Here is a 57,671-nt window from a genome sequence, read left to right as displayed (position 1 = left end):
ATCTCCATGCACAGATTGCTCTGCCGTACCGGGGCCTGTGCCGGATCGAACGGGCTGTGCGTGTTGCAATGGTCGACGTTCTGGATATAGATACGCCCGGTACCGGCACGCTCCTGCATCAGCAGTGAGAACAGGTCGACGGCCTTGATCTGCTTCTTGCGCACTGCCGGGTCGGCTTCGTATTGCAGATACAGGCGCTCAAACTCGGCCTGATCGGCGAAGAACGCATCATACAGGCCCGGCGCAGCGGATGGGCTAAACAGCGTAATGTAGCCGCCCTGAATCAGGCGCTGGTACATCAGCTTGTTGATCTGCACACCATAGTCCATGTGTCGGACACGGTTATCCTCGACTCCGCGGTTGTTCTTCAGCACCAGCAGCGATTCGACCTCAAGATGCCACAACGGATAGAACACGGTGGCGGCACCACCCCGCACACCGCCTTGCGAGCAGCACTTCACGGCGGTCTGGAAATATTTGTAGAACGGAATACAACCGGTGTGGAATGCTTCGCCGCCGCGGATTTCCGAGCCGAGGGCGCGGATACGGCCGGCGTTGATGCCGATGCCGGCGCGCTGCGATACATAACGCACCACGGCTGAGGCCGTGGCATTGATCGAGTCCAGGCTATCGTCACACTCGATCAGCACGCAGGAGCTGAACTGACGCGTCGGGGTGCGCACGCCGGACATGATCGGCGTCGGCAGCGAGATTTTGAAGGTCGAGCAGGCATCATAGAAGCGCTTGACGTAGTCCAGACGACTGGCGCGCGGATAGCGCGAAAACAGACAAGCCGCGACCAGCATATAGAGGAACTGCGGGCTTTCGTAGATCTCGCCGCTGACCCGGTTCTGCACCAGATATTTGCCTTCGAGTTGCTTGACCGCCGCATAGGCGAACAGCATGTCACGCTCGTGGCGCAGGTAGCCATCGAGTTCGTTGAATTCGGCTGCGCTGTAGTCGGCCAGCAGGTGGGCATCATAGCGGCCGTCGGCAACCAGGCGTTGGACATGCTGATACAGCGATGGCGGCGTAAATTCGCCATAGGCCTTCTTGCGCAGGTGGAACATCGCCAGACGGGCGGCCAGATACTGGTAGTCCGGCGCATCGGTACTGATCAGATCGGCCGCGGCGCGGATCAGGGTTTCGTGGATGTCTGCCGTTTTGATACCCGCATAAAATTGCAGGTGGGCACGCAGCTCGACCTGTGAGACCGAAACATTCTGCAAGCCTTCAGCGGCCCAGGTGACTACCCGGTGGATCTTTTCCAGATCCAGAGATTCGGTGCGGCCGTCGCGTTTGGTGACCTGTAGCGTGGTGTTCATACCCGTCCTTGATTCCTTGTTCTGGCGATGGTCTGAGCCATCGTGATTGCGCGCGCCATGGCGCGGACCAACCGGCCGAAGACCCCGACTCCCGAAGGAGTTGTGACAGCAAGAACTGAAGAACGGGGTGGCCAAAACACAACATATAGTGTTTATGTGTATTCGAGGCACAAGATAACGGTCGTTGCCGACTGCATCAAGAGGGTGGCTCGGGGGACGACTTGTGGATAAATCTTTACAGCTCAGTCACCACGGGCGCTGGCAGCGGATTTTAAAAATATATTTTTTTTTCATCTTTAACATCGGGCTCACATTCCCCGGCACAAGCATTGAGCAATCGTTCAAAATTTCAGAGCTGTGACCACCATGCGTGCAGGCTGCTGACGTCGGCAAACTGCAAATCGGCCCCCCAGTGCGCACTGTTCTCGAGCGGGTCAAGGTATCCCCATCCGGCGATGGCCGTCTGCATGCCGGCTGCGCGCCCGGCTTCAATGTCGCGGATATGGTCCCCGACATACAGACAGGCTGTGGGCTCGACGCCCAATTGCGCGCAGGCGTACAACAGCGGCGCCGGGTGCGGTTTGCGCTGCGGCAGTGTATCGGCACTGACGATGACGCCGCAGTGCGGTAATTCATCGACCTGGGCCATCAGCGGTTCAGTCAGAAACGCCGGTTTGTTGGTGACAATTCCCCAGGGAATGGCGGCCTGGTTCAGGCTGGCGATGAACTCCACCATGCCTGGGTAAGGGCGGGTACCTTCGTACAGGTGGGCGGCATAGTAGTCCAGCAATGCCTGACGCAGCTCCGGGGTATCCATCTGTGCCAGCTGTTCCTCGCCGAAGCCGGCCTTGAGCAGACCGAGGGCGCCATCGGAGGCGATGCGGCGGATCACCGCGTCTGGCAGGCGTGGCATGGCATGCGTATCGAGCACATGGTTGACGGCGGCGCCCAGATCCGGCGCCGTGTCCAGCAAGGTGCCATCCAGATCGAATAAAACGGCAGCAAAATGGGGCATGGCTCAGGCCTCTGGACGCTGACAGTGCAGCATGTAATTGACACCCACATCGGCTGACAGTCGGAAAGTGCCGCTCAGCGGGTTATAGACCACCCCTTTCATCTGGCACAGTCGCAAACCGGCGCATTCGGCATAGCGGCTCAGCTCGGCAGGCTGAATGAACTTGTCATGCTGGTGGGTGCCTTTGGGCACCATCTGTAGCAGATATTCAGCCCCGGCGATCATCAAGAGCCAGGATTTGGCGGTGCGGTTGATGGTTGAAAAAAACAGCTGGCCACCGGGGCGCACCAACCGGGCGCAGGCGGCGACCACAGAGGCCGGATCCGGTACATGCTCCAGCATTTCCATACAGGTGACGACATCGAAGTGTCCCGGCAGTTCCTCGGCCAGCGCCTCGACTGTCAGTTGCCGGTAGGTCAGTTCGACACCGCTCTCCAGCGCGTGCAGCCGAGCGACCTGCAGTGGCTCTTTGCCCATGTCGAGGCCGGTGACGCTGGCGCCGCGCACAGCCATCGATTCGGCCAGAATGCCGCCACCACAGCCGACATCCAGCACACGTTTGTTCGCCAAGCCTTGGCTCAGGGTGTCAATCCACTGCAGACGCAGCGGATTCAATTGATGCAAAGGCTTGAATTCGCCCTGCGGATCCCACCAGCGACTGGCAAGGGCTTCGAACTTGGCTATTTCCTGATGGTCGACATTCATCTGCTGGTGATCCTGTTAATGGTTGCTGCTGCGACTCGGCATTATAACCAAGCGTTCAGGCTGTGACAGCCACCCGCTCTGGAGGCTGGGGAATTGGCCATTTGCGTGCTAGAATGCCGCCCTTATGCTTTCAAGTCGATTGAAGTAGGGATCTAGGGTTATATGAGTGAGCTGGCCAGAGAGATCACGCCAATCAACATCGAAGAAGAGTTGAAGAGCTCCTACCTCGATTACGCCATGAGTGTAATCGTCGGTCGGGCCCTTCCGGATGTGCGTGATGGTTTGAAGCCTGTACACCGTCGAGTCCTGTTCGCGATGAACGAACTGGGCAACGACTGGAACAAGCCTTATAAAAAATCGGCCCGTGTGGTCGGCGACGTTATCGGTAAATATCACCCCCATGGTGACAGTGCTGTCTATGACACCATAGTGCGGATGGCGCAGAACTTCTCGATGCGCTACATGCTGGTCGACGGCCAGGGTAACTTTGGTTCGGTCGACGGCGACTCCGCTGCGGCAATGCGTTATACCGAAATCCGCATGAACAAGATCGCCCATGAACTGCTGGCCGATCTGGACAAGGAAACGGTTGACTGGGTACCGAACTACGATGGTACCGAACAGATTCCGGCAGTCATGCCGACCAAGATACCGAACCTGCTGGTCAATGGATCTTCTGGTATTGCTGTCGGTATGGCGACCAATATTCCGCCGCACAACCTCACCGAGGTGGTCGATGCCTGTCTGGGGCTGATCGACAACAGTGCCCTGACGGTGGATGAGTTGATGCAATATGTGCCGGGTCCGGATTTCCCTACCGGCGGCATCATCAACGGCCGCTCTGGCATCATCGATGCCTATCGCACCGGTCGCGGCAAGATTTATGTGCGTGCCAGAACGCACATCGAGACCGACGACAAGAACGGTAAAGAGAGCATCATTGTCACCGAGTTACCCTACACGGTGAACAAGGCGCGTCTGATTGAAAAGATTGCCGAGCTGGTCAAGGACAAAAAGGTTGAAGGCATCACGGCGCTGCGTGACGAATCCGACAAGGACGGCATGCGCGTGGTCATCGAGCTGCGCCGTGGCGAAGTCTCCGAGGTGGTGCTGAATAACCTGTATGCCCATACCCAGATGCAGAACGTGTTCGGTATGAACATGGTTGCCCTGGTGAATGGCCAGCCGAAGACGCTGAATCTCAAGGAGATTCTGGCGGCCTTTATCGATCACCGCCGTGAAGTGGTGACTCGTCGTACCGTATTCGAACTGCGCAAGGCGCGCGATCGTGCGCATATCTTGGAAGGTCTGGCGATTGCGCTGGCCAATATTGACCCCATCATCGAGCTGATTCGTCACTCGCCGAGTCCGGCGGAAGCCAAGGCGGCGTTGATCGCCAAGCCATGGGATCTGGGCAATGTGGCGGCGATGCTGGAGCGTGCTGGCGATAATGCGGCGCGACCGGAGTGGTTGGAGCCAGAGTACGGCATTCGTGAAGGTCAGTACTTCCTGACCGAACAACAGGCGCAAGCGATCCTGGATCTGCGTCTGCAAAAGCTGACTGGGCTTGAGCACGAAAAGATCCTGGAAGAGTATCAGGATCTGCTGAACCAGATCGCCGAGCTGCTGCGTATCCTCAATAGCCCGGCTCGCCTGATGGAGGTCATCCGCGAGGAGCTGGAGTACGTCAAGGCGCAATTCGGTGATAACCGTCGTACTGAAATCCAGGCGGCGAGCATCGAAATCAACATGGAAGATTTGATCACGCCAGAAGATGTCGTGGTCACGCTCTCCCATGAGGGCTACGTCAAGTACCAGCCGCTGTCGGATTATGAGGCTCAGCGCCGTGGTGGCCGCGGTAAGTCTGCCACGCGGATGAAAGAAGAAGATTTCATCGAGCGTCTGCTGGTGGCTAATACTCACGACACCATTCTGTGCTTCTCGACCCGCGGTAAGGTTTACTGGCTGAAGGTCTACAACCTGCCGGAAGCGTCGCGTACCGCGCGTGGCCGCCCGATCGTCAACTTGCTGCCACTGGAAGAGGGTGAACGCATCACCGCCATTCTGCCGGTCAAGTCTTACGACGATGACAAGTTTGTGTTCTTTGCCACCGCCAATGGTACCGTCAAGAAGACGGAGCTGTCGGCCTTCTCCCGTCCGTTGAGCTCCGGCATCCGCGCTATCACGCTGCGGGAAGGGGACGAGCTGATCGCCGTCGACATCACCGATGGCAGCAACGAGATCATGCTGTTCTCCGATGCTGGCAAGGTGGTGCGATTTGCCGAAGGCCCGGGGCGTGGCGCGGAGATCTGTGACGCCGAGGGCGAAGACGACGAGGTTGACGAGTCTGAGAGCGAGGCTAGCGAGTCGAGTGAGGGCAACACCTCTGGCAAGGGCGTCCGACCTATGGGGCGGACTGCGGCCGGGGTGCGCGGCATCAAGCTGGCGGCCGGCGACAAGGTGGTCTCGCTGATCATCCCTCGCGGTGAAGGCGCGGTACTGACGGCGACGGCCAACGGTTACGGGAAGCGCACCGCGCTGGAAGAGTATCCGACCAAGAGTCGCGGTACCCAGGGCGTCATCTCGATCAAGGTTGACGAGCGTAATGGTAAGGTGGTCGGTGCCATCCAGGTCGATGACAAGGATGAGATCATGCTGATTACCAATGCCGGCACCCTGGTACGGACGCGCGTTGTTGAAGTCAGCGTCATCGGTCGGAATACCGGTGGGGTGCGTCTGATTCGTACCATGGAAGGCGAAGAGGTCGTCAGCCTGGAGCGGATTGCCGAGCCGGAAGTGGATGAGAGTGCTCTGGAGGTCGAAGCGGCTTCTGGGGAGCAAACTCAGGAAGACAATCAGGAGTAATGCTTCTGATACAGGCGGCCCTCGGGCCGCCTTTTGTTTTCTTGCCGGCCGACTCCGGGAAGGCGTGGTCAGCAAGATAAAAACCTTTGCGCCGGATCACGGTTCGGTGTAAAAGCTGGAAGTTCCAAGGAAGCCAACGGAAGAGAAGATGAGCAAGGTTTATAACTTTTGTGCAGGTCCGGCCATGCTGCCGGAAGAGGTCATGGCGCAAGCCCAGCGTGAATTCATCGACTTTGATGGTCTGGGTGTCTCCGTCATGGAGTTGTCCCACCGTGGCAAGGAGTACATGGCGGTTGCCGCCGAGGCGGAGAAGGATCTGCGCGAACTGATGCAGGTTCCGGATAACTACAAAGTCCTGTTCATGCACGGTGGTGGTCGCGGCCAGTTTGCGGCCGTTCCCCAGAATTTACTTGGTGGCGCCAACAAGAAGGCCGATTACCTGCTGTCAGGGGTATGGTCCAAGGCGGCGCTGACCGAAGGCGTGAAGTTTGGTGACATGCAGGGCGTCGACGGCGTGATCAAGCTGGATAACGGTGGTTTTAAACTGGTCGACAAGCCGCAATTCCGCTCTGATGCCGCCTATGTACACTTCTGTCCGAATGAGACCATCGAAGGCATCGAGATGTTTGATCTGCCGGACACGGGGTCGATTCCCTTGGTCGCAGACATGTCCTCAACCATTCTGTCCCGTCCGGTTGATGTTAGCCGTTACGGGATCATCTATGCCGGCGCCCAGAAGAACATTGGCCCGTCCGGCCTGGCAGTCGTGCTGGTGCGCGAGGATCTGTTGGGACAGGCGCGGTCCGACACACCGGCGATCTTCGATTACAAGGTGACGGCGGATAACGACTCCATGTTCAATACGCCGCCGACCTACTCCTGGTATCTGGCTGGTCTGGTCTTCAAGTGGTTGAAGCGTCAAGGCGGTCTGGAGGCCATTGAGGCGAAGAATATCGAGAAGGCGCAGTTCCTGTATGACTACATCGATGCCAGTGACTTCTACAGCAACCATGTCGACCTGGCTTGTCGCTCACGGATGAATGTGCCGTTCCAGCTCAAGGATGCGGCCCTGGATGCCGATTTCCTGACGCAGTCCAAGGCAGCGAATCTGATGGCCCTGAAAGGTCACCGTATTGTGGGTGGTATGCGTGCCAGCCTGTACAACGCCATGCCGCTGGAAGGGGTCAAAGCGCTGGTGGCCTTTATGGAGCGTTTTGCCAAGCAACACAGTTGATGCCCGTAAGCCCTGGCTAGCGATCAGCACAACAGGGGCGTTAAGCCCCTGTTTGTTTCCTGGCTGCATCCCGCTCTATCCTATCGATCCATCCTCCATCCTCCATCCTCCATCCTCCATCCTCCATCCTCCATCCTCCATCCTCCATCCTCCATCCTCCATCCCTCCCTCTGCTCAGGGGGACATGCATATGGCCATAGCGCTTGGTATCTGTTAGCGGCAAGGACTCATTCAGACTGAAAAGCCATTGTTTTTCCTGTCAAATCACTAAATTGAGTTCGAAATCTAACCGTTTCGCACCGGATCTGGTATCACAGTAGGCAGATGACCTGACGGATCCTGTCATGAACACGACGACGAATTTAAGTGTTGACTGGTTTTATCTCTCTTCAGATCGACAGTTTGTCCTGTTGGCGGTGGAGCCTGTGGACCAACCGGTGGATGCCCGTCAGCTGGGAGCCCTGTTTGCTCAATCCCCTTTTAACAAATATCAAACCAGTGACAAGGCGCTGAAGGATGCCGCCGAGGCTCTGAACAAGATTTCTGCGGCACAACCGGGTGAGACCAATAGCCACTCGGTATTGATCATCGCACGGCGGCTGGATGGCCAAGTCGAGATCAAGTTGGCGAAGGACGAAATGAGTGCAACTGCACAGCTCTACAGCCCCTTTGCCGGAAATCCGGTCAGCGAGGGTATGCTGCGGGCCGGATTGGAAAAAGCCGGTGTCACCCACGGCCTTCTTGACGCGGCCATTCGCGATCTGGTTCAGAAGTCGGCCATCGGTGAACCTGGATGCCTGACTGCGGGCATAGTGGCGGCAGGTGAACTTCCCCAGGATGGGGCGGATAGCCGGTTTGTCCGCCTGGTTCCGACCCTGAGTGAACGAGTGCTCAAACCCCAGGTCACAGATGAAGCGCATGATGTGGTCGATTTGCGAGACCTCGGCGCTATGGCCACGGTTGCTGTGGATGATGTCTTGATGCGCCGTTATCCGCCAGAACCAGGTATTACCGGTTTTACGGTCACAGGCACACCGCTTCCGGCCAAAGATGGTTGCGAGTTGCCGCTGATCGCGGGTGACGGTGTGCGCATCAGTCCTGACGATAACAATGTGCTGCTGGCAATGCGTGAGGGGTTGCCGCTGGAAATTGAACAGGGCATGGCCGTTGACGAAGTGCTGACCATTCAGGACGTGACGGCGAAATTTGGTCACATTGAGTTTTCCGGCAGCATCCTGATCAAGGGTAACGTCTGTGATGGCATGCGCGTCAAGGCGGGGGGCTGTATCTCGGTCGGCGGGGTCGTGGATTCGGCACACATCGAGGCCGGCAGTGACCTGGTGGTCGACAAGGGCATCATAGGGCATCCCGTGGCCAAATCTGCACAGTACTCCTGCAGTGTGCGCGCGGGGGGGAAGGTCATCGCCAAATTTGCGCAGTATGCCAATATCGTGGCGGAAGGGGATATTGTCATCAGCAGCCAACTGCTGCATTCCCATGTGACCAGCGCCGCGCGGGTGGTTGTCAGTGACGAGGGGCGGCGCAAGGGCACCCTGCTCGGTGGGCAAGTGTGCGCCGGTGAGCAGATTCTGGCGGTGGTGATTGGCGGTCCGGCGGACAATTCGACTCAGCTGACCATCATCGGTGATTTCAGCGAGCTCCTCGAACGTCGAAAATGGTTGCGTGGCGAAATCGAACACAATATTGAGGTATTACATCAGCTCGATGATGCCAACAGCAAGGTGGCGCAGCTGCCAAGCAGCGAGAAGCGGAATCAACTGGCCAGCAAGATTTCGGCTACCAGAGGGCATCTCTGCCGGCAGTTGAAAAGCGAAGAAGAGGAGCTGGATGCAGTCAATGCTGCACGCGATGCCGCGCTGGCGCGGGCACGGGTCTATTGTTGTCGTCATCTGCACCCTGGTGTGAGCATCGAGATGGCGGGGATGCGCCTGGTCACTCAGGAGGAACACCAGCAATGCCAGGTTTGCCATCAGGATGGTGAATTGGTCGTCGAGCCTTTGCTGGATATTCCCTGAGTCGGTGATGACTTTTCCAAACGGATAATCTGAATGGCTTGCCCTGTCCTGGCATGGCTGTTACTGTCCCTCCACTGCTAGTTGTCCATGAGTTGTAAGAGAACAGGAAGTTATGAAAACCCTGACACTGGAACCCATTGCTCGTGTGGAAGGCACGGTCAACCTGCCGGGCTCAAAGAGCGTATCCAATCGTGCACTGTTGTTAGCGGCGCTATCCAAAGGCACCACTCGCCTCACCAATCTGCTGGATAGCGACGATATCCGCCACATGCTGGCATCGTTAAAACTGCTGGGGGTGCATTACCAGCTCTCGGCGGACAAGACCGAGTGTGTCGTGCATGGACTTGGACGCCCATTCTCAACCCGTGAGCCGTTACAGCTGTTTCTGGGCAACGCCGGCACGGCAATGCGTCCGTTGTGTGCCGCACTGTGTCTGAGCAATGGTGAGTTTACCCTGACGGGGGAGCCGCGCATGGAAGAGCGGCCTATCGGTCACCTGGTCGAGGCATTGCGTGAAGCCGGGGCGGAAATCCATTACCTGAAGAACGATGGTTATCCACCGCTGACGATCAACGGCAAAGGGTTATGGGGGGGGGAGGTTCACATCGATGGTTCCGTCTCCAGCCAGTTCCTGACTGCCTTCCTGATGGCTGCGCCGCTGGCGGCAGGCGATACTCGCATCAAGATCAAAGGCGAGCTGGTGTCCAAGCCGTATATCGACATTACGCTGCACATCATGCAGCAGTTTGGCGTCGTGGTGGAGCACGATAACTATCAGGTGTTCTACATTCGTGGCAACCAGCAGTACGTCTCGCCGGGCGATTTTTTGGTGGAGGGCGATGCCTCGTCCGCATCCTACTTCCTGGCTGCCGGAGCCATCAAGGGGCGGGTCAAGGTGACTGGCATCGGCAAACAGAGCATCCAGGGAGATATTCGTTTTGCCGAGGTGCTGGAAAAGATGGGCGCACGCATTACTTGGGGTGATGACTATATTCAGGCCGAGCAAGGTGAGCTGCATGGCGTCGATATGGACATGAACCATATTCCGGATGCGGCGATGACGATTGCGACCACAGCGTTATTTGCGCAGGGGAAAACCGCGATCCGCAATATTTATAACTGGCGCGTCAAGGAAACGGATCGCCTGCACGCTATGGCGGCCGAGTTGCGCAAGTTGGGTGCCGACGTGGTCGAGGGTGAGGACTTCATCGAAGTTACGCCGGTTCCACATCTCAAGCATGCGGCCATCGATACGTATAACGACCACCGGATTGCGATGTGCTTCTCTCTGGTGGCCTTGAGCGATACCCCGGTGACGATTAATGATCCAGGTTGCACCTCAAAGACATTCCCCGATTATTTTGAAAAGCTGGCCAGTGTTAGCCGGTTTGAGTAACGGATGTGGGTAAAGATGGAGCCGCAAGGCTCCTTTTTTTATGCTCGCGAAGTGGGATGGGGACTCACTGCCGTGAAGGGGGAATGACTCGAGGATAGCCTTTGGGGACATATCTTTCCCAAATTCGGGCCAAGCTGCCATCTTGCTCCAGTTGATTAAGCCACTTTTCCAGCTGGGTACGGTGCAGATGCGGATGCGAGGCCCGTAATAGCGCCCCCAGCGCGTAACGCGTGTCATACGACGGGGCGAGAGTAATCTGGCGCTGCAGTTCAGGTTGCTGGGACAGGCGTGTCATCAAGTAAGAGTATGTAATCAACGCTATCTTCCCGCGCTTGCGTAATAAGGCCTGCAGGCTGCTTTCATTATCCTTGACCAGCAGAATGTCATAATGCTGGCGCAGATAGTCTGGGTCGTTCTGATAATTGGCAAAGCCGTAATGAAAGCCCTGTACTGCGATGAGGGAGTATTTATCCGGATGCTGAAACAGGGCGGTTGTATCCTCTGCTGATTGGAGCGTGATCATGATGTCACCATCACTGAAGGGCAGAGGAATGAATTCCAGATCTCGGCCTTCCCATCCCCAACGTGGATTCTCAAACAGGATCAAATCGAAGCGGTGCAAGTCAAACCCCTGCAGCCTACGCGTGCTGCTAATCGGGGTGAAGCTGAGTTCAAATTCGTCTTGTATCTGGTTCAATGCCTGAATCAGAGCCAGCGTGACGCCGTCATAAGCGGGGCCATGTCGATAAACGAAAGGCGCAAAAGGATAACCCCCGACTCGGATGATCTCTTTGGCATAAGCCGGCGACCCACTGAGGCAGATCACGAGCAGGCAGAGTAAAAGGCTGTTACGCATGCGCCCTCCTTTTTGCCCAAGTGTAGCCGTTACACGCTGCGGCTGCTGCGAACCCGAATAGGCGAGAGTCAGCAAGTAGGATAAACTGAACGTTTGCTGCAAATGACAGGAGGTGATGTGTTTCTTTTCCAGTGCAGGAGCAAAACGGGAGCTGAGGCGCTGATCCGAGTCTCGTCGGTCGATTGGGCGCTGTCTGGCGATGTCACCTTCAGTTGTAATGATGATGAGCTGGCGTGTTGCCTGCTAACGCGTTGTCGCAGTGACAGCAGTGGCCATTTTAACTTGCTGGCCGGATGCAAACCGTCACAGGTAGAGCAGTGGCTGGAGTACCTGCAGGAGCGAGGCGATGTGTGTGAGCTGTCGCTACGTATTTTAACACCCGGCGATGCCAATTATCCCGCTGTGGCCGGATTGGATAGCGAAGAGACGCAGTCTTTGCTCGATCTGTTTTACCGCATTGGCAAGTTCAATCGTTTGCAGATAACGCGCTATATGAAACAGCGCGGCAATGCCGCGCTGTTATCGACCCGTTATGGCAAAGAAGAGCTCGAGCGTTACCGCCTGTTGAACGACGTCATCCGGATACTGTCCCGATTGCGTCGTTCATCCGAGGTTAAATGATTTCCAGATTCGGTGCCGATAGGGCTGGAATAGGGGCCGGCCTGGCCACCAGATAACCTTGAATAGCGTCAACATACAGTGTTTCCAGCAGCTGTTTCTGGCCGACGTTTTCCACCCCTTCGGCGACGACAATACAACCCAGCCGGTGGGATACCTCGACAATCATGCGAATGAACTGTTGACTGGTATGGTCGCGCTCCAGGCTATCGATCAAGCTGGCATCCAGCTTGATGTAATCCGGTTTGAGCTCTCGATACAGCCGGAATGATCCCAACCCTTTGCCAAACTTGGAGATGCTGGAGCGACTGCCGGTCCGGCGCAACATTTCAAACAGGCGCACGCTGGCAGCCAGATTGCAGTCGAGCAGATCTTCATCCAGTTCAAACACCAGATTGGATGCGACATTCGGCTCCTTGAGAAGCTGCCGTTCCAGCCAGATCAGGAACCCATTATTCATCAGCGCGTTGGCCGACAGATTGACCCCCCAGCGTTGATCAACAGCTCGCGATGTGTATTGGGCAATGATCATCTCGATGATTTGCTGTTCAAGTTGCACCAGCAAATCATGACGTTGCGCCATGGCGAGTATGGTCTCTGTCGGCATTAGTTGATTGTTGTCGCCGACGAAGCGAGCCAGGATTTCGTTATAAGTACGAATCGAGATGTTCATGCTTTGCATCGGTTGTTGCATCAGCATGATTGCCTTGCTCTCGATGACCTGGTTGATGACCTGTTTCCAGTGGCGTTCGCCTTGCAGGTAGTCTTCGGCATCCTTTTCTTGCAGGAACCAGCCATTGATGGCACCGGTTTGTGATTTAGCCAGTGCCAAGTCACTACGTCCCAATATCTGTTCAGCCAACTGACCACTGCGGAACAGTGTCATGCCGGTATAGGCAGTACCATCCAGAGCCTGCTCATTCTGATACTGATCAAACAGCTGTTTGAGTTCCTGCCCAAGTTGTTCGGACAGATTGGCGTTGCTGATTTTCTGCAGGATGGCAAAGTCACTGCCAGCCAACCGATAGACATCGGTATTGGCCAGCCGCTTGCAAGCCCGCACCAGCAGCGCGGCGATGTCTTGCAGATAGCGATCGCCGGAGACAAATCCGCGTTGCTTGTTGATGTTGCTAAGCTCCGTGGCCCGGATCACCGCCAGCAACGCCATGTTTTGCTGGCTGTCATCCTGCAGCCTTGCGGTGAGGTCCCGCTGAAAACTGGTTCGGTTGAGCAGGCCCGTCAACGGATCTTGGCTGGCTCGCAGCTCCAGTTCCCGCGCGCGGTTTTGGCTCTCCTCCAGTTGTGTCCGGACTAGATGTTCCCGCTCTTGCAGCGCATGACTAATTTCAGGGAGAGGGGCGGCCGAGTGGTCCTGAGTCAGGATTTCAACTTTTAACTGAGCTTCCATCTGGCGCTGCTGCTGACGTTGCAGGTAAAACAGTGCCCAGACGGATAACAGCAGGGTCGCCAGTGTTGTCAGCGCCAGCCCGAGCAGCTCAGGAAGCAGCACGTTGTTATCAAGGCGGAAACTCGCCTGTTGCCCTGGGGTCTGCAACGCGACGCGTCCCTGCAGTGCAGGATAAAGCCACAGCAGCATATCCGATGCTTGCGGCGCGCTCGCATCCTGGTTGCTGTCGATGACGGTTAGCTTTTGCAGATGTAACTGCCTGGACAGTTCGTCCAGATTGGCACCGGGAGCTGAAGATGAGGGTAACGCTTGCTTGAGGCTGGCCCCGACCATCTGATTCATCTCTTCGAGGCGATTGCTCTGCAGAACATGAATAACGGCACCATTTAGCAGCAATAGCCCCAATGTGGCGCCGATGGCATAGCGCAATAATGGGTTGGCGTGTTTGTGCATCCGATTCACCTCAATTCATACGAAACATTGACTTTGTATAAAGATACGACCATACGGGGTGAACGATAGCCGGCTGAACAACCCTAATGCAGCGGACATCGATATTATTTTCTACGTTTTACAGTGCTATGACGCAATTATGGTGCCAAAAGAATCGAACGTATAGGCGGGAGCGTAATATGCGTATAAAAGACGTGATGTAGCACCGGGAGAAACGGCACCTTGTCGCTGAATCTATATGCTTAAAACGGGTCAGTGAAAGAACTGAGTGATGACGAAGCAGAAGAGTGTAAGCATTGAGCCAGAAGTGGCTCCCTCGACTGGACTTGAACCAGTGACATACGGATTAACAGTCCGCCGTTCTACCGACTGAACTACGAGGGAACAGAAAGTGGCTCCTCCTGCTGGACTTGAACCAGCGACATACGGATTAACAGTCCGCCGTTCTACCGACTGAACTAAGGAGGAACAGAAGTGGCTCCCTCGACTGGACTTGAACCAGTGACATACGGATTAACAGTCCGCCGTTCTACCGACTGAACTACGAGGGAACAGTGTCTCTTCAAGACGCCGCGCATGTTACTGATTGCCCCCATGCCTGTCAACCGCCGAACGCAGCCTTTTCCTCAAAAACGGCGTGTTCGCATAAAAGCTGAACAGCAGTGCTTTATTCTTGCTCAACAGTGGCTTAGCTGCGGATTGATCTTGAACACAGCCCAGGGATCCTCGGCATCGGGCGCGCACCATGACAGGATCCGGTATTTGTTATGCATGCCGGGCCGGCGCTTCACGCCACCTTTTGGCCACTAGAATTTATACACAGTCGCCGCAAGGCGCATGGCATCGGGCTTGGCGAAAGTTATCCACGGTTTCTGTGGATAAGCATGTGAGTTAATTCTAGAAATGTCTCGCCAAGCCGCATCGGACAAGGCTTTGCCATTCTTCGCTGTAAAAATATTGCAAAAAATAAATATATAAAAATCAAGGCGTTGCGATGATGGCACATCTGCGCCACTCGGCGCATGAGCGTAGGATAAATCCAGGACGAGCGGAAAGCGTCGTTGTGCATTGTTTTGGCACAATTTGCGCGATTTTGGTGGATAAGTGGGGTACAGAATGCGTGAAATGGCTCCCTCGACTGGACTCGAACCAGTGACATACGGATTAACAGTCCGCCGTTCTACCGACTGAACTACGAGGGAATCTCATGAAGAGGTCGACAATAGTAATGAGCCAGCCGAAGAGGGTCAAGCCGAAGTTGCGTGATGCAGATCAAGTGCTCATGAATCATACGATCCTGCGGATCGAGCGCACTGTCGCTGTCCGTTGCTGCGTTGGGCAGGCTACACTGGGCGCCGGATCAGTTGTGGGAAGCGATAGTGTCTGAGGATGTGTTACATGCCCCTATTCGGCGTCATCTTGTGATGACGACCTTGACCATGATGGTGGGCATGATGGCGATGATGGGTTTTGGTCTGCTGGATACCTGGTTCATATCGCTGCTGGGGACGACCCCGTTGGCCGCGATCAGCTTTACGTTTCCCGTTACTTTTTCACTGATCAGTCTGATGATTGGCATGGGGGTAGGTACCAGTGCCATCCTGGGGCGCCTGATTGGCAGTGGACAGCTGGCGGCTGCCCGTCGCATGGCGGTGGTGGCGCTGGTGGTCGCCTCGTCAATCATGTTGCTGGCGGCCTTGGTCGGTCTGCTGTTGGCCCCGCACCTGTTCCGCTGGATGGGGGCCGATAGCGCCACTTTGCCGCTGATACTGCACTTTATGCAAATCTGGTTTTTCGGTTGCAGCTTGCTGGCCATCTCCATGGTTGGCAATGCCATATTCCGGGCTTTTGGAAATATCCGGATCCCTAGTCTGGTCATGGTGGTGGCCAGCCTGGTCAATCTGCTGCTGGATCCGGTACTGATATTCGGTTGGGGGCCTGTTCCGGCGTTGGGCCTCACGGGAGCGGCGCTGGCCAGCGTGGCATCCTGGCTGACCGGCAGTGGCATGATGCTATGGATGCTGACCTGCCGTTATCGCCTGCTGGATAGCTCGGGGTGGCAAGCCCATCTCGCCGCTGATGTCCGGCAATTGCTGCAAATAGCCTTGCCAGCCGCACTGACCAATATGTTGACGCCACTGGCCACCGTATTGATGACGACGCTGGTCGCCGGGTTTGGGCGCGAAGCCGTGGCGGCATATGGGGTGGGAGGGCGCATCGAGTCGATAGCCTGTCTGTTTATCCTGACCATGTCCATGGTGTTACCGCCATTTATCAGTCAAAACCAGGGGGCAGGGCGGCTGGATCGGGTACATCTTGGCTATAAGGAAGCGATTCGCCTGGTGTGTCTGGTGCAATTGGCGATTGCCTGCGTGCTGTTTGTGCTTGCTCCGCTGTTAGCTAGCTGGTTCAGTCAGGAAGCCTCGGTACAGTCGGTGATTAGCCAGTACTTGCGGGTTTTACCATTGGCATATGCGGCACAAGGGGTGATCATCTTGACCAACTCTTCATTTAACGCGATGCATCAGCCTAAACGGGCCCTGGGGCTGAGCCTGATGCGCTTTTTTGTATTCTATGTGCCGTTATCCTGGTTGCTGGCGCAATGGTGGCAATTAAGCGGTGTATTTTTTGGGGGCGTGCTGGCCAATCTGTTGTGTGCCACGTTGGCATACCTGTGGTTCAATGACAGCGTCAATAACATGGAGCCTGATGAGCTATGAGCAAAGCTTTTGAACTGGTCAGCCAGTTCGCCCCGGCCGGGGACCAGCCGCAAGCGATTGCCAATCTGATCGATGGCATCGAGTCCGGCTTGGCCCATCAGACGTTACTGGGGGTTACCGGCTCAGGTAAGACGTTTACCATGGCTAACGTGATCGCCAAGATGAATCGCCCGACCATGATTCTGGCGCATAACAAGACGTTGGCGGCGCAGCTGTATGGCGAGATGCGGGAGTTTTTCCCGCATAATGCGGTCGAGTATTTTGTCTCCTATTACGACTATTACCAGCCTGAAGCCTATGTGCCGTCAACGGACACCTTCATCGAGAAGGATTCGGCGATCAACGACCATATAGAACAGATGCGGCTCTCGGCAACCAAGGCGCTGATGGAGCGCCGGGATGTGGTGATTGTGGCTTCGGTTTCGGCGATTTACGGCTTGGGTGATCCTCAGTCCTATCTGAAGATGATGCTGCATTTACGCCAGGGCGACATCATTAACCAGCGCGATATTTTGCGTCGGTTAGCGGAATTACAATATGCGCGCAATGATGCGGCCTTTGCGCGCGCGACCTTCCGGGTACGGGGCGAGGTCATCGATATCTTTCCGGCGGAATCGGACAAGCTGGCACTGCGTGTTGAGCTATTTGATGAAGAGGTTGAGCGCTTGTCGTTGTTTGACCCGCTGACCGGCGCGGTAGAAAAGCAGGTGCCGCGCTTTACGATTTTCCCGAAAAGTCACTATGTCACGCCACGTGAAACCATCCTCAATGCCATCGAGGAGATCAAAGTGGAGTTGACAGGCAGGCGAGCACAACTGCTGGCGGCGAACAAGCTGCTTGAAGAGCAACGCCTGACTCAGCGCACCCAGTTTGATATCGAGATGATGCAGGAGTTGGGCTACTGCTCTGGCATTGAAAACTACTCACGGTATTTGTCCGGACGGGCACCGGGCGAGCCGCCGCCGACCTTGTTTGATTACTTGCCCGCCGATGGGTTACTGATCATCGACGAGTCTCATGTCACTGTGTCGCAGATTGGTGCCATGTATAAGGGTGACCGTTCACGTAAGGAAACGCTGGTGGAGTACGGTTTCCGCTTGCCATCGGCACTGGATAATCGTCCGCTGAAATTTGATGAGTTTGAAGCCCTGCAACCGCAGACCATTTTTGTCTCGGCGACACCGGCGAACTATGAGCTGGATAAGTCTCAGGGGCAGGTTGTTGAGCAGGTCGTCCGGCCCACCGGCTTGCTGGATCCGCTCATCGAAGTGCGTCCTGTCGGCACCCAGGTCGATGATGTGCTATCCGAGATCCGGATGCGTGCCGCCAGTGATGAGCGGGTACTGATTACGACGCTGACCAAACGCATGGCCGAGGATCTGACCGAGTATCTGGATGAGCACGGTGTCCGTGTACGTTATCTGCATTCGGATGTCGATACCGTTGAACGGGTCGAGATCATCCGCGATCTGCGACTGGGTAAATTCGATGTGCTCGTCGGGATCAACTTGCTGCGTGAAGGGCTGGATATGCCAGAGGTGTCACTGGTTGCGATCCTGGATGCCGACAAGGAAGGTTTCCTGCGTTCCACCCGTTCGCTAATTCAGACGATTGGACGTGCGGCGCGCAATCTCAACGGTAAGGCTATCCTGTACGCCGATCGCATAACCGACTCAATGCGTGCAGCGATTGATGAGACTGAACGGCGTCGGGCCAAACAGCATGCGTTCAACGAGCAGCACGGCATAGTACCGCAGGGATTGCGCAAGAAGATCGTCGATGTGATGCAGGTGACAGGCTCGGCTCCCCGCGATGAGCAACAGCGCCGTAAAGTGGCGGAACAACAGGCGTTCTATCATCCTGAGCCGCCCGAGGATCTGGCCAAACGCATCAAACAACTGGAGGGGCAGATGTTCGAGCATGCCCGTAATCTGGAATTTGAACAGGCGGCCGCATTGCGCGATCAAATCCAACTGCTGCACGAACAGCTGATTCAGGAGGCGTGAAGGCTGCAGGGGCCTCAGGTGCCCCTGGTGTCAGGCGGATGCCGCGCTATCCGGTGGCGGCAGAAACAGTGCATCACCCTGCTGGTCGATGGCGATCTTGGCTTTGTCGATCATCAGTTGGGCGGCCTGCTGCGGGTCAGTGAACAGATCGGCGCGAATGAACTGATGCTGCCGCTCGGTATCGCCAATACGTTTGCTGATGCGGCCGGCAAGGCGATATTGCCCACCTTCTTGCATCGGCGTTGCGTCGATGCGATACCCCTGGTAATCGACGCTCAGCAACACGGTGTGGGTGGCTGTGGTGGCTTGGCCGTGATCTGGCTTGGAAAACAGATTGGATAACCAGCTCAACATGGTGTTACTCCTCTGGCGTGAATGTGGCTTGATGCTGCCACAGACAGTCGGTGCGATCAAAATGATGTATGACCTGATTATGGCTGCCGCGCCAGATCAGCCCCGGATCGGCTTGTTCCTGTTCGAATCGCCCATCCACCAACACATCCAGATAGTCGACGACAGCGCGCTGCTCCTGCGTCAACTCATCAAGGCGATAGCCGGTCCAGCACCAGATGTCCTTGCCAGGGCAGTGTGCTCGCACCGCCTGTACCAGCTGCAATACCGTCGACAGGTTGGCCGGATGCAACGGGTCACCACCGCTGAGGCTGAGCCCCCGGCGTGGTATGCGTTCATCATTCAGATCGTTAAGGATGCGTGTCAGGAGGGCATCATCAAACAGATGACCGCTATCCAGCCGCCAGGTGCTCTGGTTGTAGCAGCCCTTGCACTGGTGGACGCAGCCGGAGACAAACAGGGTGCAACGGGTACCGGGACCATTGACGACATCTATCGGAAAATACTGGTGATAATGCATCGGAACCTCAACTGAAAAAGCGATATCCACATCGGATGACTAAGCGGTCGCTCACAAGATGAATAGCCTCAAATGGAGTTAATACTGCACCTTTGTTAGTCTGATCTCGCGGAATGAACAGGCTCATGTGCAGACCTTTGCTATCGGCATGAGTTAATTATCAAAATAAGGAGATCATGTTGAACACTATCGTTGATTCACAAATGCAGTATTGCCGGGCATGCGGTAAGCAAATTCACCAGACTGCGGCGGCATGTCCAGGATGTGGCGCCGAGCAGTCATCGAGCAATGTCTCGGAGAAAAAAATATTGCCCGCTTTCTTGCTCTGTTTCTTCCTCGGCATGTTCGGCGCTCATCGTTTCTATGTTGGTAAAATCGGGACCGGGATACTGCAAATCCTCACCCTGGGTGGACTGGGCATTTGGTCACTGATTGACTTCATCATGATCATCATCGGTTCATTCAGTGACAAGAATGGCAAAAAACTGATCCAGTGGACCTGAGTTAATCACCAGGTGATGTAGACAAGGGCGCCGCAGGCGCCCTGTTTTCATTACAAATGCTTGACCCGTCGTTTGACTTCTTCCTGCTTGCCACTGTTAAACGGTCTGGCATCCGGGCTACCAAGGTAACCACAGACGCGGCGGGTAACCGACACCTTGGTGGAGTCATGGTTGCCACAACGCGGACAGGTAAAGCCTTTGCTCGTACATTCAAACTCGCCAGTGAAGCCACACTCATAGCATTCGTCGATTGGCGTGTTGGTACCGTAGTAGGGCACCTTGTCGTAGCTGTAATCCCAGACATTCTCCAGCGCTTCGAGGTTATGCTGCAGGTTCGGATATTCGCCGTAGCAGATGAAGCCACCACTGGCCAGCGGCGGGTATGCCATTTCAAAATCCAGCTTGGCATAAGGGTCGACTTTTTTCTCGACATCCAGATGGAAGCTGTTGGTGTAATAGCCCTTGTCCGTGACGCCATCAATCAAGCCGAACTGCTTGGTATCGAGTTTGCAGAAGCGGGTGCAGAGGTTCTCGCTGGGCGTGCTGTACAAGCTGAACCCATAACCGGTCTCCGCCTTCCAGCTGTCGACAGCCTGACGCAGCAGGCTGACGATGTGTACGGCCTTCTCCCGCAGTGCCGCGCTGTCAAACAGATGGGTCTGTGTACCGTATAGCGCATTGATCGTCTCATGCAGCCCGATGTAACCCAACGAGATCGACGCCCGCCCATTCTTGAAGATCGGCGCAACCGGATCATCGGCCTTCAGACGGACGCCGCAGGCACCTTCCATATAGAGGATCGGCGCGACGCGGGCTTTAACGGTTTCCAGACGCTGGATGCGCGCCATCAGGGCTTTTTTGGCCAGGCGCAGCCGGTTGTCCAGCAAATCGAAGAAATGGGCCTCATCACGGGCCTCCAGTGCGATGCGGGGCAGGTTGAGACTGACCACACCGAGATTGTTGCGCCCTTCGTGGATTTGCTGGCCATTCTCCTCATATACGCCGAGGAAGCTGCGGCATCCCATCGGGGTTTTGAAGGAGCCAGTCACCTTGACCACCTGGTCGTAGTTCAGGATGTCCGGATACATCCGCTTGGAGGCACACTCCAGCGCCAGCCGCTTGATATCGTAATTAGGATCGCCGGCGCGCAGGTTCAGACCGTCCCGAATGGCAAATACCAGCTTGGGGAATACCGCTGTCTTGCGATTCTTGCCAAGACCCGCGATACGGTTCTTGAGGATCGACTCCTGAATCAGGCGGGACTCCCAACTGGTTCCCAGACCAAAACCGAAGGTGACAAACGGGGTCTGCCCGTTGGCGGTGTGCAGGGTGTTGACTTCATACTCCAGCGACTGGAAGGCGTCGTAGCACTCTTTTTCGGTTCTTTCACGGGCGTAGGCATCGGCATCGGCGATGTTCCACTCGACGGCGGTCTCGCGATGCTTCTGGTAGCTGATGGTGACATACGGCGCCAGCACTTCATCGATACGATTGATGGTGGTACCACCATAAATGTGGCTGGCGACCTGGGCGATGATCTGGGCGGTCACCGCCGTGGCCGTGCTGATAGACTTCGGGGTGTCAATCTCGGCATTGCCCATCTTGAACCCGTGGGTCAGCATGCCTTGCAGATCGATCAGCATGCAGTTGAACATCGGGAAGAACGGCGAGTAGTCGAGATCGTGGAAGTGCAGCTCGCCACGCTCATGGGCCTGTACGACATCACGAGGTAACAGGTACTGCTTGGCATAATGCTTGGCGACGATGCCTGCCAGCAGATCACGTTGGGTCGGGATCACCTTGCTGTCTTTATTGGCGTTTTCGTTCAGCAGTTCGGCATTGCTCTGTTCGACCAGCCCGCGGATCTCCTGATTCAAACGCCCCTGTTTTTCACGTGCCAAATCACGGTCGTGACGGTATTCGATGTAGGCCCGCGCCATCTCCTTGTAGTCACCGGCCATCAGCAGGTTTTCTACCCGGTTCTGGATGTCGTGGATGTCGACCTCTGCCAACTCGGCAATCTGTCGACCGACCTGGTCGGCAACGCTGGCGCAATAGGCCAGATCCTGTACCCCGACTGCTTCTGCCGCCTTGGCTACCGCTTCGACAATCCGCATGCCGTTGAACGGCGCACGACACCCATCCCGTTTGATGACGACCGGTCCCACTATAGTGCTCCTGATGTGAAATAGCGCGTCGGCTCTAGGCCATGATTACGCGTCCATGCGAGCCAAAGCCGACCCCGATGGCCCGCTAACCCGCGTCCTGACTGCATTTGTAGTGTTTCTCCCTTTTAGCTCGAGAACACTATATGTAGTTGTTATTCTGGTTTTGATAACAAGATGTGGGAATTAAACTGCAAACCGCCAAGCTTTTTTATTGATCTGGAACAGAGAATTGGGGTGATGGAGTAATCTGTGGCCAAGAATGCGATCTGCGGCATGAAACCGGCAAAAGCCGCTTTCAACGGCAACAGGTGGGGGAAACCCGGTCTCATTTATGCAGGCTGGGCATCAGGCGCGATGGAAAACCGCCTCGTCTGACTGTCCCGCAGGTTGCCAGGCTTGGATTCGGGTAGGATTAGCGTGTACTCTAGCGCGGTTTTGATTTCACCTTGCGGAGTCTGTCGATGTTCCTGTCTGGCTATGGCCATCCTGCTGTTAGCGGCGTGTTGTTTACTACCTTCGTGCTTGCTGCGCCCTCGGTGTTTGCGGATCCTCAGTCGGTATCAGCCGCGGCTGCGACCGATGTGGCCGCAGTCTTACCCCATGCACTGCCTGCGCCGCAAGTGATCGTGCTGACCGAGGCGGAATTGCCGAAGGGGAAGGATGCCGAGACGCGCAAGGCCGAGGATCTGGCGCGCGATCAGGCACTGCGGGCCAAATGCAAGGCGATCCCCAAGGACACGTATGACAAGTATCTGTGTGAGCGTCGTGCGCAGGTCGATCTGGTCAATCAGTTGGATGAGTTGCTGCAGCAGGTTGCGACGCTGACACCGCGTTGGCCTGTGGATGTCGCCGCAGACCAAGCGCAGTGGGAGTCGCGCCGAAACGCCTGCCGCACGGATCAGGACGTCAAAATGTGTCTGGAGTTTGCCTATCTGGAGCGCATTGGTCAGTTACAGGCGCAGTTTGGCCTGGTTGCGGCTGACGGGCCTATTGCCTATCAATGTGGCGACACGGCACTGCAATTGACCTATCACGCGACCAATCCACCGCTGGTGGAGGTGAGTCATGCTGGCGAACATCGGCTGGCCTGGATGCGGCCGACGGATATGGGTGTCTACTACCGGGGCGAAGTTACGGTGCGTGAATACCGGGGTGGTGCGGATGTCACCTGGGCACAGCAGACGTGGGCGTGTCAGCAGACGTCGCAGTGACAACAGCCGTCACTGTCCGGGACAACATCAAGGCGCCGTGAGGCGCCTTGATGTTTTGCCGAAGGCATTTTTACCGGCGGGCGAGCGTTTCCGCATCCAGAGCTGCCTCTTGCATGGCACCACTTCGGAAAGCGTGGCTGGCCGACTCATACCAGGCGATCGCCTGCCGCTGATAGGCGCTGGCATCTTCCTGGCTGGCTGTTGGATCCAGCCAGCGAGTTTGTGGTTTCTGCCGCGGGTTGAGGATGGTCAACTGTTGTTCGGTCAGATAGCCCAATCCCTGGTAGGTGGCGATGAAGGCGCGCTGTGGCCCCTTGGGGGTGGCAAAAACGTCCTGACCGAAAAATTGTGAGCGGTAGTTGAAGTTGAGCAAGCCCAGCAGGGTCGGGGCGACATCGATCTGGCTGGCCAGACGATCAACTTGCTGGGGGGGGATGTGTCCCGGCGACCAGATAATCATCGGAATGTGATAACCCTCTACCGGAATTTCAGTTTTACCCGCACTGGATGCGCAGTGATCGGCAACGATGACAAACAGGGTGTTGGCGGCCCAACTGTGTTGTTGTGCCTGGCGTAAAAATTCGCCAATGGCCCAGTCGGTATACTTGATGGCGGCGTTGCGACTGCCCTGCGGTAGATCGATACGCCCGTCTGGAAAGTGGTAAGGGCGATGATTGCTGGTGGTCATCAGGTGTGCGAAGAACGGCTTGGCCAGCTGGGCCTGCTGATCAAACTGGCGCAGTGCCATGCCAAACAGATCTTCATCCGCCACACCCCAGATGGTTTCGGCGCTGATTTGGTCGCGCTGCAGGCTGGTTCTGTCTTCCACCTCATAGCCATTGCCCGCGAAGTAGGCATTCATGTTGTCGAAGGTGCCATACCCACCGTACAAAAACAGGCTGTCATAGCCCTTGCTACGGAAAACAGAGCCCAGCGTGAACAGGCCTTCGTTGTTTGGCCGGCGCACGATCGACTGGCCGGGGGTCGGAGGCACTGCCAGCGAGAGGGCTTCCAGACCTCGTACGGTACGGTTGCCGGTGGCATAGAGGCGGGTGAACAGCATGCCTTGCGCCGCCAGGCGGTCAAGGTTCGGGGTCAAGTGATGAGGGTTGCCGAACACCCCCAGATAGTTAGCGGACAGGCTCTCGACCGTGATTAGCACCACGTTCATCCGTTTCTCGGCGCCAGCGTGCCGGATCTGACGGCGCAGATCCTGTGGTTGTGCGGAAACGAACTGGCTGTCAGGCGTCTGCAAGCTGGCGCGCACCAGTCGCCCCGCCTCAGCCAGCGGCAGTGTCGGATAGAAGCGTTGATAGTCCAGCTCGTTGTGACGGAAGGCGCCAAACAGGCAGAAGAGTCCATTGCCCGCCAGCTCATTGGCATACTGGTTGGTGCGCTGATTGCGATCTTCGGCATTCAGGCCGATGCTGACCAGGACCATCAGCAGCGCCAATCCGGGCAACAACTCGCGTCGGCGCAGTGCACGCCAGGTGGGCAGCCGTCGCATCAGGGCTGCCGATGCCAGCTGCAGCAAGGTTGCCAGCAAGGCACAGAGCCCAAACCACAGCCCCAGCGGGTAAGACTGGCGAATATTGCCCAATACTTCATGGGTGTACACCAGATAGTCGACGGCGATGAAGTTGAAGCGGCTGCTAAATTCTCCCCAAAATACCCATTCACTGGCCACCAGAGTCAGCAACAGGAACAGACAGCTCCAGCTGAAGGCGATGCCCGCACCCCGCCAGATGCGGTGTTGGCGCCAGGCCAACGGGATCAGCGTTAACCAGATGGCGATGGGTAACAGCAAATAGACCAGGCTGCCCAGATCGAACAGGCTACCGAGACTGAAACTGGTCAGCACATCAAGCAGATCCAGACCGGCGCTGTTTCCAGCCAGCCAGAGCAAACCGAGACGCGAGACCAGCATCAACAGAAGGTAGTGGCAACTAAACCACCACAGAAAACGGTAACGTGAAAATGGCATGCCGGCGGGCTCCGCAATAATTGGCTGTATGGCGGACCCATTATTGCGCCCCTGTCTTAACCGAGCCTTAAGGGTTAATCCAGAACCGGCGGGTGTTGACGCAGTGCGACATTAAACGCGTCGCGTAGTTTTGCCCCTTGTGGGGTACGGCGGAAGCAGATGACCAGGCCTTGCTCCCCGATGGGGTGGGGGAGCAGGCGAATATTGCCAGCCATAGCACGCAAGCTAGGGTCCTGCTGTATCAGGGCGTGATAGACCAGTGGGTCTATCACGGCTAATGGCAGGCGACCGGCGGCCACCTTGCGCAGGTTCAACAGGTCGCTGGGGGCTTCCTCATGTTTCAAGCGTCCGGCGGCAAGCAACTGGTCGAATTCGTCGGTATGGACGTAACCGGAGACGGTACCGATGGTGTAAGGGGCCAGATCTGTGAGGGCACGCCAGCGGATCGGCGGCAGCTGGGTGTTTTGGACCAGCGATAGGGTGGCGCGGGCAAACGGCTGTGAGCAGAACAGGGCTTGCTGGCGCTGCTGCGTGTTGTATTCCGGCATGATCGCCAGATGTGGCCCGGGTTCATCCATAGCTCGCAACGCCCGGCGCCAGGGCAGGAACTCCAATTGCTGTTGCAGACCCATACGCGCAAATATCTGACGGCTCTGTTGCGCTAAGGGGCCCTGACCTGGCAGTTGACTGCCGATGTAAGGGGGCCATTCCAGTGTCGCGACCAGCACTGTGTCTGCAGCCTGGGTGGACAGGGCGCAACAGAGCAGGCTGCTAGCAAGCAGCAGTCGGCGTATTGTGCTGAACGCGTTGTTTGTCATCAGACCTCTCGACAAGGCTCTCTTTGTCGAGACTAGCCAAGCTCGCAGTGGCAAGCAAGATCAACAACCTGCATTCAATGTTCGCTGCGCTGTACCAAGGCGGATGGGTTGTCGCCAGAGCTGGCACAGCAGGACCCCGAGCAAAGTCAGTCCCCCACCCCAAATATGATAGTGGTGTAACTGTTCTCCCAAACCGGCCACCGCCAGCACAGCTGTAAACAGCGGCAGCAAGTTCATGAAGATCGCTGTGCGGTTGGCGCCGAGCTGTCTCACGCCCTCCAACCACAGCCAGGTTGCCAGTAACGAGGCGGGCAACGCAGCATATATCACCAGCGGCCAGCTCTGGCTGTTGAGCTGCCACTGATTGGAGTGAATAACGCCGGCGCGGATAAAATCGGGTAACAACCAGATCAGGGCGGCAGACATTTGCAGGTACAGCTGTTGCCAGCCGGTCAATGGCAGCGCCCAGCGTTTGTGCAGAACGCCATACAGCGCATAGCAACCCACCGCCAACAGCATCAATGCATCACCGTGCCCCATGCCCTGAGCCAGCAGGCGAGCCGGTTGCCCGGCGCTGACCAGCCAGATCAGCCCGACAATCGAGAGCACTGAGCCGGTGAGGATGCCCAGAGTGGGCGGCTCGCGCAGTAACAGCAGGCTGAGGATCACGGTCAGCAGCGGGATCAGCGCATTGTGGATGCCGATATTGACGGCGCTGATGCTTTGTGCGGCGTAGTAACCCAGGCTCTGGTTCAGCACCATTCCCAGCAAGGCCAGCAGCATCAGCTTGCCGATGTGCGGCCGCAACTGGTGGCGTTGACGCCACAGTGGTCGTGCCATAAACGGGGTGACCAGCAGCCAGGCGAGGAACCAGCGATAAAACGCAATAACACCAGGTTCGATAGTACCGGCAGCCAGTTTGCTGACGATGGCATTACCGCTCCAGATCAGGACGGCGCACAGCGGAAACCAAAACATGACAAGAACTCGACAAGAAGTAATCGGCGGCGATTCTACGCTGGCATTTTTTAGCGATATAATGAAAATCCGCCAACCGATTGTGCTTTTCAGCCATGACAACCAAGCCATCTCCTGCTGATGCAACTCGCCACGCGATGACATGCCGTCGTCCGCGGCCACAGCGTCATTCCGCGCCCTCTATCAGCCTGGCACCCCAGACACTGCGCTTTTGTGAGGCCCATCTGGCGGCAATGACGGATCTGGAGGAGGAGTGGCACGAATGGGGGCAATTGGCCGTTATTCACAGTGGCCTGATGGAACTCTCCATCGAGGGGCAGAGCGTGATCGCACCGCCGGGGTTTGGCGTCTGGATCCCGCCGCGCGCCAGGCATTACAGCTACAATCATCAACCGCTGGACTTCGGCACGCTCAACCTGTCGGCCGAGTGGAGTAGGGACATGCCTGCGATCCCGTGCGTGCTGGAGTTGTCTCCTCTGGTACAAGCCATCATGACGCACTTTCGGCAAAATGCGTTGGCTGTCCCTGTCGAAGCCACGGATCTGCATTTGGCTCAGGTGCTTATCGAGCAGTTGTTGCGCTGTCCGCGGCAGCAGCGCTACTTGCCAACCAGTGAGGATCGGCAATTGGCTCCAGTCCTGCGGGCGTTGGAGCAACAACCGGCGGACAATCGCTCATTGGCGCAATGGGCGCGGCTGGTACACAGTACAGAACGGACCTTATCGCGGCGCTGCCAACGTGAGCTGGGCATGTCTTTTAGTCAGTGGCGGCAACGACTGCGCTTTTTACATGCCCTGCCGCTACTGGAGCAGCACATCAGCATCAAGGAGATTGCGCTGGAGTTGGGATATAGCTCGTCTTCGGCGTTTATCACCATGTTCCAGTCGCTATCCGGTACAACACCGGAACGTTATCGCCGGCAGTTGGGTATTCAGCCCTGATTCAAACATGATGCATGGGGGTGGCCATCAGTCCGTCGAGGTGTTCCGCAAACAACGCCGAGTGACCATGGAACGCACGCAAATCGATGGGATGCAGTTGCCCGGCGGTTTCCAGCCCCATGGCGGGAAAGCCTGGGGCCTGCAGACGGTGCAGCCAGTGCTGAGTCTGTTGCAGATGCGCTAAGAGATCGACCCGGACCATGGCGTGTTCGAACGCGGTGCCGTCGATCTGCTGCTTTGCCGCCAGATCACATAACAGCGCCGTATCGGCCAACCATTCCCCGTGCTGGAAAAAGGCGTGCTGCATCTCCTGTAGCAGGGCCACCGCATCTCCCCCAAGCGCGTCCAGCGCCAGCAGGGCGCGCAGTGGCGGTTCGGAGTCGAGGTATTTGTGACTATCGAGCAGTAACCGGTTCAGATAGCGGTCACCGAAACACTGCCCCGTGGCGACACTGATCTGTTGGTCGACAAACAGCAACTGGGCTTGCAGGCTGGTGCCAAAGTGAGGGCGCCGATGGCCGACCCAGAGTCCGGCTCCGTGCAGCACAATGTGCATGTCATTGCGTTGGCGGGCGATGGCCAACAGCGGCATGGCACCATAACTCCAGCCACAGAGGGGATCGTAGAGAAAGTGCAGACGGGTGGCAGAATCAACGGCAGGCATGTGGGCTCCACAACGGCAGCGAGTCGAACGCTCAATTGATAACTCTATTATTTTCGCCTGTAATCGATGACAGGTGCCACTCTTTTATTCAAGGCCACCACGTCTGCGAGAAAATAAAACGGGATACAAATGAGCTTTGCTGTAATTAGAAGGATGATTGCTTTTGTTTATCATATTGAAACAAAATGATTTTTTTATTTTTCCCGCTTTGCGGGAATATATCGTTTTCTGAAAATGGCTTGGGCGAAAATAATGCTTCCTGGTCGCCAGGAGGGAGTTTAATTTAGCGCTGATGCCCAGAGTTGGCGCCATTCAGCGCCAACGTCATGTTCAAGCATTGTATTCGTCGAAGTTCTCGAGGTAGTCATCGATATTTTCAGCCAGCAGCTGGCGAAACTGATTGGCAAAATAATCCACGGCCTGATCACGACCATGCAGCAGGCTGGCATGATCCTCGGCTTGGGCGGCGATAAGGAACGAGGAGAAGCGCGCCGCCGCATACAGCAATGAGGCGTTTACGTCGTCAGCATCGGCCTCTTCCGCCTGAGTGTTAGCCAATTGAATCACGGCATCAGTCCGCGTCCAGAACGCCTCGTTCAACTCATCTTGCATCATCTCTTCTTGTTGGCTCATGTTTTCTCCTGACGGTGGGGGGCGGCGACACGAGGGCTGCCAAATGCCGGCACTATACTGCAGTTTTGGTCGTTCCCCCAGCGCCAACGTCGGCAGCAAGCAGGCTGAGCAGCCGTTGCAATGCGCGCTTCGACGATTCGAAAGCGAAATCATCGGCACTTAAGGCCGCGGGAGATAACCACAAGTGTTCACTGATTTCCGCCTCGTTGTGCAATGGCGGCAGTTCCTGTAGCACAACGCGGAAGTAGGCATCGCAGGTTGAGTAAGTGACGCCTGCAAACGGGTAGACATTGGCTTGCGAGCCAAACCAGATCAGTTGTTCCGGTGCAATGCACAGGGCCAGTTCCTCGTTGAGCTCACGGCAAAGTGCTTGTTCCAGCGTTTCACCGGGGTCGACAAAGCCGCCAGGGAAATCCAGTTGGCCTTGCCCGGGCGCTCGAGCCCGGCGGGTGACCAGAATGGTGTCTTGCAGCTGGATGATAGCGGCAACAGCCGCAGCGGCATTGTGAAAAAAACGGAAACCACAGGCACAGTAATATTCGTGTTGCTGGTAATGACGTAACGTCGGCTGGCCACAATGCGGGCAGAACATGGTGTCTCCTTGATGCAGTCAGGCAGAGTGAACACTGTAACGGTGGAAGGATGGCTCTGTCACCTGGGTGGGGCTGAGCCCGGATTCGCAGCACAAGCTGTATACAGTGATTTTTGTTGCTACGCCGTTGAACATGTCACCGATATGCTTCAGCGATTGGTCGTTTTATCCCTGTAAGGACGAGGTCTGATGTTTATAGTGTCTCCCTGGCGGAGATATTCCTGATCAGCAGACGTTACACCGACGATCAATGATCCAATAACAAACGAGAACACAACCTCATCGGTTGCGCAAGCTAACTGGCACTCGGGTAAGTCGGGAGCCACATCTGTACGCGTAACGCTACTTGCCAAGTCATGTCGCGACTGTGTATCCGTATCAGCGAAGCAGGGCGGTAGCCATCGGGGGGCGAGACGAGTGAAAGCGATGGCAGTCAATGCCGGCGATTCAGCAGATGACGCACTGTTTTTTTGATGCGTACGGAACAGTAGCTAGTCGCCGCCCGGGATAGCGCATAGTGTGACCCCTTGCTGCTCGACCAAAGAAAAAGGCCCTGAAAAATCAGGGCCTTAAGTATTGGTGGAGCTGGCGGGATTTGAACCCGCGTCCGAAAAACCTACATCCTCAGTACTACATGCTTAGTCGAGTCTTTACATTCGCCACCCAGCTGCGGACCGACACGCCACCGAATGACTAGCCTGATTGGTTTTAACGCTTCCGCCCCAGGCAGGACTTCCACGCGATCTTGTGAAGGATGACCTTCCGATTCCCTAAGTCACAAGCAAGCTAGGGTAGAAGGGCTTCGAGCAGGTTATTAAGCTGCTAAAGCGTAGGTTTCGTCGTTTGCGACTATTTTTTGCGGTTTGTTAACGAGGCCTACCGCACCTCGGCATGCACCTTGGGTTTCGCATTTCCCGTCGAATCCAGAATCAGCCCCAATGTGTTGACCTCATCTTACCGTAACTGGAGGCTAAGGCCAAGGCTTAACGCCCTTTGTTCTTCATCATCCGTTCTTTATCGCGTTGCCATTCACGTTCTTTGAGGTCATCGCGCTTATCATGTTCTTTCTTACCCTTGGCCAGTCCGATCTCGATCTTGACCCAGGCATTTTTCCAATAGAGGGCGAGGGGTATCAGAGTATAACCTTGGCGCTCGACCAGACCGATCAGTCGTTCGATCTGGCTCTTTTGCAGCAACAGCTTGCGGGTGCGGGTAGGGTCGCAGACCACGTGGGTAGAAGCCAGGCTCAGCGGTGTGAAGTTGGCGCCAAACAGGTAAACCTCGCCATTACGGACAATGACATAACCATCACCGATATTAGCCTTACCTGCGCGCAAGGATTTGACTTCCCAACCCTGAAGCTCCAGGCCTGCTTCATACTTATCTTCGATGAAGTATTCATGACGCGCCTTTTTATTCAGCGCTATGGTGTTGGACCCGGCGTTCTTACTTTTGTTCTTGCTCATGCGGGTAACCTTTTAACATTCATTTGCATACATCAAGCCGGCCATTATACGGACGTGCCGCGTACAGTAAACAAGCGTCGGCTCATGGTCGGGGCCGCTGCAGATTTCGGATGCGATTTTTCGCTTCGATGCTAGAATTTTGCCTCGTTTTGCGAGGAGGCTTGATGTCCCGTATTCAGCGCAGTGCTCTGGTGATGTTCAGTGCCGAGCAGATGTATCACCTGGTTAATGATGTTGCCGCTTACCCGCAGTTCCTGCCGGGATGTGTCGGTAGTGAGGTACTCAGCCTGCACGGGGCAGAGATGGTTGCGCGTGTCGATGTGGCCAAGGCCGGCATTCATCATGGTTTTACCACACGCAACCAGCTGCAACCTGGACGTGTGATCTCGATGACGCTGGTGGAGGGGCCTTTTCGCCATCTCCAGGGCACCTGGACTTTTACTCCCCTTGATGACGATGCCAGCAAGGTCGAGTTGGCGTTGGAGTTCGAGTTCAGCTCGCGCTTGGTCGAGCTGGCGTTTGGCCGTATCTTCACCGAGCTGGTCCAGATGATGGTGCAGGCCTTCACCCTGCGAGCAAAGGAGGTGTACGGTGAGTGAGTTGATTCGTGCCGAGGTGGTTTATGCCTTGCCACAGAAGCAGACCTTGCTGGTCGTCAAACTGGTTGCTGGTAGCACAGTGCGTGACGCGATCCAGGCCAGTGGTTTGCTGCAACGGGTGCCTGAACTGGTACTCGAAACGCTGAAGGTCGGTATTTACAGTCGTCTGGTATCGTTGGATACGTTGCTGCGTGGTGGTGAACGCATCGAGGTTTATCGTCCACTGACGGCAGACCCCCGAGCCATGCGTAAGCAGCGGGCAGACAAGGCTAAAGAGCGGGGCGGATGAGTTGGAGTGTGCTGTGGTCCTGCGCCCGCGTTGCGGTATTGCGTGTCGGAGCTTGCAGTCGTATCGCGTCAAAATGAAAAACGCCCTGTGATGACAGGGCGTTTTTGATTGGTGATGTCGCGTGTTATCACAACGGCATGTTAAAGCTCTTGGGGGCCGGGAAATCGCCGTTGACCGAGCTCAGTTTATCGCCAGCAAAGTGAACGGTCAGGGTTTTACGTTTTGGTTCGTTCCAGCCTTCACGCAGGTAATAGACGTAATGCCAGGTCGAATTATCGAAGGCATCTTGCACCATGGGGCTACCCAGCACATAAGCCACTTGTTCACGGGTCATGCCGGCACGCAATTGTTCAATTTGCTTTTGTTCGACGAAGTTGCCCTGCGGCACATCTATGCGATAGACACAGCCACTGGTCATAAGCAGGGCGGCAGAGAGTGTGCTGACAAGCAGGAATTTAATGCGCATCGAGTTATTGTCCATCAGAACCATTCAAGCTGGCGGTGATGATAACGGGGAACGCGTATGAAGTAAAAGCGGATGGACATAAAAGCTGTGCCATCCGCAGGTTGTGCGTCATTCGGCCGCTTGCAGGAGCTCTCGGGCATTGGCCAGGGTATTGCGGGTGATCTGATCGCCGCCAAGCAAGCGCGCCAATTCATCGAGTCGCCCTTGTTTGTCGAGACGTTGCATCAGGGTTTCGGTCTCGTGACCATCACTGTGCTTGCTGACGAAGAGATGATGGTGTCCTTGCCCCGCAACTTGTGGCAAATGGGTAACGACCAGCACCTGGGTCGAGCGCCCCAGCTCGCGTAGCAGCTTACCGACCACATTCGCTGTCGGGCCACTGATGCCGACGTCGACCTCATCGAAAATCAGGCTTGGTGTGGCGATGCGCTCGGCAGTAATGACCTGGATGGCCAGGCTGATGCGAGACAACTCCCCCCCGGAGGCCACTTTGGCCAGGGCTTGCGGTGGTTGCCCTGGATTGGTCGTGACGAGAAATTCAACCAGGTCCTGTCCCAGTGCCGACGGTGTGGCATCAGCATGCGGCTGAACCTGTATCGTCAGCTGGCCGTGAGGCATCGCCAGTGCCTGGATGCGCGAACTGATCCGTTGTGCCAACTCCTCGGCGTGACGCTGGCGGCTGGCACTGAGTCGATGCGCCTGCTCGATATAATGCGCATGCAAGTGTCCCAACTCGTCTCGAAGCGAATCTAACCTGGCATCGTCTGCGCTCAGGGCAGCCAGTTCACTTGCGAGTTGCTGATGGTGTGCATAGAGTGCTTGCGGCCGGACATGATGCTTGCGCGACAAGGCCATGCTGCGTGAGAGCCGTTCATCGAGCAGTGATAACCGTTCAGGGTCCAGATCCAGGCTATCCAGGTAATGCCGCAACTCCTGATGACTCTCTTGCACCTGTATCAAGGCTTCTTGCAGCATCTGGTTCACCGGAAGCAGACGCTCATCCATGGCGCAGATATCATCGAGACGGTGGCAGGTTTGATTTAACAGGCTGACCAGCGTGATATCGTCGCCATCTTGCAGTAACTCGAGACTGGCCTGACAGGCTTCGACAATTTCGCCACGGTTCGCCAGACGGCTGTGCTCGGTTTCGATTTCTTCGAACTCACCATCCTGCAGCGCGAATTGGTCCAGCTCGTCAACTTGATACTCCAAGAGTTGTCGTCTGGCATCGCGCTGACTGCGCTCCTGTTCCAGGCGCTGCAGCTCGCTCTGACTTTGACGCCACTGTTGGTATGCGTTGCGGGTGCCCTGCAGCAGCTCTTGATGGCCGGCATAGGCATCGAGGATGGTCAGTTGGTGTTCGGCGCGCAGCAACAATTGATGGGCGTGTTGGCCGTGAATGTTGATCAGGAGCTGTCCCAAGCTACGTAACTGCGTGACAGGAACGGGCGTGCCGTTAATGTAGGCTCGAGAGCGCCCCTCGGCCGTGATGACTCGGCGCAATAAGCACTCATCCTCTTGCAGCAATTCATGCTGTTGCAGCCACAACCGGGCCGCCGGATTGCGCTCCAATGAAAAACGGGCTGTCAGTTCACTGCGTTCGGCTCCGGGACGGACCATATTTCCCTCGGCGCGTTCACCAAGGCATAGACCGAGGGCGTCGATCGCGATGGATTTTCCAGCACCGGTTTCACCGGTAATGCAGGTCATGCCGGCATGCAGCTCAAGTTCAAGAAAGCGTACGATCGCAAAGTTCTGGACAGTCAGTTGGGTCAGCATGGTGATACTCACAATTACTGTATTAACGAACAGTATATACTGGTTATTGATACAGTAAAGTGCTGCTTAATGCATCAGTCCCTGGTTGTGAGAGAGCTCAGAACAATTTGCTGCCCCAGCCCAGTTTATTACGCAACACATTAAAATAACTGTGCCCAAGAGGATGTATGAGTTTTAGCTTGTGCTGACACTTGCGAATCAGGATCTCGTCGCCAGGATGAACATTCAGGCTTAGTTGGCCGTCACAGCTGACTTGCAATTGATCGTCGATATTGTCCGGTGACAGTACCAGCTTCACCTCACTGTCGGCGTCAATGACGATAGGCCGGCAACTGAGGGTGTGCGGAAACATCGGGACCAGGGCCATCGCGTTGAGTTGCGGTGTCAGAATCGGGCCACCGGCGGAGAGCGCGTAGGCCGTCGAGCCAGTTGGAGTGGCGACGATAATGCCGTCAGCGCGTTGGCTATACATGAACACATCATCGATATGCACGGCAAAATCGATCATATGTGCAATTTTTCCGGGGTGGAGTACCGCCTCATTCAACGCATTACCTGCCGCGTGTTGCTCGCCATAGCGATGGACGCTGGCACTGAGCAAAAAACGCTCTTCTATCTGGTAGTGACCGGCGAGTACCGCCGTCAGTGGGGCGGCAAAATCCTGCGGCGACAAATCGGTAAGGAAGCCCAGGTTGCCGCGATTGACACCCAATACCGGTACGTCATGTCGGGCCAGGATGCGCGCTGCGCCCAACATATTACCGTCGCCACCAACAACAATGGCCATGTCGGCAATCTTGCCCAGTTCAGCCAGCTCGCCGATTTCGCAGCCCGGGATGTCCAGTTGCTCCGAGACCCGGCTTTCGATCACCACTCGCATACCCTGTGCGCGCAGAAACTCGTACAGGCTACTGAGTGTCTGATTCGCGCCATGATGATGGGGTTTACCTATCAGCGCTATGGTATCGAATTGAAGTGACATGCTTTTTTCCGCCGCAAACCGTAATGGCCCAGTATACTGCGAAACCGCACCGGCGCCAGGTGTCGCACCATCTGACCCGAGAGACCTTGAAAGGCGAGCCGGCGCCCCCATAATAGGGCCACACGTAATAAGCAACGAATGTTGGAGATGTCATGAGCAACCAGGATCAACCGATGGATCAAGCCCAGGAGCCAATCAACGAAGCCGAGCTGGAAAGCCAGATTACGGACGTCGAGGGTGAACTGACGGTATTGCAGCAAAAGCTGGAACAAGCTGAAGCTGCGGTGCAGGAAGAGAAGGATCGGGCCTTGCGTATCGCGGCTGAGATGGAAAACCTGCGTCGCCGGGCCGCTCAGGATGTAGAAAAGGCACACAAGTTTGCCCTCGAGAAGTTTGCTGGCGATCTGTTACCCGTGATTGACAGTCTGGAGCGAGCGCTCGAGCTGTCGGACCGTGACAACGAGCAGTTGAAGCCGACCCTGGAGGGTGTGGAGTTGACACTGCGTTCTATGCTGGCCACGGTCAGCAAGTTCGGCGTCGAGGTTATCGACCCGCAAGGTACGCCGTTCGATCCAAACAAACATCAGGCGATGAGCATGATTGAGAACCCGGATGTGGCGCCGAATACCGTCCTGGCCGTCATGCAAAAGGGTTACGAGCTCAATGGCCGTGTCATCCGTCCGGCCATGGTGATGGTGGCGCGCGCGCCAAGTGTTAATACGTCAGCCTGAGCCTGATGGCATGAAAAACCCACCCTTAGCTGGTGGGTTTTTTTAAATGCCCCCTTGAAGAGCACTGTTGCCGTCCACATATACAAGCCAAGGCCGATGGGGAAGAGAGGATGCCGCTGCATCTTGGGGCTTGAAAAGCGCAAACCCTGACCCCATTTCGTAGCCATAACAGGTTTGAAGCAAGTTAGATTGCAGATTTTCGGAGAGTAAAAATGGGTAAGATCATTGGTATTGACCTCGGCACCACCAACTCCTGTGTAGCCATTCTGGATGGCGATCATGCTCGCGTTATCGAAAACGCTGAAGGCGATCGCACCACGCCGTCCATCATCGCCTATGCCGATGATGGTGAAATTCTGGTTGGCCAGCCGGCCAAGCGTCAGGCGGTGACCAATCCGCGCAATACCCTGTTCGCCATCAAGCGTTTGATTGGTCGTCGTTTTGAAGACGAAGAAGTACAACGCGATCTGAAGATCATGCCGTATGGCATCAGCCGCGCTGACAATGGCGATGCGTGGGTTGAGGTTAAAGGCAAGAAGATGGCACCGCCGCAAATCTCTGCCGAAGTGCTGAAGAAGATGAAGAAAACCGCCGAGGATTTCCTCGGCGAGCCGGTGACGGAAGCCGTTATCACGGTGCCAGCCTACTTTAACGATGCACAGCGTCAGGCAACCAAGGATGCCGGCCGCATTGCCGGTCTGGAAGTCAAGCGCATTATCAACGAGCCGACTGCCGCCGCATTTGCCTATGGCGTGAACAAGGTTCAGGGCGAGCGCAAGATTGCGGTATATGACCTGGGTGGTGGTACCTTTGACATCTCCATCATCGAGATCGATGAGATGGATGGTGAGAAGACCTTCGAAGTGTTGGCCACCAACGGTAACACCCACCTGGGGGGTGAAGACTTTGACAACCGTCTGATCAACTATCTGGTTGACGAATTCAAGCGTGAGCAAGGTATCGACCTGCGCAATGACATGCTGGCGCTGCAACGTCTGAAGGAAGCGGCAGAAAAGGCCAAGATCGAGCTCTCTTCTGCGCAGCAGACCGATGTCAATCTGCCGTACATCACGGCTGACCAGACCGGGCCGAAGCACATGAACATCAAGGTGACCCGCTCCAAGCTGGAGTCCCTGGTTGAAGACATGGTCAAGAATTCGCTGGAGCCGGTTCGTGTCGCGCTGCAGGATGCAGGTCTGTCGGTGTCCGAAATCGACGACGTTATTCTGGTCGGTGGCCAGACCCGGATGCCGATGGTGCAGAAGGCAGTGGCAGATTTCTTCGGCAAGGAACCGCGTAAGGATGTGAATCCAGACGAAGCGGTGGCCATGGGTGCTGCGATCCAGGGTGGCGTGTTGGCTGGCGAGAAGCATGACGTGCTGTTGCTGGACGTGACTCCGCTGTCTCTGGGGATCGAAACCATGGGTGGCGTGATGACTGCGTTGATCGAGAAGAACACCACGATTCCGACCAAGAAGTCCCAGGTCTTCTCTACTGCCGATGACAATCAGTCCGCAGTGACCATTCATGTGTTGCAAGGTGAGCGCAAGCGCGCCCCTGACAACAAGTCACTGGGCCAGTTTAATCTGGAAGGTATCCGTCCGGCGCCACGCGGTCTGCCACAGATCGAGGTGACGTTTGATATCGATGCCGACGGTATTCTGCACGTGTCCGCCAAGGACAAGGATACGGGCAAGGAACAGAAGATCACCATCCAGGCCTCTTCTGGTCTGTCCGATGCAGAAATCGAGCGCATGGTACGCGAAGCCGAAGCCAACGCTGCCGAAGACAAGAAGTTCGAAGAGCTGGTTCAGGCTCGCAACCAGGCCGATGCGTTGATCCACGCGACTCGCAAGCAGATGACGGATGCCGGCGATGCCTTGCCTGCGGATGAGAAGAGCAAGATTGACGACGCCATCAAGTCCCTGGAAGAGGCGCTGAAGGGTGACGACAAGGCGGCTATCGAAGCCAAGCAACAGGCGCTGATGACCGCAGCACAGAAACTGCTGGAGCTGGCACAGCAACAGGGTCAGCCGCAAGGGCAAGCCGAGGCGGGGCAGCAACAGGCCCAACCGCAGGATGATGTGGTCGATGCCGAATTTGAAGAAGTCAAAGACGACAAGAAGTAATTGTTGCCGCTAGTCCGGTAACCGGAAACGGGCGTTGGGCAACCAACGCCCGTCTGTCTATCCAACTGGCAGGATTCAGGAACAGATGTCAAAACGCGACTATTACGAAGTACTGGGTGTGGAACGCAGCGCCGACGATCGCGAGATCAAGAAGGCCTACAAGCGCTTGGCGATGAAGTATCACCCGGATCGCAACCGCGAAGATCCGCAGGCGGAAGAGAAGTTCAAGGAGGTCAAGGAGGCGTATGAAATCCTGACCGATGAACAAAAGCGTGCCGCCTATGATCGCTATGGCCATGCGGGGGTCGATCCGAGCATGGGTGCCGGCGCGGGTGGTGCCGACTTCGGTGACATCTTTGGCGATGTGTTTGGTGATATTTTTGGTGGTGGACGCCGTCAGCAGCGTGCGGCCCGTGGCGCCGATCTGCGCTACAACATGGAGTTGACGCTGGAAGAAGCGGTCCGTGGTGTGAGCAAAGAGATCAAGGTTCCGACCCTGGTGGGCTGTGACGAGTGCCATGGTTCAGGCGCCAAGGCCGGTAGTCAGCCACAGACATGTCCGACATGTCATGGCACGGGGCAGGTGCAGATGCGGCAGGGCTTCTTTGCCGTCAGTCAGGCATGTCCGCATTGCCGCGGCAAGGGCAAGATCATCAAGGATCCATGCCGTAAGTGTCATGGCGAAGGGCGTTATCAGAAGACCAAAACGCTGAACGTCAAGATACCCGCGGGTGTCGATACCGGCGATCGCATCCGTTTGGCAGGTGAGGGCGAGGCGGGTGAGTTTGGTGCGCCGGCTGGCGATCTCTACGTGCAGGTGCATGTCAAGGAACACCCGATCTTTGTCCGTGATGGCAACAATCTCTACTGCGAGGTGCCGATTAGCTTCACCTCCGCGGCGTTGGGCGGTGAAGTCGAGGTCCCGACGCTGGAAGGCAGGGTGATGTTGAAAATTCCGGCCGAGACCCAGACGGGACGCATGTTCCGCATGCGCGGCAAAGGTGTTCGCTCACTGCGCTCCGGTGTCGAGGGGGATCTGATCTGCAAGGCAGTGGTTGAGACACCGGTCAATCTCAGCGAGGAGCAAAAAGATCTGCTCCGGCAGCTAGAAGACTCCCTGAATGGCGCAGAGACCAAGCTGCACAAGCCGAAGGCACAGGGTTTTTTTGATGGCGTCAAACGCTTCTTTGACGATCTGACCAGTTAATGCGTGCTTGATTGAGTGGTGATCTGCTGACGCATTCATATTAGAATGCGGCCTGAGCAACCACATTATGAACGTCTGCCTGGGGCTTCCCGGGCAGGCTTTTGTTTTTTCGGAACCAGCCATTGTAAGAAAGGGTTAATCATGAGTCAGACCCCAATGACGATCCGTGGCGCAGAGAAGCTGCGTGAAGAACTGGACTACCTGAAGAACCAGCTGCGTCCACGTATTATTGAAGCGATTGCCGAAGCGCGTGAGCACGGCGATCTGAAGGAAAATGCCGAATATCATGCTGCGCGTGAACAGCAAGGTTTTTGTGAAGGGCGCATTCAGGATATCGAAGGCAAACTGTCACAGGCGCAGATCATCGATGTCACCAAGTTACCGAATAACGGCCGGGTGATTTTCGGCGCCACCGTGGCGCTGCTCAAATGCGATACCGAAGAGGAGATCCGCTACCGTATCGTTGGCGATGATGAGGCGGATATCAAAGAAGGGCTGATTTCGGTCAATTCACCGATAGCCCGTGGTTTGATCGGTAAAGAGGCGGATGACGTAGTAGTGATCCGGACACCGGCCGGAGAGGTCGAATACGAGATCCTAGAAGTCGAATATCTGTAACAAGCTAGAGAGCGGGGCAAGCCCCGTTCTCTATACGGAGACCTTACTTGCTGCGCGGCAGGCTGAATTTGCTCTCTTCGGCCTGACGGAACAGGGTCAGAACATTACCCATCAGCTGTACTTGGCTGGCTGAGGTCTCACGTACAATCGCATCGACGATCAGCTGTTTGGTTTCGCGATCTTCCGCAGCTACCTTGACCTTAATCAGTTCATGGTGGGCCAGGGCGGCGTCGATCTCGGCCAGTACCCCTTCGGTCAGACCGTGCTGACCGAGCAGGACTACCGGTTTGAGGCTGTGAGCGATACCCTTGAGGTACTGCTTCTGTTTGGTCGTCAGATTCATGGCGCTTTCTTCGTTGGTCAGTGTTGAAAGGGGCGTATTCTACCCCCATATGCAGACTAATACTAATAGGCTTTCAGCCGAGAGTTGTAATTCACATGAGTAAGAAAAAACGTTCGGCCAGTTCCACTCGCTGGTTGAAAGAACACTTCGATGATCAGTACGTACAAAAAGCGCAAAAACTGGGTTTGCGCTCCCGTGCGGTTTTCAAGATCGAAGAGATTCAACAGCGCGATCGTCTGATCCGCCCTAGCATGACAGTCGTGGACCTCGGTGCGGCGCCGGGCGGCTGGTCGCAGTATGCGGCCGAGGTGGTCGGGGATAAAGGGCGTGTCATCGCCTGTGATATTCTGCCAATGGATCCCATTGTCGGTGTTGACTTCCTGCAAGGCGACTTCCGCGAAGAGGCGGTGCTCAGTGCACTGCTCGAGCGGGTCGGGGATAGCAAAGTCGACGTGGTGCTATCGGATATGGCGCCTAACATGTCGGGGACTCCGGCTGTCGATCAGCCAAGAGCCATGTATCTGGTCGAACTGGCGCTTGAGATGTGTCGCGATGTGCTGGCCAGCGATGGCAGCTTTGTCGTCAAGGTGTTCCAGGGCGTCGGTTCGGAAGAGTATCTCAAGGCTGTGCGCGAGTTGTTCAAGGTCGTCAAGGTGCGTAAACCAGACTCTTCCCGTTCACGTTCACGGGAAGTCTACATTGTAGCTACAGGTTTTAAACTGTAGTAACCTGACGATGTATCCGGGCCATCACAAAGCGAGGTTAATGATTTGAGTGATATGGCGAAAAACCTGATTCTGTGGCTGGTGATTGCCGTCGTGCTGATGTCTCTGTTCCAGAGCTTCAGTCCCGGTGACAGCAGCGGCCGCCAACTAGACTACACCACGTTTGTCCGCGAAGTATCTCAGGAACAGATCCGGGAGGTGCGCATTGAGGGCAAGACGATCAATGGTGTCAAGCGGAACGGGGACAAGTTCACCACCATTATTCCTATGCCAGATGGCAAGCTGATTGATGACCTGCTGAAGTACAACGTCAAGGTCATCGGTGAGAAGCCGGAAGAGCCGAGCCTGCTGGGATCCATCTTCATCTCCTGGTTCCCGATGCTGCTGCTGATCGGAGTCTGGATTTTCTTCATGCGCCAGATGCAGGGCGGTGGTGGCAAGGGTGCCATGTCGTTCGGCAAGAGCCGTGCCCGCCTGATGGGTGAAGATCAAATCAAGACCACCTTTGCCGATGTCGCCGGTTGTGACGAGGCGAAGGAAGAGGTCAAGGAGCTGGTTGACTACCTGAAGGACCCTAGCCGTTTCCAGAAACTGGGTGGCAAGATCCCCAAGGGTATTTTGATGGTCGGTCAACCGGGTACCGGTAAGACCTTGCTCGCCAAGGCCATCGCCGGTGAGGCCAAGGTGCCGTTCTTCTCGATTTCCGGTTCTGATTTCGTTGAAATGTTTGTCGGTGTCGGTGCTTCTCGGGTGCGTGACATGTTCGAGCAGGCCAAGAAGTCAGCGCCTTGCATCATCTTTATCGATGAAATTGATGCCGTCGGTCGTCAACGTGGTGCCGGGCTGGGTGGTGGTCACGATGAGCGTGAGCAGACGCTGAACCAGATGCTGGTCGAGATGGATGGTTTTGAAGGTCACGAGGCGGTGATTGTTATCGCTGCGACCAACCGTCCCGATGTCTTGGACCCGGCATTGTTGCGTCCAGGCCGTTTTGACCGCCAGGTCGTGGTCGGTTTGCCGGATGTGCGTGGCCGCGAGCAGATCCTTAAGGTGCATATGCGCAAGGTTCCGCTCGGTGAAGATGTCGATGCTTCCGTGATCGCGCGCGGTACCCCCGGCTTCTCGGGTGCCGATCTGGCGAATCTGGTCAACGAAGCTGCGCTGTTTGCTGCTCGCGGTAACAAGCGACTGGTGGGTATGCTGGAATTCGAGCGCGCCAAGGACAAAATCATGATGGGCGCCGAGCGCAAGTCGATGGTCATGTCTGAAAGCGAGAAGGAGATGACGGCTTACCACGAGGCAGGGCACGCGATTGTTGGCCGTATGGTGCCGGAGCACGACCCTGTCTATAAGGTGTCGATTATTCCGCGTGGGCGCGCCCTGGGCGTGACCATGTACCTGCCGGAGCAGGATCGCTGGAGTCATTCAAAGCAGTATCTGGAATCGATGATCTCCAGTTTGTACGGTGGGCGTCTGGCAGAAGAGATCATCTATGGCCGCGACCGTATGACGACGGGTGCCTCCAATGACATCGAGCGCGCGACGGACATCGCCCGCAAGATGGTGACCCAATGGGGCATGTCTGAGCAGATGGGGCCCATGCTGTATGCTGAAGAGGATGGAGAAGTCTTTCTCGGACGCTCTGTCGCCAAGGCCAAGCACATGTCCGATGAAACGGCGCGTGCGATTGATGCCGAGGTTCGCCATGTCATCAGCCGCAACTACGACAGGGCCAAGCACATCCTGATGGAGAACATGGATATATTGCATGCCATGAAGGATGCGTTGATGAAATACGAGACCATCGATGCTCATCAGATCGACGATCTGATGGCTCGCCGGGATGTCCGGCCGCCGGCCGATCATTCTGGCGGCAGCACAGCGGTGGCTGAGGCTGAAGCCAAAGAGCCAGTCGCGGAGGAGATCAGCGCGGAGTCATCGCCACAACAGGATGAGCCGCGTGAGCCTGATACCAGCGGCGCGGACAAGAGCGGTTCCTCGTCCCAATAAGTGGGTAACACATAAGATCTGACCCCGGGCACGCCCGGGGTTTTGTTTTGGAGTCTGATATGCAGTTACGGAGCAAAGGGCGGCTTCTTTGTCTAGACCAACCGCAGGTAATGGGAATACTGAATGTCACGCCAGACTCATTTTCTGACGGTGCCCGCTATCAGCAACGGGATGTGGCGTTGCGTCATGCGGCCGAGATGGTTGCCCATGGGGCAACCTTGATTGATATTGGTGGCGAGTCGACACGTCCGGGCGCGGCAGAGGTTTCCGAGCAGGAAGAGCTCGACCGGGTCATTCCTGTGGTGGAGCGCATTGCACGGGAGCTGGATGTCTGGATTTCTGTCGACTCCTCAAAAGCCAGTGTCATGACCGCCTCTGTGGCTGCGGGTGCCCATCTGATTAATGATATCCGCGCTCTGCAAGCGCCGGGGGCGCTGGCGGCGGCCGTCGCTGCCAACGTTCCGGTCTGCTTGATGCATATGCAAGGTGCGCCGCGAACAATGCAGCAGGCTCCGCACTACGACGATCTGATTCGTGAGGTCGATGACTTTTTCCAGGTTCGCGTTGAGGCGTGTCTGCAGGCTGGTCTACGGCGTGAACAGCTGTTGCTCGATCCCGGTTACGGGTTTGGCAAGACGCTGGAACAAAACTATCAGCTGCTGGGGGCGCTTGCGCACTATCATCACTTCGGTCTGCCTTTGCTGGTTGGCATGTCACGCAAATCCATGATAGGGCAGTTGCTGAACCGCCCGGTGGAAGAGCGTCTGGCCGGTAGCATTGCGGCGGCACTGTTTGCGCTCTCCCAAGGGGCGCATATCATCCGCGTGCATGACGTCAAGGAAACGGTCGATGCAGTGAAGGTATTCTGTCACGCACAACAATTTTCATCAGAGAAGTAATCGATGAGCAGAAAGTATTTTGGTACCGATGGGGTACGTGGGCTGGTGGGCAAGGCGCCGATCACTCCGGATTTTGTAATGCGTTTAGGTTGGGCTGCTGGCAAGGTCCTGGCGCGTCAAGGCACGCGCAAAGTGCTGATTGGCAAGGATACGCGTATCTCCGGTTATATGCTGGAGTCGGCCATGGAGGCAGGATTGTCCGCCGCCGGCATTCAGGCGGTGCTGTTGGGGCCGATGCCTACCCCGGCGGTAGCCTATTTGACCCGCGCCTTTCGTGCCGAAGCGGGCGTGGTCATCAGCGCATCGCACAATCCTTATTACGACAACGGCATCAAGTTCTTTTCGCAAGACGGCACCAAGCTGCCGGACGAGGTCGAACTGGAAATTGAACGCCAGCTGGACGCCCCATTCGAGTGTGTTGAATCGGCCAAACTGGGCAAGGCGACCCGTATTGATGATGCGCCCGGGCGCTATATCGAGTACTGCAAGAGCGCCTTCCCTGGCGAGTTGAGCCTCGATGGTTTGAAGATCGTCCTCGACTGCGCGCATGGTGCCACGTACCACATAGCACCTTCGGTATTTCGTGAATTGGGAGCCGAGGTGGTGGTGATCGGTGGCACGCCCAACGGCTTGAACATCAACGATCATGTTGGATCTACCCATCCCGAAGCCTTGATGCAGCGAGTCTGTGAGGAACAGGCGGATCTGGGCATCGCCTTTGACGGCGATGGGGACCGGGTGATGATGGTTGATGGGGCAGGGCAGGTCATCGATGGCGATGAAATCTTGTTCATGATTGCCCGCGATCAACTCAGCCGCGGCAAACTGGCAGGTGGTGTCGTGGGTACCCAGATGACCAATCTGGCGATGGAGTTAGCATTACAGGATCTGGGGATCCCGTTCTGTCGCGCCAAGGTGGGTGATCGTTATGTCATGGAGATGCTAAAGGAGCTGGGTTGGCGTCTGGGTGGTGAAAATTCAGGGCATATCATCTGCCTGGATCACGCGACGACCGGAGACGGCATAGTGGCAGCGTTGCAAGTGCTACAGGCCGTGGTGCGCGCAGGCGTCAGTCTTCTCCAGCTCAGGGCCGGCCTGCAACTGTTTCCACAGACGCTGGTCAATGTGCGTTTTGCCGGGGGTGTCGATCCGCTGGCTGACCCAGCCGTACAACAGGCGGTCGAGCAAGCGGAACAAGCGCTCGCTGGCCGTGGCCGCGTGCTGCTGCGTAAATCCGGAACCGAGCCCCTGATTCGGGTGATGGTGGAGGGGCACGAGGCCGCGTTGGTGAATGCGCTGGCCGAGAAAATTGCCGAACAAGTGCGTCACTGCGGCGCTGCTTGATATCTAGGTGCCTGTTTTGCCGAGAAATTGCACAAACAGGCATGAAATGGAAAAAACTGCTTGTCAGCCGTCGGCACCGTGGCTAGTATTAGCCCCGCTCCCGAGTCAGGGCTCCGAAGCGAGTCACTGTGGGACGATGCGGAGTAATGTCAGCATCGAAGGTTGTAGGGTGAAAGCCCTTGACGAGCCCCAGGGTTTGTCGATGCCTGGCTGGCCAGGGTGAAGTAGTTCATCGACCTCTGAAAGTCAGCATAAGGTGTGAATATGTACGAAATTTTGTTGGTAGTTTATCTGCTGGTGGCACTGGCTCTGATTGGGTTGGTACTGGTTCAGCATGGTAAGGGTGCAAGCATGGGTGCTTCTTTTGGCGCCGGTGCTTCCAACACTGTGTTTGGTTCCTCCGGTTCCGGTAACTTCATGACTCGCAGCACTGCGATTCTGGCTACCGTGTTCTTTGTGATTAGTCTGGTGCTTGGCGCCATGGGTAACGGTCGCGGCAAAGCGACAGAAAACTGGAGCGACCTCTCAGCCCCAGCCGCCCAGCAGCAAGTTGAAAAACCGGCTGCAGACGTACCGGCAGAGAAGAAAGATACAGACGTACCAAACTGATAGATTTTGCCCAGCTGGTGGAATTGGTAGACACGCTATCTTGAGGGGGTAGTGCTTCCGGGCGTGCGGGTTCAAGTCCCGCGCTGGGCACCAAGTTTAGTAGTGAAAGTCGCTTGTCTTGAAGCCTGATATGCAAGCGACTATAATCTCGCACGATTTCGGACGCGGGGTGGAGCAGCCTGGTAGCTCGTCGGGCTCATAACCCGAAGGTCGTCGGTTCAAATCCGGCCCCCGCAACCAATTTTGATCACGTTCCCTATCGATGAGCAGGGAACGGTCGTCGCGAGGCGACAATCAGGGTCCGGTTGGAAAGCCCCGATTTGAATAATCGGGGCTTTTTGTATTTACGATTCGCTCCCGGTGGGGGTGATTCATCTCACTGGGCGTTTCATGCCCTTTTTTCGTTTGTGGAGAGTCAATTTGGCTACGTTGGAACAACGACTGAACCAGATGCTGGAAGCTCCGATCCAGGCACTCGGTTTTGAACTGTGGGGAATAGAGTTTGTCCGCGCTGGCAAGCACTCCACACTGCGTGTCTATATCGACCATGACGATGGCATATCGGTTGAAAATTGTGCCGAAGTCAGCCATCAGATCAGCAGTATTCTGGATGTTGAAGATCCGATTACAACCGAATACAACCTCGAGGTGTCATCCCCGGGGATGGATCGCATATTGTTCAAACCAGAACAGTATGTCCGCTATATTGGCGAGCAGCTCAGTCTGACTCTGCGTATCGCAGTGAATAATCGCCGCAAGTTCAAAGGGGTCATCAGCCGTGTGGAGGGTGACAACCTGTTGCTGTCCGTTGATGGTAATGAAGAGACAGTTGCCTTTGCCAATATTCAGCAGGCAAATCTGATTCCGAATTTTGACTGACGAGGCTGTCGGAGATGAACAAAGAGATTTTAGCCGTAGTAGAAGCGGTCTCTAACGAGAAGGCCGTTCCCCGCGAAAAGATCTTCCAGGCGCTGGAAACGGCATTGGCCACCGCGACGAAGAAGAAGCAGGAAAATGACATCGACGTCCGCGTCAGCATCGATCGCAAAACCGGTGATTTCGATACCTATCGTCGCTGGCAAGTCGTGGATGTCGAAGGGCAACTCGAGAATCCCTTCCGTGAAATCACGCTGGCCGCTGCACTGGTTGAAGACCCGAGCATCGAAGTCGGTGGTTTTATCGAGGATCAGATCGACTCCATTACTTTCGACCGCATCACGACCCAGACCGCAAAGCAAGTCATAGTGCAGAAGGTGCGTGAGGCCGAGCGTGCTCAGGTCGTCGAGCAGTTCAAGGATCAGGAAGGCAGCATCATCACGGCTGTGGTCAAAAAGCAGAACCGTGACAACGTCATTCTGGACCTGGGCAGCAATGCCGAGGGCGTGCTCTATCGTGAAGACATGCTGCCGCGCGAATCGTTCCGTCCTGGTGATCGTGTCCGCGGTCTGTTGGCGGCGGTGCGCCCTGAAGCCCGTGGCTCACAGCTGTTTATCAGCCGTAGCCACCCGGATTTTCTGAAAGAGCTGTTCCGTATTGAAGTGCCAGAAATTGGTGAAGAGATCATCGACATCAAGGGCGCCGCTCGTGATCCGGGTTCCCGTGCCAAGATCGCCGTCAAGACCAATGACCGCCGTATCGACCCGGTAGGGGCCTGTGTGGGGATGCGTGGTGCACGTGTCCAGGCGGTGTCCGGTGAATTGGGTGGCGAGCGCATCGATATCGTGCTGTGGGATGACAATCCTGCGCAGTTCGTTATCAACGCCATGGCGCCGGCCGATGTGGCTTCCATCATCGTTGATGAAGACAACCACACCATGGATATCGCTGTGCAGTCGAGCAACCTGGCGCAGGCGATCGGCCGTAATGGTCAGAACGTGCGTCTGGCTTCACAGCTGACTGGCTGGGAGCTGAACGTGATGACCGTCGAGGAGATGGAATCCAAGCACCAGGCCGAAAAGGATCGCATCCTGAACCTGTTCACCCAGTCGCTGGATATCGACGATGAATTCGCCGAAGTCCTGGTCGACGAAGGCTTCTCCACGCTCGAGGAAATTGCTTACGTTCCGTTGAACGAGCTGATGTCCATCGACGGTCTGGATGAAGAGATGGTGGAAGAGTTGCGGGCGCGTGCCAAGCAGGCGCTGACCACTCGCGCACTGGCTAAAGAAGAGTCTTTTGAAGGTGTTGAGCCTTCCGATGACCTGCTGGGCCTCAAGGGTATCGGTCGTGAACTGGCTTATATGCTGGCAGCGCGGGGTATCGGCACGCTGGAGGATTTGGCGGAGCAGGGCATCGACGATCTGATGGGGATCGATGGAATGACTGAAGAGAAAGCGGGCCAACTCATCATGGCTGCCCGCAATATCTGCTGGTTCGGTGAGCAGGCCGAATAAACTGCGGAGGTTTTGAATGGCAGAAGTATCCGTAACACAACTTGCCAACGATATTGACACATCGGTTGAGCGTCTTCTTCAACAGTTTACAGATGCCGGCATCAGCAAGGCAGTAAACGACATGGTTTCAGAAGAGGAAAAGCAAACCCTGCTGACGCATCTGAAGCGGCAGCATGGTGGCGCAGATGACGCTGAGCCGAAGCGCATGACCCTTCAGCGCAAAACTAAAAGCACCTTGAGTGTTCAGGGCGCAGGTGGTAAGAACAAGTCTGTTCAGGTTGAAGTACGCAAATCAAAGACCTATGTGCGCCGTACGGCCGCCGAGGAAGAGGCGCGTCAAGCTGAAGAACAGGCTCAGCGTGAGGCTGAGGAAGCTCGTCTGAAGGCAGAAGCCGAAGCCCGTGCCAAGGCGGAGGCCCAGGCCCGTGCCGATGCAGAGGCCAAGGCGAAGGCCGAGGCCGAAGCGCGCGAGAAGGCGCGCAAGGTGAATCAGGTCCAGAGCAACGAAACCGACGCACAACGAAAGGCTCGCCAAGAGGCAGAAGAGATGGCCAAGCGTGAAGAAGAGGCGCTGAAACGTCAGCAAGAGCAAGAGGCTCGCCGCAAGGCCGAGCAAGAAGCTGCACGTGTCGCTGAAGAAGCCAAGCGCCTGGCTGAAGAGAACAGTGCCCGTTGGGCCGAGGAAGAAGCGGCTCGTCGTAAGGCAGAAGAGAACGACGACGACGCCGGCAATACCTCCAGCTACGTCAAAGAAGCAGAAGCACAACGCGAGCGCGAGGAAGAAGCACGCAATCGCCGCCGTGGTGGCGTCAAGAAGGCCAAGAGCCGTGAAGACGACGATCGCGAAGAGCGTGGTGCTCGCCAGCGTAAGGGCAAGCGTAGCAAGAGCTCGATTCAACACGGTTTCAACAAGCCGGCTCAGCCGGTATCCCGCGATGTCGTGATCGGTGAAACCATCACGGTCGGCGACCTGGCTGCCAAGATGGCCGTCAAGGGTGTCGAGGTCATCAAGGTGATGATGAAGATGGGGGCCATGGCCACCATCAACCAGGTTATCGACCAGGAAACAGCACAGCTGGTTGCCGAAGAGATGGGCCACAAGGTCATCCTGCGCCGTGAGAACGAACTGGAAGAAGCGGTCATGCAAGATCGTGACTCTACCACCCAGGTCGAGTCTCGTGCGCCGGTTGTAACCATCATGGGTCACGTCGACCACGGTAAGACCTCGCTGCTGGACTACATTCGTAAGGCCAAGGTTGCCGCAGGCGAAGCCGGTGGTATTACCCAGCATATCGGTGCATACCACGTCGAAACCGACAACGGCATGATCACCTTCCTGGATACCCCGGGCCACGCCGCGTTTACCGCGATGCGTGCTCGTGGTGCCAAGGCTACCGATATCGTGGTCCTGGTTGTGGCAGCTGACGATGGTGTCATGCCGCAGACCATCGAAGCGATCCAGCACGCCACCGCCGGTAATGTGCCGCTGGTTGTCGCTGTGACCAAGGTGGACAAGCCAACTGCCGAGCCGATGCGCGTCATGACCGAATTGACTCGTTACGGTGTCGTTGCCGAAGACCTCGGTGGTGAGCATCAGTTCGTCAAGGTTTCAGCCAAGACCGGCGAAGGGATCGATGATCTGCTGAACGCCATCCTGCTGCAATCTGAAGTACTGGAACTGACTGCCGTGCGTGATGCCATGGCCAGCGGTGTCGTCATCGAATCCCGTCTCGACAAGGGACGCGGTCCGGTTGCGACCGTTCTGGTTCAGGAAGGTACCTTGCGCCAAGGCGACATCGTACTGTGCGGTTTTGAATATGGCCGTGTGCGCGCCATGCGCGATGAGCTGGGTCGTGAAGTCAAGGAAGCAGGTCCGTCCATTCCGGTTGAAATTCTCGGCTTGTCCGGTGTTCCTGCCGCAGGCGATGAGGCTACGGTGGTCCGTGACGAGAAGAAGGCCCGTGAAGTGGCGCTGTATCGTCAAGGCAAGTTCCGCGAAGTCAAGCTGGCACGCCAGCAGAAGGCCAAGCTGGAGAACATGTTCTCTTCCATGGGCGAAGGCGAAGTGTCCGAATTGAACGTGGTACTGAAGGCCGACGTTCAGGGGTCTGTCGAAGCCATCTGCGACTCGCTGCTCAAGCTGTCTACCGAAGAGGTCAAGGTCAAGATCATCGGTTCCGGTGTCGGTGGTATCACCGAAACCGACGCCAGCCTGGCGGCTGCGTCTAACGCCATCATCCTTGGCTTCAACGTGCGTGCCGATGGCTCTGCACGCCGCGTGATCGATTCCGAAAACATCGACCTGCGTTACTACTCCGTCATCTATGATCTGATTGACGAAGTGAAGCAGGCGATGACCGGTATGCTGGCGCCTGAGTTCAAGCAGCAGATCATCGGTCTGGCTGAAGTGCGGGATGTGTTCAAGTCACCGAAGTTTGGCGCTGTCGCCGGCTGTATGGTGACCGAAGGGACCGTCAAGCGCAGCAATCCGATTCGTGTTCTGCGCGACAACGTCGTAATCTATGAAGGCGAACTGGAATCCCTGCGTCGCTTCAAGGATGACGTGGCCGAAGTCAAGAATGGTTACGAGTGTGGTATCGCCGTTAAGAACTACAACGACGTGCGTGTCGGTGACCAGATTGAAGTTTACGAAGTGGTGGAAGTGCAGCGTACGCTGTAATATCCGACCCTGAATCAGGGGGGCTTCGGCCCCCCTGATTATTCTGGAGAGTAGAATGGCAAAAGAATTCAGTCGCGCCCGTCGCGTGGCCCAGCAGATGCAGCGCGAAGTGGCGATGATACTGCAGCGTGAGATCAAGGATCCGCGCATTGGCATGGTGACGGTCTCTGACGTGGATGTGTCCGGTGATTTGCAACATGCGCGAATCTATGTGACCTTCCTGAACAACGATGCCGAGAGCATCGAAACCGGACTCAAGGGCTTGAGCGAGGCCTCTGGCTATATCCGTCTGCTGCTGGGCAAGGCCATGCAGTTGCGTGTCGTGCCCGAGCTGCGCTTCGCCTATGACAAGACGCTGGTTGAGGGGATGCGAATCTCCAACCTGGTAACCAATACTATTCGTCAGGATGAGGCCCGCCAGCAGGCCGATGACTCCATGGGCGAGGAGGCAAAAGACTAAAGATGTCTCGACGACGTCGTTTCAAAGGCCGTGATGTGCACGGCATCCTGCTGTTGCACAAACCTTCCGGCATCACCTCGAATGATGCCCTGCAGCAAGTCAAGCGTATCTATAATGCGGCCAAGGCCGGACATACCGGTGCGCTCGATCCGCTCGCGACTGGCATGCTGCCGATCTGCCTGGGCGAGGCTACCAAGTTCTCCCAATTCTTGCTCGATGCGGACAAGCGTTATCAGGTCACCGCCAAACTTGGCGAGCGCACCAATACCAGCGACGCCGATGGTACCGTCATCAGCACCCGCCCGGTTGTGGTCACGGATAGCCAGCTGCAGCAGGCGCTGGCGCGGTTTCGCGGCGACAGCCTGCAGGTGCCATCCATGTTCTCGGCACTGAAGCATCAAGGCAAGCCGCTGTATGAATACGCGCGTGAAGGCATTGAGGTCGAGCGCGAGGCGCGCCCGATCACTGTCTATGAATTGAATCTGCTGGAGTTCAGCGGTGACAAGCTGGTGCTGGATATCCACTGCTCCAAGGGGACCTACATCCGTACCATCATCGACGACCTCGGCGAACTGCTCGGCTGTGGTGCTCACGTTACCCAGCTGCATCGCAGCCAGGTGGCGCGTTATCCGGCAGAGCGCACCGTGACGCTGGAGCAGTTGCAGTCACTGTTCGAGACGTGCAAGGCGGAAGGGCGTCCCCCGCGTGAGGCGTTGGACCCGCTGCTGTTGCCGATGGACACCGCCGTTGCCGAGCTGCCGGAGGTCAATATGTCCGAAGTGGTCGCCAGCTATGTGCTGCAGGGCCAGGCGGTACAGGTGGCCAATGCACCGCGCGATGGCCATGTCCGCATGACGGTCGGTGCCGAGCCGCTGTTTATCGGCGTTGGCGAGATTGACGACGATGGCAAGGTAGCGCCGCGACGCCTGGTGCGTATTGGCGGAGAGCCGGACGATAACGACGAGTAACGACGTCGAAAAAGTTGCGACCCGGGGGCGGCTGTGACAGAATGCCGCGTCCCATTTCCTCGCTGAATTAGTGATCGGCGGGGAATCACTCAAACTGGAGAAACATTATGTCACTAAATGCTGAAATCAAGGCGCAAATCGTTGCTGACAACGCTCGTGGTGCTAACGACACTGGCTCACCGGAAGTGCAAGTTGCCCTGCTGACTGCCCAGATCAACCATCTGCAAGGTCACTTCGAAGTTCACTCCAAGGACCACCACGGCCGTCGTGGTCTGCTGCGCATGGTTTCCCAGCGTCGCAAGCTGCTGGACTACCTGAAGCGTAAGGACGATGCTCGTTACGTCGCTCTGATCCAGAAGCTGGGTCTGCGTCGCTAATCGACACACGGTTTTTAAAGAAGGAGGCGCAAGCCTCCTTTTTTTATTCTCTTTTTATTCTCTTTTGTTACTCGCATTTCTTGTGGTTGCGTTCCCCCTGGCGGTTGGCCGGTGACGCGCGGCTACGCATTGGGGCCGCCATTTTGTGATGCAACATCTGGAATGCAGCGGAATTCGTCGAGTCACAAGACGGTTATTACCGTTTGTGCCGATCTTCAGATATAATCTGCCGCGAAATTAGCGACCCAAACAGATAAAGGAAATTCACGTGAATCCTATTGTAAAAACCTTCCAATACGGTCAACACACCGTAACTCTCGAAACTGGCGTCATGGCACGTCAGGCGACTGGCGCCGTCATGGCCAGCATGGACGACACCGCAGTCTTCGTTACCGTTGTAGGTAAGAAAGAGGCTGTTCCTGGTCGTGACTTCTTCCCGCTGACCGTCAACTATCAGGAGCGTACCTATGCGGCTGGCCGTATTCCAGGTGGCTTCTTCAAGCGCGAAGGTCGCCCGAGTGAATCAGAAACGCTGATCTCCCGCCTGATTGACCGCCCAATCCGTCCGTTGTTCCCGGAAGGTTTCCTCAATGAAGTTCAGGTGATCGCGACCGTTGTTTCCGCGAACCCACAGGTTCCGACTGACATCATTGCCATCCTGGGTGCGTCTGCGGCGCTGGCCATCTCCGGCATTCCGTTCAATGGTCCTATCGGCGCGGCCCGCGTCGGTTACATCAATGGCCAATACGTACTGAACCCGACCAACAACGAAACCAAGCACAGCGATCTGGACCTGGTTGTTGCCGGTACCGAAGCTGCCGTTCTGATGGTTGAATCCGAAGCCAAGATCCTCTCCGAAGAGACCATGCTGGGCGCGGTTGTCTACGGTCACGAACAGATGCAGACCGCCATTCAAGCCATCAACGAGTTTGCCGCTGAAGTCGGTACCAAGGCGTGGGATTGGCAGGCTCCGGCGGTGAATACCGCTCTCAAGAACAAGATTGCCGAGCTGGCAACTGCCGAGCTGGGTGAAGCCTATCGCATCACCGAGAAGGCGGTACGTTACGAAACCATCGCTGCGCTGAAGCAGAAGGTGGTCGAGCAGATCGTCGCTGAAGACGAAACTCAAGATGCCAAGCTGGTTGGCGAGATGTTCCATGCGCTGGAGAGCGAGATCGTGCGTGGCCGCGTACTGCGTGGCGAGCCGCGTATCGACGGTCGTAACCCGCAAATGGTCCGTGCCCTGTCCATGGGTACCGGTCTGCTGCCGCGTGTGCACGGTTCTGCACTGTTTACCCGTGGTGAAACTCAGGCGCTGGTAGCCTGTACCCTGGGTACCGAGCGTGATGCGCAGAACCTGGACGAACTGGCTGGCGAGCGTACCGACCGCTTCATGCTGCACTACAACTTCCCGCCGTATTGCGTCGGTGAAACGGGCATGGTTGGTTCTCCGAAGCGCCGTGAAATCGGTCACGGTCGTCTGGCCAAGCGCGGTGTTCTGGCTGTCATGCCGAGTGCGGAAGAGTTCCCGTACACAGTGCGTGTGGTCTCTGAAATCACCGAATCCAACGGCTCTTCTTCCATGGCTTCTGTCTGTGGCTCCTCACTGGCGCTGATGGATGCCGGCGTACCGATCAAGGCCTCTGTTGCCGGTATCGCCATGGGTCTGGTCAAGGAAGGCGACAGCTTCGTCGTGCTGTCTGACATCCTGGGTGATGAAGATCACCTCGGCGACATGGACTTCAAGGTGGCCGGTACCTCCGAGGGTGTTACCGCCCTGCAGATGGATATCAAGATCGAAGGCATCACCAAGGAAATCATGCAGATCGCGCTGAAGCAGGCGCGTGATGCACGTCTGCACATCCTGAAGGTGATGGATGAGGCGATTGCCGCACCGCGCTCCGAGATCTCCGATTTCGCGCCGCGTATCCACGTCATCAAGATCAACCCGGAGAAGATCAAGGACGTCATCGGTAAGGGTGGCTCCGTGATCCGTGCGCTGACCGAAGAGACCGGCACCACCATCGAGCTGGAAGACGACGGTACCGTCAAGATTGCTGCCGTGGATGGTGAAGCTGCCAAGGAAGCCATCCGTCGTATCGAAGCACTGACTGCCGAAGTGGAAGTCGGTCGTATCTACGAAGGTAAGGTTGCACGTCTGGCCGATTTCGGTGCTTTCGTCAACATTCTGCCGGGCAAGGACGGTCTGGTTCACATCTCCCAGATCACCGACGAGCGCGTCAAGGATGTTTCCGACTACCTGAAGGTAGGTGACGTGGTGCGTGCCAAGGTGCTGGAAGTGGATCGTCAAGGCCGCGTCCGTCTGTCCATCAAGGAAGCCAAGCGTGACGAGCTGGGTGAAACTGCAGCGCCGGTTGAAACCGCTGCTGTCGACGCCCCGCTGGCCGATGATGCCGCTCCTGCCGAGCAGACCGAAGCCTGAGCTGACGTAAAATTGTGATAAAAACCCGCCTTCTGGCGGGTTTTTTTATGTCTGCCAACTGGTTGCCAAGACAGCGCTCAGTCAGAATAGGCCGGAAGCACAGACGGGGCCGTGCCCCGGTTCGACAACAACAATAAGGATGTTCATTTATGCGTTTGCACAAAGCTTGCCTTGCGGTGTCACTGATTCTGGCCGGTCCGCTGGCCGAAGCCGCCTCCACCCGGATCATCGGCGGCGAAGATTCTGCCGCCGGGACCTGGCCATGGATCGTCAGCATCGAGACGAAAGGGGCCGTCACACCCTATTGGGGCCACTTCTGCGGTGGTACCCTGATTGCTCCGCAGTGGGTTCTGACGGCGGCTCACTGTCTGGTTGACGAGACGGCATCCAGTCTGGTGGTGCGCGTGGGTGGCTATGATTTGTCTTCTACCAGCACGGCGGGCACGCTGGGTAACCCGGATCAGATCCTGGTCCATCCACGTTACGACGGCAACAGCATGGACAACGACATTGCCCTGCTGCACCTCTCATCCGCCATCAATAGCGATGCGGTCAGCCTGATCTCCTCCGCGGCCATGAGCACTATCGTCGACGATACCTTGCTGACCACCATGGGCTGGGGCAACACCAGCACCACGGGTGATAGCTATCCGACCCGCTTGCAGGAGGTCGAGGTGCCGCTGGTGAATCAGGATATCTGTGCCCAGGCGTATGAATCGAATGGCACCGTGGTGACCGACAATATGCTGTGTGCCGGTTATATCGAGACCGGGGGCAAGGACAGCTGTCAGGGTGACTCCGGTGGCCCCATCGTGCTCGGCAGCGACAGCAGCGCCAGCCAGGTCGGCATCGTCAGCTTCGGTGAGGGGTGTGCCGAACCTGGGTATCCGGGGATCTATACCCGTCTGTCCAACTATCACCCCTGGCTGAACCAGCATCAGCAACAACTGTCGATGGACACCCGGGTTGAAATGAACTGGTTACCGGTCGGTTATGCGGCCGATGCCACCGTCGCCGTCACCAACCGTGGCAGTACGGCGGCGACGATCACCAGTGTCGGCATCGAAGATGCCGATGTGGCTGTCGATGCCAGCGCCTGTCTGCAAGCACCGCTGGCGGCTGGTGCCAGCTGTGATATCGCGCTGACCGTCGAGGGCAGCAGTGCCGGCGACAAGCTGGATTATCTGACCCTGCACAGCAGCGGCGAGCTGACGACGCTGGAAACCCGCGTTGCTGCCACCATCCTGGCGCCGTCGACATTGACGACTCCGGTCTCGCCGACGACCCAGGCGATGTATAACGGCGGCAGCTCCCCCTGGAGCGATGGCAACCTGAGCAACAGCATACTGCCGATGGTGGCCGGCAAGGGAGCAACCGGCTCCACCTCTGTCCTGCAGACCATTGTCGACGGGCCGGCGACGGTCAGCTTCCAGTGGCGCGTGAACAACGGTGACAGCTACATGGGGCTGTATGCCTTTGTTGATGACACGGCAAAGGCGAAGGCGCGCAATAACGTCTATGACAGCACGTCACTGACCATCCCGAGCGGCCAGCATCTGGTCACCTGGTATTTTGCCAAGCCCTCCTATTCGTTAGCCATCGGCGAAGCCCAGGTAGCAAACATCAGTGTGGTGGCCAGCGATGGCGGTAGCGATGATGGTTCGTCTGGTGGCGGCGATACCGATAGCAGCAGCTCGGGTGGCGGTGCCGCGGGGGCAGGCCTGCTGGCCTTGCTGGCATTCGGCCTGGCTGGACGTCGTCGTCGATGAGCCGTCAGCTGCTCTGGCTGGTATGGGGCGGCGTGCTGAGCGCGCCGGCCCAGGCGGCAGGAGCCGAGCCGCTGTACCAGTTGCAGTGGAGTGCCAGCAGCCTGCAGGTGCAGGTGCGCAGCCAGGGCTGCACCCGGCCGCAGGATCTGCACTGGCAGCAGGTCAAGGATGAGCAGGGGCGCTGGCAATTGACGTTAACGCGCCAGCAGGCGGATCGCTGCCGGCGACGGCCGTTCCTGCTGACGTTCGCCGTGCCCTGGTCGCAGCTTGCGCTGGCCGGTAGCGAGCTGGCGGCCGGTGCCCGCTTTGTGGTCACCAATCCGCTGCAGCAGGCTTCGGCCTATCTGCAAGCCAGCCCGCCCAGCGGCGCAGCGACACCGCCGCG

The 57,671-nt window shown here is 56.6% G+C and carries 50 protein-coding genes, 6 tRNA genes and 1 other RNA gene (1 of these 57 running past the window's edge); 33 read left to right on the top strand and 24 right to left on the bottom strand.

The window, feature by feature from the left end; all coding sequences use genetic code 11:
• From nrdA to ubiG, 3 genes are all read right to left on the bottom strand, one after another.
• Window positions 1-1,325, bottom strand: the 5' portion of a protein-coding gene (gene nrdA, locus ACFOSS_RS14670; protein WP_377153855.1) for a class 1a ribonucleoside-diphosphate reductase subunit alpha. The gene continues 946 nt to the left of window position 1, outside the view; the window shows 1,325 of its 2,271 coding nt (coding positions 1-1,325); it begins with the start codon at window positions 1,323-1,325; the stop codon falls past the left edge of the window.
• 349 nt (window positions 1,326-1,674) lie between these two features.
• The gene (locus ACFOSS_RS14665) at window positions 1,675-2,340 is read right to left on the bottom strand and encodes an HAD family hydrolase (protein ID WP_377153853.1); all 666 of its coding nucleotides are present in this window, start codon (window positions 2,338-2,340) and stop codon (window positions 1,675-1,677) included.
• 3 nt (window positions 2,341-2,343) lie between these two features.
• Window positions 2,344-3,045, bottom strand: coding sequence for a bifunctional 2-polyprenyl-6-hydroxyphenol methylase/3-demethylubiquinol 3-O-methyltransferase UbiG (ubiG, locus tag ACFOSS_RS14660; protein WP_377153849.1), 702 nt, complete (start codon window positions 3,043-3,045; stop codon window positions 2,344-2,346).
• A gap of 162 nt (window positions 3,046-3,207) precedes the next feature.
• Here ubiG and gyrA point away from each other — a divergent pair, with 162 nt between their 5' ends.
• The 4 genes from gyrA (at window position 3,208) to aroA (ending at window position 10,576) form a co-directional block, all read left to right on the top strand.
• Window positions 3,208-5,910 (top strand): DNA topoisomerase (ATP-hydrolyzing) subunit A, encoded by a 2,703-nt coding sequence (gene gyrA, locus ACFOSS_RS14655; RefSeq protein ID WP_377153846.1) that lies wholly within the window; start codon window positions 3,208-3,210, stop codon window positions 5,908-5,910.
• Between the two features lie 148 nt (window positions 5,911-6,058).
• Complete coding sequence (gene serC, locus ACFOSS_RS14650; protein ID WP_377153843.1) at window positions 6,059-7,144, top strand: 3-phosphoserine/phosphohydroxythreonine transaminase; 1,086 nt, start codon at window positions 6,059-6,061, stop codon at window positions 7,142-7,144.
• A 344-nt stretch (window positions 7,145-7,488) separates the two neighbouring features.
• Window positions 7,489-9,180: a DUF342 domain-containing protein gene (locus ACFOSS_RS14645; protein ID WP_377153840.1), complete on the top strand. Its 1,692-nt coding sequence runs from the start codon at window positions 7,489-7,491 to the stop codon at window positions 9,178-9,180.
• Between the two features lie 112 nt (window positions 9,181-9,292).
• Entirely contained in the window at window positions 9,293-10,576 is a 1,284-nt protein-coding gene (gene aroA, locus ACFOSS_RS14640; RefSeq protein ID WP_377153837.1) for a 3-phosphoshikimate 1-carboxyvinyltransferase, read from the top strand.
• A gap of 64 nt (window positions 10,577-10,640) precedes the next feature.
• Here aroA and ACFOSS_RS14635 read toward each other — a convergent pair whose 3' ends face one another.
• Entirely contained in the window at window positions 10,641-11,432 is a 792-nt protein-coding gene (locus ACFOSS_RS14635) for a substrate-binding periplasmic protein (protein WP_377153834.1), read from the bottom strand.
• 117 nt (window positions 11,433-11,549) lie between these two features.
• Here ACFOSS_RS14635 and ACFOSS_RS14630 point away from each other — a divergent pair, with 117 nt between their 5' ends.
• Window positions 11,550-12,053 carry a hypothetical protein gene (locus ACFOSS_RS14630; RefSeq protein ID WP_377153832.1) on the top strand — a complete coding sequence of 168 codons (504 nt, stop codon included), beginning with the start codon at window positions 11,550-11,552 and terminating at the stop codon, window positions 12,051-12,053.
• Here ACFOSS_RS14630 and ACFOSS_RS14625 read toward each other — a convergent pair.
• The 5 genes from ACFOSS_RS14625 to ACFOSS_RS14605 form a co-directional block, all read right to left on the bottom strand.
• Window positions 12,046-13,911, bottom strand: coding sequence for an EAL domain-containing protein (locus ACFOSS_RS14625; protein ID WP_377153829.1), 1,866 nt, complete (start codon window positions 13,909-13,911; stop codon window positions 12,046-12,048). The genes ACFOSS_RS14630 and ACFOSS_RS14625 overlap by 8 nt on opposite strands.
• Before the next feature lie 308 nt (window positions 13,912-14,219).
• A tRNA-Asn gene (locus ACFOSS_RS14620) sits at window positions 14,220-14,295 on the bottom strand.
• 8 nt (window positions 14,296-14,303) lie between these two features.
• Window positions 14,304-14,379 (bottom strand) — tRNA-Asn (locus ACFOSS_RS14615).
• 7 nt (window positions 14,380-14,386) lie between these two features.
• A tRNA-Asn gene (locus tag ACFOSS_RS14610) sits at window positions 14,387-14,462 on the bottom strand.
• Window positions 14,463-15,037: 575 nt separating this feature from the next.
• Window positions 15,038-15,113, bottom strand: a tRNA-Asn gene (locus ACFOSS_RS14605).
• A gap of 177 nt (window positions 15,114-15,290) precedes the next feature.
• Here ACFOSS_RS14605 and ACFOSS_RS14600 point away from each other — a divergent pair.
• Together ACFOSS_RS14600 and uvrB are read left to right on the top strand one after the other, a co-directional pair.
• On the top strand, window positions 15,291-16,631 hold the full coding sequence (locus ACFOSS_RS14600) for an MATE family efflux transporter (RefSeq protein WP_377153827.1): 1,341 nt from the start codon (window positions 15,291-15,293) through the stop codon (window positions 16,629-16,631).
• Window positions 16,628-18,637, top strand: coding sequence for an excinuclease ABC subunit UvrB (gene uvrB, locus ACFOSS_RS14595; protein ID WP_377153825.1), 2,010 nt, complete (start codon window positions 16,628-16,630; stop codon window positions 18,635-18,637). The genes ACFOSS_RS14600 and uvrB overlap by 4 nt, the downstream gene beginning before the upstream one ends.
• 30 nt (window positions 18,638-18,667) lie before the next feature.
• Here the strand turns inward: uvrB and ACFOSS_RS14590 are convergent, their stop codons facing one another.
• Window positions 18,668-18,991, bottom strand: coding sequence for an HlyU family transcriptional regulator (locus ACFOSS_RS14590; RefSeq protein WP_377153823.1), 324 nt, complete (start codon window positions 18,989-18,991; stop codon window positions 18,668-18,670).
• 4 nt (window positions 18,992-18,995) lie between these two features.
• Window positions 18,996-19,508, bottom strand: coding sequence for an anaerobic ribonucleoside-triphosphate reductase-activating protein (nrdG, locus tag ACFOSS_RS14585; protein ID WP_377153821.1), 513 nt, complete (start codon window positions 19,506-19,508; stop codon window positions 18,996-18,998).
• A 179-nt stretch (window positions 19,509-19,687) separates the two neighbouring features.
• Here nrdG and ACFOSS_RS14580 point away from each other — a divergent pair, with 179 nt between their 5' ends.
• Window positions 19,688-20,011: an NINE protein gene (locus tag ACFOSS_RS14580; RefSeq protein ID WP_377153819.1), complete on the top strand. Its 324-nt coding sequence runs from the start codon at window positions 19,688-19,690 to the stop codon at window positions 20,009-20,011.
• 50 nt (window positions 20,012-20,061) lie between these two features.
• Here ACFOSS_RS14580 and nrdD read toward each other — a convergent pair whose 3' ends face one another.
• Window positions 20,062-22,179, bottom strand: coding sequence for an anaerobic ribonucleoside-triphosphate reductase (gene nrdD / locus ACFOSS_RS14575; RefSeq protein WP_377153817.1), 2,118 nt, complete (start codon window positions 22,177-22,179; stop codon window positions 20,062-20,064).
• A gap of 249 nt (window positions 22,180-22,428) precedes the next feature.
• Between nrdD and ACFOSS_RS14570 the strand changes: the two genes are divergently transcribed.
• Window positions 22,429-22,554 (top strand): hypothetical protein, encoded by a 126-nt coding sequence (locus ACFOSS_RS14570; RefSeq protein WP_377153815.1) that lies wholly within the window; start codon window positions 22,429-22,431, stop codon window positions 22,552-22,554.
• An 86-nt stretch (window positions 22,555-22,640) separates the two neighbouring features.
• Window positions 22,641-23,390, top strand: a complete 750-nt coding sequence (locus ACFOSS_RS14565) for a hypothetical protein (protein ID WP_377153813.1) — start codon at window positions 22,641-22,643, stop codon at window positions 23,388-23,390.
• Between the two features lie 70 nt (window positions 23,391-23,460).
• On the opposite strand, the gene ACFOSS_RS14560 is transcribed toward ACFOSS_RS14565, so the two are convergent.
• From ACFOSS_RS14560 to ACFOSS_RS14550, 3 genes are all read right to left on the bottom strand, one after another.
• On the bottom strand, window positions 23,461-25,374 hold the full coding sequence (locus ACFOSS_RS14560) for an LTA synthase family protein (RefSeq protein WP_377153811.1): 1,914 nt from the start codon (window positions 25,372-25,374) through the stop codon (window positions 23,461-23,463).
• A gap of 74 nt (window positions 25,375-25,448) precedes the next feature.
• On the bottom strand, window positions 25,449-26,192 hold the full coding sequence (locus ACFOSS_RS14555) for a substrate-binding periplasmic protein (RefSeq protein ID WP_377153809.1): 744 nt from the start codon (window positions 26,190-26,192) through the stop codon (window positions 25,449-25,451).
• 60 nt (window positions 26,193-26,252) lie between these two features.
• On the bottom strand, window positions 26,253-27,170 hold the full coding sequence (locus tag ACFOSS_RS14550; RefSeq protein ID WP_377153807.1) for a DMT family transporter: 918 nt from the start codon (window positions 27,168-27,170) through the stop codon (window positions 26,253-26,255).
• A gap of 137 nt (window positions 27,171-27,307) precedes the next feature.
• Here ACFOSS_RS14550 and ACFOSS_RS14545 point away from each other — a divergent pair, with 137 nt between their 5' ends.
• A complete protein-coding gene (locus tag ACFOSS_RS14545) occupies window positions 27,308-28,111 on the top strand; it encodes an AraC family transcriptional regulator (RefSeq protein ID WP_377153805.1) in 804 nt (267 codons plus the stop codon).
• Window position 28,112: 1 nt separating this feature from the next.
• Here ACFOSS_RS14545 and ACFOSS_RS14540 read toward each other — a convergent pair whose 3' ends face one another.
• From ACFOSS_RS14540 to smpB, 5 genes are all read right to left on the bottom strand, one after another.
• Window positions 28,113-28,775, bottom strand: coding sequence for a DsbA family protein (locus tag ACFOSS_RS14540; protein WP_377153803.1), 663 nt, complete (start codon window positions 28,773-28,775; stop codon window positions 28,113-28,115).
• 330 nt (window positions 28,776-29,105) lie between these two features.
• Window positions 29,106-29,408, bottom strand: coding sequence for a DUF3144 domain-containing protein (locus tag ACFOSS_RS14535; RefSeq protein ID WP_377153801.1), 303 nt, complete (start codon window positions 29,406-29,408; stop codon window positions 29,106-29,108).
• Window positions 29,409-29,460: 52 nt separating this feature from the next.
• Window positions 29,461-30,000 carry an NUDIX hydrolase gene (locus tag ACFOSS_RS14530; protein ID WP_377153798.1) on the bottom strand — a complete coding sequence of 180 codons (540 nt, stop codon included), beginning with the start codon at window positions 29,998-30,000 and terminating at the stop codon, window positions 29,461-29,463.
• 577 nt (window positions 30,001-30,577) lie between these two features.
• Window positions 30,578-30,937: a transfer-messenger RNA gene (ssrA, locus tag ACFOSS_RS14525) on the bottom strand.
• A 46-nt stretch (window positions 30,938-30,983) separates the two neighbouring features.
• Complete coding sequence (gene smpB, locus ACFOSS_RS14520; protein WP_377153796.1) at window positions 30,984-31,466, bottom strand: SsrA-binding protein SmpB; 483 nt, start codon at window positions 31,464-31,466, stop codon at window positions 30,984-30,986.
• Between the two features lie 164 nt (window positions 31,467-31,630).
• Between smpB and ACFOSS_RS14515 the strand changes: the two genes are divergently transcribed.
• Complete coding sequence (locus ACFOSS_RS14515) at window positions 31,631-32,065, top strand: SRPBCC family protein (RefSeq protein ID WP_377153794.1); 435 nt, start codon at window positions 31,631-31,633, stop codon at window positions 32,063-32,065.
• Window positions 32,058-32,354 carry an RnfH family protein gene (locus ACFOSS_RS14510; protein WP_377153792.1) on the top strand — a complete coding sequence of 99 codons (297 nt, stop codon included), beginning with the start codon at window positions 32,058-32,060 and terminating at the stop codon, window positions 32,352-32,354. Before ACFOSS_RS14515 ends, ACFOSS_RS14510 begins: the two co-directional genes overlap by 8 nt.
• Window positions 32,355-32,481: 127 nt before the next feature.
• On the opposite strand, the gene ACFOSS_RS14505 is transcribed toward ACFOSS_RS14510, so the two are convergent.
• The 3 genes from ACFOSS_RS14505 to nadK all read right to left on the bottom strand — a co-directional run bounded on the left by ACFOSS_RS14505 (window position 32,482) and on the right by nadK (window position 35,581).
• Complete coding sequence (locus ACFOSS_RS14505; protein WP_377153790.1) at window positions 32,482-32,820, bottom strand: outer membrane protein assembly factor BamE; 339 nt, start codon at window positions 32,818-32,820, stop codon at window positions 32,482-32,484.
• Window positions 32,821-32,928: 108 nt separating this feature from the next.
• A complete protein-coding gene (gene recN / locus ACFOSS_RS14500) occupies window positions 32,929-34,599 on the bottom strand; it encodes a DNA repair protein RecN (protein WP_377153788.1) in 1,671 nt (556 codons plus the stop codon).
• A 97-nt stretch (window positions 34,600-34,696) separates the two neighbouring features.
• Window positions 34,697-35,581 (bottom strand): NAD(+) kinase, encoded by an 885-nt coding sequence (nadK, locus tag ACFOSS_RS14495; RefSeq protein WP_377153786.1) that lies wholly within the window; start codon window positions 35,579-35,581, stop codon window positions 34,697-34,699.
• A 152-nt stretch (window positions 35,582-35,733) separates the two neighbouring features.
• Between nadK and grpE the strand changes: the two genes are divergently transcribed.
• From grpE to greA, 4 genes are all read left to right on the top strand, one after another.
• A complete protein-coding gene (gene grpE / locus ACFOSS_RS14490) occupies window positions 35,734-36,312 on the top strand; it encodes a nucleotide exchange factor GrpE (RefSeq protein WP_377153784.1) in 579 nt (192 codons plus the stop codon).
• A 212-nt stretch (window positions 36,313-36,524) separates the two neighbouring features.
• Window positions 36,525-38,441 (top strand): molecular chaperone DnaK, encoded by a 1,917-nt coding sequence (gene dnaK / locus ACFOSS_RS14485; protein ID WP_377153782.1) that lies wholly within the window; start codon window positions 36,525-36,527, stop codon window positions 38,439-38,441.
• A gap of 85 nt (window positions 38,442-38,526) precedes the next feature.
• Window positions 38,527-39,648: a molecular chaperone DnaJ gene (gene dnaJ / locus ACFOSS_RS14480; protein WP_377153780.1), complete on the top strand. Its 1,122-nt coding sequence runs from the start codon at window positions 38,527-38,529 to the stop codon at window positions 39,646-39,648.
• A 141-nt stretch (window positions 39,649-39,789) separates the two neighbouring features.
• Window positions 39,790-40,266: a transcription elongation factor GreA gene (gene greA, locus ACFOSS_RS14475; protein WP_377153778.1), complete on the top strand. Its 477-nt coding sequence runs from the start codon at window positions 39,790-39,792 to the stop codon at window positions 40,264-40,266.
• 43 nt (window positions 40,267-40,309) lie between these two features.
• Here greA and yhbY read toward each other — a convergent pair whose 3' ends face one another.
• The gene (gene yhbY / locus ACFOSS_RS14470; RefSeq protein WP_377153776.1) at window positions 40,310-40,609 is read right to left on the bottom strand and encodes a ribosome assembly RNA-binding protein YhbY; all 300 of its coding nucleotides are present in this window, start codon (window positions 40,607-40,609) and stop codon (window positions 40,310-40,312) included.
• Window positions 40,610-40,704: 95 nt separating this feature from the next.
• On the opposite strand from yhbY, the gene rlmE reads away from it, so the two are divergent.
• The 16 genes from rlmE to ACFOSS_RS14390 form a co-directional block, all read left to right on the top strand.
• Window positions 40,705-41,334 carry a 23S rRNA (uridine(2552)-2'-O)-methyltransferase RlmE gene (gene rlmE, locus ACFOSS_RS14465; protein WP_377153774.1) on the top strand — a complete coding sequence of 210 codons (630 nt, stop codon included), beginning with the start codon at window positions 40,705-40,707 and terminating at the stop codon, window positions 41,332-41,334.
• Between the two features lie 45 nt (window positions 41,335-41,379).
• Window positions 41,380-43,344, top strand: coding sequence for an ATP-dependent zinc metalloprotease FtsH (ftsH, locus tag ACFOSS_RS14460; protein ID WP_377153772.1), 1,965 nt, complete (start codon window positions 41,380-41,382; stop codon window positions 43,342-43,344).
• Between the two features lie 59 nt (window positions 43,345-43,403).
• Window positions 43,404-44,243, top strand: a complete 840-nt coding sequence (gene folP / locus ACFOSS_RS14455) for a dihydropteroate synthase (protein ID WP_377153770.1) — start codon at window positions 43,404-43,406, stop codon at window positions 44,241-44,243.
• A gap of 3 nt (window positions 44,244-44,246) precedes the next feature.
• On the top strand, window positions 44,247-45,587 hold the full coding sequence (gene glmM, locus ACFOSS_RS14450; protein ID WP_377153768.1) for a phosphoglucosamine mutase: 1,341 nt from the start codon (window positions 44,247-44,249) through the stop codon (window positions 45,585-45,587).
• Between the two features lie 264 nt (window positions 45,588-45,851).
• Window positions 45,852-46,196 carry a preprotein translocase subunit SecG gene (gene secG / locus ACFOSS_RS14445; RefSeq protein ID WP_377153766.1) on the top strand — a complete coding sequence of 115 codons (345 nt, stop codon included), beginning with the start codon at window positions 45,852-45,854 and terminating at the stop codon, window positions 46,194-46,196.
• Between the two features lie 8 nt (window positions 46,197-46,204).
• Window positions 46,205-46,289: transfer RNA gene (locus ACFOSS_RS14440), tRNA-Leu, on the top strand.
• Between the two features lie 70 nt (window positions 46,290-46,359).
• Window positions 46,360-46,436, top strand: a tRNA-Met gene (locus tag ACFOSS_RS14435).
• Between the two features lie 180 nt (window positions 46,437-46,616).
• Entirely contained in the window at window positions 46,617-47,075 is a 459-nt protein-coding gene (rimP, locus tag ACFOSS_RS14430; protein ID WP_377153764.1) for a ribosome maturation factor RimP, read from the top strand.
• A 14-nt stretch (window positions 47,076-47,089) separates the two neighbouring features.
• Window positions 47,090-48,589 carry a transcription termination factor NusA gene (gene nusA, locus ACFOSS_RS14425; protein WP_377153762.1) on the top strand — a complete coding sequence of 500 codons (1,500 nt, stop codon included), beginning with the start codon at window positions 47,090-47,092 and terminating at the stop codon, window positions 48,587-48,589.
• 16 nt (window positions 48,590-48,605) lie between these two features.
• On the top strand, window positions 48,606-51,269 hold the full coding sequence (gene infB / locus ACFOSS_RS14420) for a translation initiation factor IF-2 (protein ID WP_377153759.1): 2,664 nt from the start codon (window positions 48,606-48,608) through the stop codon (window positions 51,267-51,269).
• 55 nt (window positions 51,270-51,324) lie between these two features.
• Window positions 51,325-51,729: a 30S ribosome-binding factor RbfA gene (gene rbfA, locus ACFOSS_RS14415; RefSeq protein WP_377153756.1), complete on the top strand. Its 405-nt coding sequence runs from the start codon at window positions 51,325-51,327 to the stop codon at window positions 51,727-51,729.
• Between the two features lie 2 nt (window positions 51,730-51,731).
• Window positions 51,732-52,697 carry a tRNA pseudouridine(55) synthase TruB gene (gene truB / locus ACFOSS_RS14410; RefSeq protein ID WP_377153753.1) on the top strand — a complete coding sequence of 322 codons (966 nt, stop codon included), beginning with the start codon at window positions 51,732-51,734 and terminating at the stop codon, window positions 52,695-52,697.
• Between the two features lie 107 nt (window positions 52,698-52,804).
• Window positions 52,805-53,074, top strand: coding sequence for a 30S ribosomal protein S15 (gene rpsO / locus ACFOSS_RS14405; RefSeq protein WP_377153750.1), 270 nt, complete (start codon window positions 52,805-52,807; stop codon window positions 53,072-53,074).
• Between the two features lie 268 nt (window positions 53,075-53,342).
• Complete coding sequence (pnp, locus tag ACFOSS_RS14400) at window positions 53,343-55,517, top strand: polyribonucleotide nucleotidyltransferase (RefSeq protein WP_449301181.1); 2,175 nt, start codon at window positions 53,343-53,345, stop codon at window positions 55,515-55,517.
• A gap of 149 nt (window positions 55,518-55,666) precedes the next feature.
• The gene (locus ACFOSS_RS14395; protein ID WP_377153748.1) at window positions 55,667-57,286 is read left to right on the top strand and encodes a serine protease; all 1,620 of its coding nucleotides are present in this window, start codon (window positions 55,667-55,669) and stop codon (window positions 57,284-57,286) included.
• Window positions 57,283-57,671 (top strand): hypothetical protein (locus ACFOSS_RS14390; protein WP_377153745.1); only part of this gene is annotated, 389 nt, incomplete at its 3' end. The genes ACFOSS_RS14395 and ACFOSS_RS14390, both read left to right, overlap by 4 nt.

The sequence above is a fragment of the Pseudaeromonas sharmana genome (assembly GCF_042649925.1).
Lineage (GTDB): Bacteria > Pseudomonadota > Gammaproteobacteria > Enterobacterales > Aeromonadaceae > Pseudaeromonas > Pseudaeromonas sharmana.
The sequence above is the reverse complement of the archived record's forward strand: the minus strand, read 5'-3'. Positions and strand labels throughout refer to the sequence as shown.

Excerpts from the sequence above, each read along its gene's own strand:
- rpsO (WP_377153750.1), top strand. The coding sequence starts at position 52,805 with ATGTCACTAAATGCTGAAATCAAGGCGCAAATCGTTGCTGACAACGCT.
- ACFOSS_RS14555 (WP_377153809.1), bottom strand. The coding sequence starts at position 26,192 with ATGACAAACAACGCGTTCAGCACAATACGCCGACTGCTGCTTGCTAGC.
- smpB (WP_377153796.1), bottom strand. The coding sequence starts at position 31,466 with ATGAGCAAGAACAAAAGTAAGAACGCCGGGTCCAACACCATAGCGCTG.
- recN (WP_377153788.1), bottom strand. The coding sequence starts at position 34,599 with ATGCTGACCCAACTGACTGTCCAGAACTTTGCGATCGTACGCTTTCTT.
- serC (WP_377153843.1), top strand. The coding sequence starts at position 6,059 with ATGAGCAAGGTTTATAACTTTTGTGCAGGTCCGGCCATGCTGCCGGAA.
- ACFOSS_RS14550 (WP_377153807.1), bottom strand. The coding sequence starts at position 27,170 with ATGTTTTGGTTTCCGCTGTGCGCCGTCCTGATCTGGAGCGGTAATGCC.
- ACFOSS_RS14535 (WP_377153801.1), bottom strand. The coding sequence starts at position 29,408 with ATGAGCCAACAAGAAGAGATGATGCAAGATGAGTTGAACGAGGCGTTC.
- ACFOSS_RS14395 (WP_377153748.1), top strand. The coding sequence starts at position 55,667 with ATGCGTTTGCACAAAGCTTGCCTTGCGGTGTCACTGATTCTGGCCGGT.
- rlmE (WP_377153774.1), top strand. The coding sequence starts at position 40,705 with ATGAGTAAGAAAAAACGTTCGGCCAGTTCCACTCGCTGGTTGAAAGAA.
- grpE (WP_377153784.1), top strand. The coding sequence starts at position 35,734 with ATGAGCAACCAGGATCAACCGATGGATCAAGCCCAGGAGCCAATCAAC.
- nrdG (WP_377153821.1), bottom strand. The coding sequence starts at position 19,508 with ATGCATTATCACCAGTATTTTCCGATAGATGTCGTCAATGGTCCCGGT.
- ACFOSS_RS14635 (WP_377153834.1), bottom strand. The coding sequence starts at position 11,432 with ATGCGTAACAGCCTTTTACTCTGCCTGCTCGTGATCTGCCTCAGTGGG.
- ACFOSS_RS14560 (WP_377153811.1), bottom strand. The coding sequence starts at position 25,374 with ATGCCATTTTCACGTTACCGTTTTCTGTGGTGGTTTAGTTGCCACTAC.
- ACFOSS_RS14545 (WP_377153805.1), top strand. The coding sequence starts at position 27,308 with ATGACATGCCGTCGTCCGCGGCCACAGCGTCATTCCGCGCCCTCTATC.
- folP (WP_377153770.1), top strand. The coding sequence starts at position 43,404 with ATGCAGTTACGGAGCAAAGGGCGGCTTCTTTGTCTAGACCAACCGCAG.
- gyrA (WP_377153846.1), top strand. The coding sequence starts at position 3,208 with ATGAGTGAGCTGGCCAGAGAGATCACGCCAATCAACATCGAAGAAGAG.
- uvrB (WP_377153825.1), top strand. The coding sequence starts at position 16,628 with ATGAGCAAAGCTTTTGAACTGGTCAGCCAGTTCGCCCCGGCCGGGGAC.
- ACFOSS_RS14565 (WP_377153813.1), top strand. The coding sequence starts at position 22,641 with ATGTTCCTGTCTGGCTATGGCCATCCTGCTGTTAGCGGCGTGTTGTTT.
- ubiG (WP_377153849.1), bottom strand. The coding sequence starts at position 3,045 with ATGAATGTCGACCATCAGGAAATAGCCAAGTTCGAAGCCCTTGCCAGT.
- dnaK (WP_377153782.1), top strand. The coding sequence starts at position 36,525 with ATGGGTAAGATCATTGGTATTGACCTCGGCACCACCAACTCCTGTGTA.
- ACFOSS_RS14530 (WP_377153798.1), bottom strand. The coding sequence starts at position 30,000 with ATGTTCTGCCCGCATTGTGGCCAGCCGACGTTACGTCATTACCAGCAA.
- rbfA (WP_377153756.1), top strand. The coding sequence starts at position 51,325 with ATGGCAAAAGAATTCAGTCGCGCCCGTCGCGTGGCCCAGCAGATGCAG.
- ACFOSS_RS14590 (WP_377153823.1), bottom strand. The coding sequence starts at position 18,991 with ATGTTGAGCTGGTTATCCAATCTGTTTTCCAAGCCAGATCACGGCCAA.
- nadK (WP_377153786.1), bottom strand. The coding sequence starts at position 35,581 with ATGTCACTTCAATTCGATACCATAGCGCTGATAGGTAAACCCCATCAT.
- ACFOSS_RS14515 (WP_377153794.1), top strand. The coding sequence starts at position 31,631 with ATGTCCCGTATTCAGCGCAGTGCTCTGGTGATGTTCAGTGCCGAGCAG.
- glmM (WP_377153768.1), top strand. The coding sequence starts at position 44,247 with ATGAGCAGAAAGTATTTTGGTACCGATGGGGTACGTGGGCTGGTGGGC.
- secG (WP_377153766.1), top strand. The coding sequence starts at position 45,852 with ATGTACGAAATTTTGTTGGTAGTTTATCTGCTGGTGGCACTGGCTCTG.
- ACFOSS_RS14505 (WP_377153790.1), bottom strand. The coding sequence starts at position 32,820 with ATGCGCATTAAATTCCTGCTTGTCAGCACACTCTCTGCCGCCCTGCTT.
- ACFOSS_RS14625 (WP_377153829.1), bottom strand. The coding sequence starts at position 13,911 with ATGCACAAACACGCCAACCCATTATTGCGCTATGCCATCGGCGCCACA.
- greA (WP_377153778.1), top strand. The coding sequence starts at position 39,790 with ATGAGTCAGACCCCAATGACGATCCGTGGCGCAGAGAAGCTGCGTGAA.
- aroA (WP_377153837.1), top strand. The coding sequence starts at position 9,293 with ATGAAAACCCTGACACTGGAACCCATTGCTCGTGTGGAAGGCACGGTC.
- nusA (WP_377153762.1), top strand. The coding sequence starts at position 47,090 with ATGAACAAAGAGATTTTAGCCGTAGTAGAAGCGGTCTCTAACGAGAAG.
- ACFOSS_RS14665 (WP_377153853.1), bottom strand. The coding sequence starts at position 2,340 with ATGCCCCATTTTGCTGCCGTTTTATTCGATCTGGATGGCACCTTGCTG.
- ACFOSS_RS14645 (WP_377153840.1), top strand. The coding sequence starts at position 7,489 with ATGAACACGACGACGAATTTAAGTGTTGACTGGTTTTATCTCTCTTCA.
- ACFOSS_RS14540 (WP_377153803.1), bottom strand. The coding sequence starts at position 28,775 with ATGCCTGCCGTTGATTCTGCCACCCGTCTGCACTTTCTCTACGATCCC.
- yhbY (WP_377153776.1), bottom strand. The coding sequence starts at position 40,609 with ATGAATCTGACGACCAAACAGAAGCAGTACCTCAAGGGTATCGCTCAC.
- dnaJ (WP_377153780.1), top strand. The coding sequence starts at position 38,527 with ATGTCAAAACGCGACTATTACGAAGTACTGGGTGTGGAACGCAGCGCC.
- truB (WP_377153753.1), top strand. The coding sequence starts at position 51,732 with ATGTCTCGACGACGTCGTTTCAAAGGCCGTGATGTGCACGGCATCCTG.
- infB (WP_377153759.1), top strand. The coding sequence starts at position 48,606 with ATGGCAGAAGTATCCGTAACACAACTTGCCAACGATATTGACACATCG.